Origin of the sequence: Pseudomonas sp. GL-B-26, assembly GCF_019947405.1 — a bacterium.
Taxonomy (GTDB): Bacteria; Pseudomonadota; Gammaproteobacteria; order Pseudomonadales; family Pseudomonadaceae; genus Aquipseudomonas.
The window spans coordinates 56,271-100,858 of sequence record NZ_JAGYGJ010000023.1; the positions used below are offsets into that span (position 1 = coordinate 56,271).

Sequence of the window (44,588 nt, forward strand, 5' to 3'; positions counted from 1 at the left end):
CTGATGCTGTTGCATGAGTCCCGACGCCCGGCCCGGACGTCGGCGAGCGGAGAGTTGATCGTGCTGGATGAGCAGGACCGTTCGTTGTGGGACGCCGAGATGATCGCTGAAGGTTGCGCGTTGGTAGAGCGGGCGCTGACGACTCGGCAATTCGGGCCTTATTGCCTGCAAGCGGCGATAGCAGCGTCGCATGCCGAAGCGCCCACGGCGGCGGAAACGGACTGGCTGGAGATTGTGGGTCTGTATGACGTGCTGTTGCGGGCGGTGCCTTCGCCGGTGATCGAATTGAACCGTGCGGCGGCGATCTCCAAACGGGATGGACCGTTGGCGGGGCTGACGTTGATTGAAGGGATTCTGGCGCGGGGTGATTTGCTGGATTACCACTTGGCGCACACGGCGCGGGCGGAGTTTTGTCGGCAGTTGGGAAGGGTAGATGAGGCGCGGGCGGCTTATGAGCGGGCGTTGGAGTTGACGCAGCAAGTGCCGGAGCGGCGGTTTATTGAGGCCCGGATCAAGGCGTTAGATCGCCCCCTCACCCTAACCCTCTCCCCAGGGGGTAGAGGGGACTGACCGAGTCGATATTTAGATATTCTGCGACCGGGGAAATTGAGCCGAACTCAGAGTTTGAAAAGCACCGAGATCGGCTCCCTTTCCCCCTCTCCCCCGTGGGGAGAGGGCTGGGGTGAGGGGTGGCCCTAACCATCGCCATCGCTATTCCAGCATCTTGCCAAGCAACCAACTCCCCGCCGGCCCCGGCGGATGCAGCCGCGACCACAGCGCATCGACGAACACCGGTTTCGGCCAGCCGCGCACGTCCAGTTCCTGCAACGTCCCAGGCCCAAACCGCTCCACCAGCCACCGCGGCAACGGCGCCCAGCCGAACCCGCCCTGGGCCATTTCCAGCAGCATCAGATAACTCGGCGCCGACCAGACGCGCCCCTTCGCACGGCTTTCATACGGATTGACGATCGTCGCCAGACGCAGCTCCCGGTGTTGTTGCAATACGTCCTGATCGATGTGGCCCAGCGCCGCCAACGGATGTTCGCGGGACACGAATAGGGCAATTTCCGTACGTTCCTCGACAGTCGAACTGACCAGATCCGGCGGGTAACTGTCCTGTTTTTCGGCGAAGGCCACATGCGCCCGACCCCGTTGCACCAAGGCCACCAGGTCATCGCATTCAGCGATCAGGCATTCAAGTTCCAGATCCGGATAACGCTGCTCGAAGGCACTGAGCGCCGCTTCGAAACGGTCGGACTGATACGTGTCGGAAATCGCCACGGTCAGTTTTGGCTCGACCCCTTGGGACAGTTGGCTGGCGGTCATTTCCAGTCGGCTGGTGGCGGCCAGAATGTCCTCGGCCCGTTGCAGCATCACGTGCCCGGCCGGGGTCAGGCTCGGCTTGCGGCTGCTGCGGTCGAACAGTGTCAGGTTCAAGTCGATTTCAAGGCTGGCCACGGCGGCGCTGATGGTCGACTGACTGCGGCCCAATTTGCGCGCCGCGGCGGAAAACGAGCCTTGAGTCGCTGCTTGCACAAACGCCTGCAACACTTCCTGAGAAGCCATGAACTATCGCCTTGATCGATGGTTATTGGTTATGAAGTATCGATGTGAAGAAGGATCATGGCAACCACAGTCACTCAGAGGAGTCTGGCCATGAGCGCCAACAAATCCATCACTGAACGTATTTTCCAGGCCATCGGCTTCGAATTGCTGGCCATCCTGATCTGTACGCCGCTGCTGGCGTGGATCATGGACAAACCGATGCTCGACATGGGCGTCGTGACCATGGCTATCGCGGCACTTGCCCTGGCCTGGAACGTGGTCTTCAACGGATTGTTCGACCGTGCGCTCAAACACTACGGCATCGTGCACAACGCGTGGGTACGTGTTGTCCATGCGCTGTTGTTCGAAGGCGGTCTGGTCGCGGTGGGTGTGCCGTTGATTGCCTGGTGGCTGAAGGTCAGCCTGTGGCAAGCGTTCGTGCTGGATATCGGCGTGTTGCTGTTTTTCCTGCCGTACACCTACGTCTACCACTGGGCCTATGACGTGGTACGGGAGCGGATGGTGATGCGCCAGGCTGTCTCGGGATCCCTGTAGGAGCTGTCGAGTGAAACGAGGCTGCGATCTTTTGATCTTGATGGCGTTTACAAAAACATCCCGCCCGACGCTTCCACGCGCTGCCCGTTGATCCACTGACTGCCCGGCGCCGAGCCTAGGTCCTACAGGTCTCGTGTGGTCAAAACAATTGGGTGAAGAGCCAATACAAACTGCCCGACAACAGAATCGCTGCCGGCAAGGTCAGCACCCAGGCCATCAGCAGGTTGCGGATGGTCTTCATCTGTAAGCCGCCGCCGTTGGCGACCATGGTCCCGGCCACGCCCGATGACAGCACGTGCGTGGTCGACACCGGCAGGCCGAACATGTCCGCCGCGCCGATGGTCAGCATCGCGACGGTTTCCGCCGAGGCGCCTTGCGCATACGTCAGGTGGGTCTTGCCGATCTTCTCGCCGACCGTCACCACGATGCGTTTCCAGCCGACCATGGTGCCCAGCCCCAGGGCGATGGCCACCGCGATTTTCACCCACAGCGGAATGAACCGCGTGGCGTTGTCGATCTGCTGCTTGAACAGTTGCAGTTTGCCGCTGGTGTCGGCGTCGAAGTTGCCGACCTTGTTTTTGTCCATCAGGCGAATGGTTTCGCTGGTCAGGTACATGTCGTTACGCACGTTGCCCATGGCCTCGGCCGGGACTTTCGAGAGCGAGCCGTAGCCCTTCACTTCGTTACCGATATTGCCGGTCAACGCAGCGAGGGCAGGGATCAGTTGCGGCGTGACTTCCTTGCTGCGCACGTATTCGGACAGCACCGGACGCGGGTCGGCCGGCGCTGGCAGCGGCGCACTTTTGACCAGCGCTTGTTGGGTGACTTCGGCCACGGCGGCAAACTGCAGCGCCTGGTCCGCCGGCATGGTGCGGTTCAGCGCGTAAGCCATTGGCAGCGTGCCGACCAGAATCAGCATGATCAGGCCCATGCCTTTCTGGCCGTCGTTGGAACCGTGGGCGAAGGACACGCCCGTGCAGGTCAGGATCAACATGCCGCGAATCCACCACGGTGGCGGAGTGTCGCCCTTCGGTGCCTTGTACAGTGCACGATTCTTCACGAAAGCACGCAAGGCCAGCAGCAACAGCGCGGCAAACGCGAAGCCGATCAGCGGCGACAGCAACAGCGCGTAACCGACTTTGGTTGCCTGCGCCCAGTCCACGCCGCTGGTGCCGTCGCGGCCGTGCATCAGGGCATTGGCCACGCCGACGCCGATGATCGAGCCGATCAGGGTGTGCGACGACGAGGCAGGCAAGCCCAGCCACCAGGTGCCGAGGTTCCACAGGATCGCGGCGATCAACAGGGCGAAGATCATCGCGAAACCGGCGGAGGAACCGACTTGCAGAATCAGCTCCACCGGCAGCAGGGCGATGATGCCGAACGCCACGGCGCCGCTGGACAGCAGCACCCCGAGGAAGTTGAAGAACCCGGACCAGGCCACCGCGAAATTCGGCGGCAAGGAGTTGGTGTAAATCACCGTGGCCACGGCGTTGGCGGTGTCGTGGAAACCGTTGACGAATTCAAAGCCGAGGGCAATCAGCAGCGCCACGCCCAACAGTAGAAACGGGGTCCAGGTGGTCACCACGGTGCCGAGTTCGTTCATGTCGTGCATCAGGCTGTAGGCGGTGAACAACAGCCCGCTGCCCAGCACAGCGAAGAAAATCACGATGGTCAGCAGGCCGGGCTTTTTATCGAGTTGCGGTTTGGCGCTATTGGCGGGCGCCTGGGCGGCGGTGAAGGAAGGAGTAGCCATGACGGACAATCCTGAGGGGAGAAGGAGTGTCGCCCATGATCGTTGCTGAATGTTACAGAGAGGCTGCGCTGGGTCATGGTTTGGGTTTTTTGTGAATCCGTTGATCTGATCCGTCTCGGACTTGGATGGTGACTGTGCTGCCGTCTTCGCGAGCAAGCCCGCTCCCACACTGAACTTCAGTGAGCGCAGATTTTGTGCCCGGCAGTGATCTAGTGTGGGAGCGGGCTTGCTCGCGAAGGGATGTAAGCCGCTCTCAATAATCCTGCCGCTTGCGAAACGCCCAACGCCCGGCGATCACGGTAAACGTCGCGACCAATGCCACCAGAATCCAGAACCCTTCCGGGTCGCTGGAAAGCGGCACCCCACCGACGTTCATCCCGAAGAAACCGGCAATGATGTTGATCGGCAACGCCAGCACCGTGACCACGGTCAGGGTGAACAGCGTGCGGTTGCTCTGTTCGTTGAGGTTGGCGGCAATTTCTTCCTGCAACAGCTTGATCCGTTCGCCCAGCGCCGTGAGGTCGTTGATGATCAGCGCGAACTCCTCGGTGGACTTGCGCAGCTCCTTGACGTCTTCCTTCTGCAACCACTGCGGCGGGCGATTGAGCAGGCGCAGCAACGAGCCTGGTTCCAGCGCCAACAAGCGTTGCAGGCGCACCAGCACCCGTCGGTTGGCACCCAACTCAGCCCGGTTGGTCGACAGCCGCGAGGACAACAACTCATCTTCGATCTGATCGACACTGAGGCTGGTCTTGCGCACGATCTGGGTCAGCACTTCGCCCTGATCGCGCAGCAGATGCACCAGCAATTCCAGCGGTGAACGAAAGCATTCACCGGCCTTCACCGACGAGCGCAGTTTGTCCACCGAGTGCAGCGGTTGCAGGCGTGCGCTGACGATCAGCCGACTGCGGGCGCAGACCCACAGCGTTGAGACATCCGAGGAGACCATGCTGCTGAGGTTGAACACCACGTCGTTGACCACCGCCAGCAACGCCGAATCCACATGCTCGATGCGCGTCGAGCGCGAACCTTCATGCAGCGCTTCGAAAAATTCGTCGGGCAATTCCAGATGGCTTTTCATCCAGCGCTCGCACGCCGCATGAGCCAGGTTCAGGTGCAGCCAGAGAAATTCGTCGTTGTCGCCGGGTTGTTGCAGGCACTGCAACGCCTTGGCCGAATCGAGCTCGCGGCCGCGCTCGCCGGGGCGAAAACTGAAACCGTACAGCAGACCGAACAGGTCCGTGTCGCGATGACTTTGGTCGATGCTGTGGTTCATGGAGTCTCGCTGAAGGAGGTGCGGTCGGTCGCTTTGTGTAGCAGCTGGCGAAGCCTGCGTTCGGTTCTGTAGCAGCTGTCGAGCTTGCGAGGCTGCGTTCGGCTGCGCAGCAGTCGTAAACCTGAGTGCGAGGTTTTTCTGAAACACCGCATCGTCTGATTTCACGACTGCTACGTAGCCGAACGCAGGCTTCGCCAGCTGCTACAGATCGCGTTATGGCGGGTTTTGCAGGTTCACTTGAGCCACATCATCGCAAGGGTTTTTGACGGCTTTGTGACAGTTGGATAGCGGCAAAATAGTGGCCGTACCGATGGTCGGAATTCATTCAAGAACCGCTCTGGGGCGCCGATTACGCTGACGTTAACTTGCACGGCTTTGGCCACGAATCAAGGTCGCAGACAGGGATGTCCGGACACCTTTCACGCCTTGTTGCGGCGTGCCTCATCCCTGTCATGAGTATCACTCGATGCTGCAAAAATCCCTGAGATCACAAATCCTTGCCTTGTTGAGCGGCAGCCTGTTGGCCATGTTGCTGATCGCCCTGGCCTGCTTTCACTTTCTGTCCAGCGGTGTTCAGAACTACGCGAATCTGATCGAAGGCCCACTGCACACCTCGCAATTGATCGATGAAGCCAACCTGCAATTCAAGGTGCAGGTACAGGAGTGGAAAAACGTTCTGCTACGCGGCAAGCAGCCTGCGGATCTGGACAAATACTGGAAGCAATTCGAAGACCGCCAGCGCGACGTGCAGGGCATCCTCGGTGAACTGGCCGGACAGAAGGGTATCGAGCCGTCACTCAAGACTCGCATCGAACGCCTGCGGGACGAACATCGTCTGTTGGGCGCGGCCTATCAGAAGGGCCGTGACGCCTACGTGGCGGCAGGCGCTGACCCAACGGCTGGCGACACGGCGGTCAAAGGAGTGGACCGCGCGACCAGCGATCAGATGAGTGAGTTGGTCAGCGAACTGCGCAAGCAGGGTGCCGAGCAATCGAAGCTGATCAGCGCCGACGCTGACCGCACCGTGTTGCTGGGGATCATTGTGATGCTCGTCTCGGGTCTGTTGATCGGGTTGCTGAGCCTGTGGCTGGTCAACCGCAACCTGGTCGAGCCGATTCGCAAACTGATCGAGTACGTGGCGCAACTCAGCCAGGGTCGTTTCGCCGAACGCGTGGCCAGCACCCGTCAGGACGAGCTGGGCAAACTGGCGACGGCCGCCAATACCCTGCGCGATTTTCTTGCCGAAACCTTCAACCGTTTGCAGCGCAGCGCCCAGGATCTGGACAGCGCCAGCGGTGAGCTGAATTCCATCGCCAGCCTGATGGCCAGCGGCACCAACGAGCAGTTCAACCGCACCGATCAGGTGGCCACGGCAATGAACGAAATGTCCGCTACCGCGCAAGAAGTCGCGCGTCACGCAGCCGATGCGGCACGTGCCGCCGACGATGCCGACCAGTCCGCCCAGCAGGGCGAAAAGGTCATGCAGGGCACCATTCACACCATCACCCAAATGCGCGGCGAAATCGCCAATACCGCCACGGTCATCCGTCGTCTGGAAACCGACAGCGGGCGCATCGGCAAGGTGCTGGAAGTGATTCGCGGCATCGCCGAGCAGACCAATCTGCTGGCGCTCAACGCCGCCATCGAAGCGGCCCGCGCCGGTGAAGCCGGGCGCGGTTTTGCGGTGGTGGCCGATGAAGTCCGCAGTCTGGCCCAGCGCACGGCGGCGTCGATCATCGAGATCAACCAGATCATTCAAACTGTGCAAACCGGTGCGGTGGACGCCGCTCAGGCGATTGAAAGCGGTCAGTCGCGCAGTGAGGAAAGTGTCGAGCAAGTGACTCAGGCCGGCGCCATGCTGGAGCGCATCACCCTTGCCGTGGAAGCCATTCGCGACATGAACCGCCAGATCGCCACCGCCGCGGAAGAGCAGACGTCGGTGGCCGAAGACATCTCGCGCAACCTCACCGAAATCACCAGCATCGCCAGCACCAATCTGGACAACGTGCAGCGCACCGAAGCGGCCAGCCACAACCTGCACGGGTTGTCGGGGCAGTTGAATGAAGTGACGGCACGTCTAAGCGCGTAACAGGAAGGGCTGTGTACCGGTTTGCTTACCGAGTCGGTACACAGTCGATCTCAAGTCCGCAGTGTCGATGTCGATGATCACGGTAATCCCATAAACCCAATGGAAAACCGCCATGGTCAGCATCACTTCCGTTTCGATCACCCCGACGGCCACGACTGCTTCGAACAAGACTGCCGTCAGCGACAGCACCGAAGACACCTCAGTCACGGCAACCGCTGAGGCGTCCAGCGACACCACCAAGGTATCCGCCGGTGGCGCCCCCGCGGCGAGCGGCAGCAGCTCCAGCAGCAGCGAAGAATCCGATACGGTGAAAGAGCTGCGCAAGCAGATCGCCGAGCTGCAAAAGCAATTGCAGGAACAACAGCAGCAACTGCAAGCGGCCCAGGCCAGGCAGGAAAGCGCCGAAGCAAAAGCGGCGGACGTCGCGGCGGCTCAGTCGCAGATTGCGACGACTTCGGGCTCGTTGCAGACCGCGACGGCGGCGTTGTTGCAGGCGTTGCAGGATGAGGGTGGCAGTACTTCCGGTTCCTTGGTCAGTACGACTGCTTAACTCCGTGCTGGAAGACCGAAGGTGAACGTCGTGCCCTGTTGCTCGGTCGAGACCACGTCCAGTTTTCCGCCATGGGACTGCGCAATCTGACTGGCAATGTACAACCCCAACCCGAGGCCGGTCTGTGGTGTTCCGCTGGCCGATCGCGAGTAGGGTCGGAACAGATGGGGCAGCGCATCCTCGGTAATAAGCCCCTGATTGTTCACGCTCAGCACGAACTGTCCTTCATTGATCTGCGCGCTGATATCGATCGGGCCGTCGGGATCTCCGTGAGCAACCGCGTTCGCCACCAGATTGGAGAGTAACTGTGCGACCCGTTCGCGATCGCAATGAACGCTGTGCAGGTCACCGATGGACGATTGAATGGTGCGGTCGGGATGGACGCTCTGAACCCCTGAAATCACATGCCGCAACGCATCCTCGAGATCCGGGCACGGTTCAATGTTCACGGGAATGCCACGGCCCAAAGAGCCGCGAGCGAAATCCAGAACGTCATCGACCAGTTTGGTCGCACGACGGGCGCTGGTGAGGATATGCCGGGCCCGTTGCTGATTCGCCGGATCGGGTAGTTTGCGCAGGAGCATTTCGGCGCCAGCGCTGATGGCGAACAAGGGGTTGCGCAGATCATGCCCGAGCACGGCGATGAACTGTTCGCGCAGTTCGGCGGTTTCCCGTTCCTGCTTCAGCGCTGATTCGGTCTTTTGCAGGTTTTCTTCGGCCTCGATCTGCAGCGCCAGCATCCGGGCGAAGGATTCCATGGTGCTCTGGATCGTGCTGGATTTGAGGGGCGCAGGGTTGGGGTCAAGGGCGCAGAGGGTGCCGAAAAAGCGTCCGTCGGTGTGGAAAATCGGCACGGAGATGTAGCTTTCGAACTGATAGAGTCGAGGGGTGTGGTGATCGCGGTAAAGCGGGTCTTCACTGGCCTTGTCGATGACCACCGAATGATGCGCCTGACGAATTTCGTGGCACAGAGTCGTGACAAGATCCAGCTCACCGCCAACCTGTAAACCGAAATTCAGCTGGTCGAGCACCGCACATGCCGTCCACGACTCTTCGGTGACCCGGGCCACGGCGGCGAAGCGCAGGCCCGTCAGTTCATGGATCACTTGAAGAATCGCCGGCACCGCACTGATCCGACCAATCGTGGCGATGTCTGCTGCCGCTACTTGCCCCATTTCAATCTATCCCTGTATGAATGGTGTGGTGGGATTCTAGCGGGCTGACGCGGCGTTGACGCGACTTGATTGCCTGAATTTGACGTGCAAAAAAGCCGCACGATCCGAAGATCGTGCGGCTTGTTGTTAGGCGATTACACGTCTTGTTTGTTGCTCAGTACTTTGCCAGTGGTGGCATCGAAATCCACGTCCCATTCAACGCCTTCAGCCGTGCGCAGTTCGACCTCGTATTCGTAGCCATTGAAATGGTTATCCAGATCCGTGTCGGTGATGGTCGCACCCGGATGCAACTTCAGAGCAGCCTGGTTCATTTCTTCCAAAGGCTTGATCTTGCCGCTTTTGACCAGCTCAGGGATCTGGTCGACGCGGACATCAGCCTGAGCCAGGCCAGCGGTGAGGGTCAGGGCAGCAGCGGTGAAGAGGGCAGTCAGGGTTTTCATGAGGTTCTTTCCTTGGATGAGCTGTTTAAGTGGGATCAGGTTATCCGGCGCAACTTAATCCACCCTTAATTCTCCAAACGCGACTAAGCGAAGATCGTTCCCTCGTTCATCAGTAACCGTTGTTCTGCAGCAATTGCGCAACACTGGCCGCCGCCGGGCGTTTGTAGAACTTGAGCAGTTCGCTGGCGCGGTTGGTGAAGATACCGTCGACGCCGGCGTCCATGACTTTCTGGTAATCCACGGCATCGTCGATGGTGTAAACGTGCACCAACAAGCCCTGATCGTGGGTGTACTGGTTCATCCAGGGTTGCACCAGGTCCGAGTAACTCTGATCACCACCCTTGGTCAGCGCGGCAGAAGGGCCGGTGCCGATCGCACCCTGGGCTTTGGCGTACTCGATCCATTGCTGGAATTCGGCTTTGTCTTTCGGTTGTTGTTTGGCGTAGTAAGTGGCTTTGTCCTTGTCGCCGGATTCGGCAAACGTCACCTTGGAATTCGGCTCGATGCTGCCTTCACCGACCCACAGCAGGAGGATTTTCGGCACTTTCGGCATTTCCTTCTCGAGCAGTTCGAGGCTGCTCTTCTCAAAGGTTTGCAGCACGACTTTACCTTTGCCCTGGCCGACGGCCAGATCGCTCTTCGCCAGTTTCGAACCGGCCGGACTCAACCAGCCGCGGTCCTGGAGTTTTTCCTTGAGGTCGCGCTCGATCCCGGGAAATTGCTTCGGTTCTTTGGTTTCGATGTACAGGCCAGGCTTGTGCAGCGGATTGCCTTGGGCAATGTCGATGATTTCATCGAGGGTCAGAATTTTCAGACCGACGTACGCAGGACGCGCGCGATCCGGGTAGGCAGCGTTGAACCAGCTCCCGGCATCCAGGGTTTTCAGCTCGGCGATAGTGAACTCGTTGGCCGGGCGGTCCTTGCGCTCAGGGAATTTACTGGCGACGTCGGTGGTGCGTTGCAGGTTGTTGTCGTGCAGGGCGAACAGCACGCCATCCTTGCTGCGTTGCACATCCAGTTCCAGGTAGTCGGCACCCAGATCGCGGGCCAGTTTGTAGGCGGCGGCGGTGGATTCCGGTGCATCGAAGGACGCGCCACGGTGAGCGATCACGGCCGGATGCGGAATGCCCGTGCGGGTTGCCAATGCGGTGGAGCTTGGCTCGCTGGCGGCCTGTGCCTGGCCGAGGCCCAGCATCAGACTCAGCAACAGGGCGCTCTTGGTGAAGGTAACAGGCATGGTCGAGGTCCTTTCGCAGATTTTCAAAGACGTATCTTTTAACAACTGAGCGCCGCTTGCGCTATCGCCAGACCGACATAAACGTGTTTAAAGCAGATTTTTTCAGCGCTTTTGTGCGCTTCTTTGCAGTACTCTTGGCCCCGGCAGTTACCCCGGCAGAGGGAACGCCCATTCGCTTGCCCTGCGTGTAAACCATCGATCACCGGTCCTTAACGACCTTTTGTGAGGTTTATCATGCGCATCACTTCCGAGCTCATCTGCCAGGCCGCCGACCAACTCAAAGGCTTCGTCGGCCTCAATCGCAAGACCGGCCAGTACATTGTTCGTTTCAGCGAAGACTCCTTCGGCATGGACGTGGCGGATGACGGCATTATTCCCACCAGCGAATTCGTCTGGGCCCCAGATTCCGCGCAGGCCATGACGCTCAAGCGTGAGTTGATTCAGTTGTTGCTGGATCAGAACATCGATGACCGGATCAACATCACCGAGCCGTTGCGGGTGTATATGAATCGGCGGGACGTGCCGGAGATTTCGGCGGTTCGCAGTCTGGTGCAGAGCTGAGTTTTGCGGTGACTGTGCGGGCCTCTTCGCGAGCAAGCCCGCTCCCACATTAGTTATGTGTCGATCACAAGACCAATGTGGGAGCGGGCTTGCTCGCGAAGGCGGCCTGAAGAACGCCGCATCATTTACTGCTTGAACTCATACGCCCGCTCAACCTTGCACACCCGCGTATGGCAAGACGAATACCAGGTCGACCGCCCACGCTCGCGAATTTCACTGTGCTCGGGATGATGTTTCCACGCCAGGATCGCCGCTTCGCTGGCCCAGTAGGACACCGTAATCCCGAGCCCGTCTTCACCCCGAGCCGATTCCACACCCAGGAAACCGGGTTGCTCACGGGCCAGTTCGACCATGCGCGTGGCGGCCTGCTCGTAACCGTGATCACCGTCGGTGCGCAGGGAGGTAAAAATCACCGCGTAGTAAGGCGCTGGCGGAGTCTTGGCGATCATGACTTCTGCCTCTTGCAGGCTGCGATCAACGCACGGACCAGCGGCGGCAGCTTGCCCTTGAGCGCTGCGCGTTCAGGTTGGAATAGCGTCGCGACGAAGAACGGATGACCTTTGAGTTCCACCGCCCGCAAGTCGCCGGTTGAGTCGTGTCCAACGGCGCACAGCTGTTGGCTCAACAACTCACGTTCAAACGCTGGATTAACGCCGTAGCGGCAGCGATATCCTTCGACAATCTCAGCGCTTTCGTACGCCTGGGCGATCAACGAGCCTTCCACCAGATGAATGCTGTCGACGGCCTCCACCAGCGAACAGGCCAGTGGTGTGAGCAGCGCTCGCGCCGTATCCGGCGATGTCTCGCCATGTTCGGCATCGTCCCAGCCCAGAACATGTCGGGCGTATTCGAGTACGGCGTGTTGAAAACCGCCACAGGTGCCAAGGAAGGGTCGCTGCTGTTCACGGGCAAAACGAATCGCCCGCAACGCACCGTCCCTATCGCGGTAAGGGCTGGCGGGCACGCACCAGAAACCGTCGAAGCCAGCCAATGGCGTATCGGCGCTGATGCGGTCGGTGGCCAACCACTGGAACTGCACGTCTGTGCCCGCCTGTTCGGCGGCCATGCCGAGGGCGATGGGGATGGCTTGGTGAGCGGTGACTTGCGGATCGTAATCGCCGATCAGGGCGATGCGGATTGGGCGGGTTTCCATGAGTGCGCTCCACGCTTGTTGATTCCTGGCACCCACTATAGATTGGCGTTCACGCACTCAATATTGGCGTTATCCCAATTGATCAATGCACCGACGCACTATCGACTGGACTACCCCGACCTGTCCCTGATCCTCGCGCTGGTGCGCGGCGGCTCTCTGGCCCGGGCATCGACGCTATTGAAGGTCGACGTCTCGACCGTATTTCGCGCCGTGCGCCGACTGGAAGCTGCGCTGGGCCAGCAACTGTTCGAAAAAAGCCGCACCGGCTACTTGCCCACCACCTTGGCGCAAACCCTGGCCGAGCAGGCTGAGCGGGCCGAACAGGCGCTGGAGGCAGCGCGCATTGGCGTGGAGCAGGGCGGTGAAGTCATCAGCGGCACGGTGCGCCTGACCTGCACCGATTCGGTCTTGCAGGGTTTGCTGTTGCCGGCGCTGGCACAGTTCATGCCGTCCTACCCGGCGCTGACCATCGAGTTGAGTACGTCCAACGACTTCGCCAACCTCAGTCGCCGGGATGCCGATATCGCCTTGCGCCTGACCCGCACACCGCCCGAGCACTTGGTGGGGCGGCGATTGGCCCAGGTTTCCTATCGAGTCTGTGCCAGCGAGGCGTATCTGAAATCGGTCGATTCCGAAGACTTGGCTTCGCTGACCTGGATTGCCCCGGACGACTTCCTCCCCGATCACCCCACCGTCGCGTGGCGCCGTCAGCAGTTGCCCGGTGTCACACCGGGTTATCGCTGCAACAGCATGTTGTCGGTGACTGAGCTGGTGCGGGCCGGGCTCGGTGTCGCGGCATTGCCGGACTTCCTCATCGGTGAGGGCCTGCAACCGTTGAGCGAGCCGCTATACGGTTATGACACGGCGCTCTGGTTGCTGACCCGCCCGGACTGCCGCGCCTTGCGCTCGGTGGTGACGTTGTTCGATGAGTTGGGGCGGGCGCTTCGATTGCCTTGACCGAGCGCTAAATCTTCGGCTGATCCTTGCGCACGAAGTGCTGATGCATTTCCGAGGTCAGGCTTTCGATGCGTTCGGTGAGGGCCTTGGTCATTTCGGTGAGCCGGGTGTTTTGTTCGAGCAACTCCAGCAATTGCGCGGTGTTCTGCGCCGCTTGCGCCTGACGTTCACTGTTGGCGACGGCCAGGGATTCGCGGTGCAGGGCGTCGGCGTCGGACTGGGCTTTATCCCGCGCCGCCTGACGGGTCTGGGCCAGCAGAATCAACGGCGCGGCATACGCCGATTGCAGGCTGAACGCCAGGTTGAGCAGGATGAACGGATAGAGATCGAAGTGCGCCACGCCGAACAGATTGAGGCAAACCCATAACACCACGATCAGCGTCTGCGCGCCGAGAAAGGTCGGCGTGCCGAAGAACCGCGCGAAGGCCTCGGCGCGCAGGGCAAACTTGTCGTTGCCAAAGGTAGGCGCCAAGTGTGCATGGGCGCGATGAAAACGCAGATGGTCGACGGGGAGGGCGGGTTGAGTGTCGGAAGTCGTGGTGGTCATGGTGCTCTCTGCATGGCGCTGGGACTGAGGCTCACTATAGACCCAGCGCCAGTTTCATTCTGAAACACATTGCGGCGTTTTATTCCGAGCTACCGCTTACTGCTAAAGCGGCGGACATTGTCATTTATTGCAACTCGATTTAGAGCTGATAGCAGGCCAAAAACATGTCCAGCGCCGACTCCACCACGGTGGTCTGCATCTCGGCTGACAGGCCGGGCAGGCCCATGGAAATCTGTGGCCAGAACGCAAAGGATTTGAGCATTCCCTGAATCTGTTGTGCAGCGAATTCGGGGGCGACCGGTTTCAAACGGCCATCAGCCTGAGCGGCGCGGATCCACACGGTCAGGCCTTCTTCGCGCTCCCCCATTCGGGCGACCATATTCTGGGCGCGCTCGGGGGAATGGATGGTGGCGGCGATGGCCACTCGCGCAAGGTCGAGAAAATTGTCATCGCCCAGCATCTGCAATTTCGCCATCAACATCCGGCGCATCTGATCGCGCAGCGGCAGTTCAGGGTGGTAGGGCGTTTCCTGTTCTGACGTCACCCGCGCCCACAATTGATTGAGGATTTCGGCGAACAACTCTTCCTTGCTGGGGAAGTGGTTGTACACCGTGCGCTTCGACACGCCGGCGGTGGCAGCGATCTTGTCCATGCTGGTGATGTCGAAACCGTTGGCACGGAATTCGGCAATCGCCGCTTGAATGATGGCTTCGCGTTTTCGGTCGGTGAGGCGCTGTGGAGCTGTCATAAGTACGCTTCGGCAGGAAGTAGTGAGAATTACACTTGGCAGTTTACTTGTGATCGGGTTTGATGCAACCTAGAAACTACACTGTGCAGTGTAATGTTTTGTTAATCCTGCGCAGTGAACACTAGATCTCCGGCTGATGCGTGCGTGCCTTGGCCATTTATCGTCCCAAGCGGAAAACTGCGAATCAGGTGGTTTTCCTGGAGTCATTCAGTCATGGCCACTTCAACTTCCCCTGCGGACAACGCCTCCACGCCTGAAGCATCCCGTCAGGCAGAAGGGCTCTTCCGAAACCATGCGCCCGTGCAACGTGAAGGCTTTCGCAAAATGGTGCGCATCATGTGGAACATGATCTTCCACAAACCGCGTAACACCCGCCCGACGGCGCCTGTCCCGGTGCAAGCGCTGACTCAGGCAGCCTTGATCGCCGCCCCCAACCACAGCGTTTACCGCCTCGGTCATTCCACCGTACTGCTGAAACTGCGGGACAAATTCTGGATCACTGACCCGGTCTTCGCCGAGCGCGCCTCACCCGTGCAATGGGCCGGCCCGAAGCGCTTTCACCAGCCGCCGATCAGCCTCGAAGAGTTGCCGCCGATCGAAGCGGTGATCCTGTCCCACGATCACTACGACCACCTCGATTATCAAGCGGTGCTCAAACTGGCGGACAAGGCCAAGTACTTTCTGACGCCGCTGGGCGTGGGCGACACCTTGATCAAATGGGGCATCGACGCCAGCAAGGTCCGCCAGCTGGACTGGTGGCAGGGCACCGAGGTTGATGGCATCCAGTTTATTGCCACACCTTCGCAACACTTTTCCGGCCGCGGTCTGTTCGATGGCAACAGCACGCTGTGGGCCTCGTGGGTGATGATCGACGCAGACACGCGAATCTTCTTCAGCGGCGACAGCGGTTATTTCGATGGCTTCAAACGCATCGGTGAGCAATACGGCCCGTTCGATCTGACACTCATGGAAACCGGTGCCTACAACGTCGAGTGGCCGCATGTGCACATGCAGCCGGAACAAACCCTGCAAGCGCACATCGACCTTAAAGGCCGGTGGTTATTACCGATTCACAACGGCACGTTCGATTTGTCGATGCACGCCTGGTTCGAGCCCTTTGACCGCATTTTGGCGTTGGCCTGGGAGCGGAATGTTTCGATTACCACGCCGCAGATGGGTCAGGCGTTCAATGTGATGTATCCGCAGCGGGGTGGAGCCTGGTGGTCGGAGATGGAAAACGTTGGCGATCAGGTGGAACCTCAGAACGCTTGATAACGTGCCGCCGGGCCGACCCCAGGGAGCGGCCCGAATGTCACAACTAAACTAGCGGCGTTCATCCTGTAGCAGGTTTAGATATTCCGAGATCTTTGCCACGGTCAAATCGCGAAATTTTCCGCGGAGCATTTCATTCAGCTCCTCCTGAGACAGTCCGAGCTTTTGTGCCGCCTCAGTCTTACTCAGCCGACCGGTTTCGAGAAATATGCCAATCTTCATAACGTATTCAGATTTGGCCCGCATCTCACCCGCATCGGGATACCCCAGCGCCTCATAAACACAGCTGTCGCTTCCATTGACTTCACTCATTCGCTGACACCTCACTCAACCATCGCATAATCCGCCCGCCCCACCGGGTCAGGCGTAGACCCTTTCACATTCATCCCTCGACCCGGCGCAAACCCCGGGAAGAACACCAACCCCTCCGATTCAAACCGATATGCCAACGCCAGCCGCGTAACATCCAGCACGTCGCGTTCATCCTCAAATCGCTGAATAGCGTCCACCGAAACCCCGGATTCCCGAGACAGTTCCTCCACACTCCAGCCCAGCATCGCTCGGGCCTGAACGCTATGCGCGGGGGTGAACTGGAAAAGGGCGATACGTTCCAGGGTGATTTTCATCGCATGAGAGGCCATGGTGTTCTCCGGGCTCAAGAGTGCTGATTCAAAAAATACTGTGTTTTTGTACAGTTGTTTTGAGCCCGAATCAAACTCATTTTTTGATCGGTTCTATTTTTCCTCTCAGGCAGGCGCGTGGGAGCGACTACGCTATTTCTATGCGGGCTCCTGAACGCTCAATGAGCTTTCAACTCCCGTCAGCAGCAATGATTGAACGTCAGCTTTCTGATTTTCAATACAAGGAAAGTGGCGTTTCTGACGCAGTGCGTCACAGCGTTACGCGGGGAAGGGAATCATGAAAAGACTACGTCTGCTATGTGCCCTGATCGGTTTTACAAGTCTGCCCGTCGTGGCTGATATGGCATCGTTAAGCAAAGAGGCCTTTGTCAGCAACCTGATAAATCAAATGACCCTGGAGGAAAAAATCGGCCAACTGCGGCTGATCGCCATTGATGAAAAGATGACGCCCGAAAAGATACGAGAAGAAATCGCCGCCGGGCGAATCGGTGGTACGTACGGCTCTGTGAGCCGCTACGTCAACCGACCCATGCAAGACGCGGCTCAACAAAGCCGTTTGAAAATACCGATGTTTTTCGGCTGGGACGTCATACACGGCCATCGAACCATTTTTCCCATTGGCCTGGCGTTGGCCTCCAGCTGGGATATCGGCGCTATCGAGTTGAGCGGTCGAACAGCGGCGAAAGAAGCGAGTGCCGACGGTATCGATTTGACCTTCGCCCCGATGATAGATATTGCCCGGGATCCTCGCTGGGGGCGCACCTCCGAAGGCTTCGGCGAAGACACCTATCTGGTTTCGCGCATTGCCAAAGCGATGGTTCAGGCTTATCAGGGCGCAAGCCCGAATGCACCCGACAGCATCATGGCCAGCGCCAAACACTTTGCCTTGTATGGGGCTGTCGAGGGTGGACGCGACTACAACAGCGTCGACATGGGCCTGGCCAGAATGTACCAGGACTACCTGCCACCTTATCGTTCGGCGATTGAGGGTGGCGCGGGGGCGATGATGGTGGCGCTTAACTCGATAAATGGCGTGCCAGCCGCTTCCAATGCCTGGTTGATGCAAGACCTGCTTCGCAAGGCATGGGGCTTCAAGGGGCTGGTCATCAGCGACCATAACGGGATAAACGATCTGGTTCAGCATGGTGTTGCGAAGAATCCCCGCGAAGCGGCCAGGCTCGCGATCAGGGCTGGCGTTGATATGAGCATGAACGATTTCTCCTATGGGCCGGAGCTATCGGGGCTGCTTGAGTCAGGCTCTATTTCCCAGAGCAATATTGATAATGCAGTACGCGAAGTGCTGGGGGCCAAGTACGACATGGGGCTGTTCGAAGACCCTTACCGGCGCATCGGCATTGCCAGTGAAGACCCCGCTGATAACAACGCCGAATACCGTCTGCACAGAACGCAGGCCCGTGAGGTGGCACGCAAGACATTGGTGCTGCTGAAGAATGAAAACGGACTCTTGCCGCTAAAAAAAGAGGGCGCGATCGCGCTCATAGGCCCGCTGGCAAAAAGTACCGTCGACATCATGGGCAGTTGGTCCGCAAGTGGCGTGGCCTCGCAATCAGTGACGATCTACGACGGGCTGAAAAGCGCGATGGATCAGGGCTCGCTGATCTATGCCCGAGGCGCAAATCTCGAGGAGGATCAGGAGGTTGTTAAATACCTGGAATACCAGGGAGTGTCCGAAATCGCGAACGACCCTCGTCCGGCAACAGAAATGATTGACGAAGCGGTCAAAGCTGCACAGCAAGCTGATGTGGTGATTGCCGTGGTGGGTGAGCCCCGCAGCATGTCCCATGAAGCGGCCAGTCGAACCAGCCTCGATCTGCCGGGGCGCCAGAGCGAATTGATCACCGCCCTGAAAGCCACCGGCAAGCCGCTGGTACTGGTATTGATGAACGGCCGGCCGCTGTCCATCGGCAAGGAGCAGAAACAGGCCGATGCGATTCTGGAAACCTGGTACAGCGGCTCCGAGGGAGGCAATGCCGTTGCCGATGTGTTGTTCGGTGACTACAACCCGTCCGGCAAGTTACCCATCACCTTTCCACGCTCCGTGGGGCAGATCCCCAATTACTACAGCCACTTGAACACCGGTCGCCCCTACATCGTGGGTGCGCTTCGCAACTACACGTCGCAATATTTCGATCAATCCTATGGTCCGCTTTATCCCTTCGGCTATGGGCTGAGCTATACCGATTTCAGCCTGACCGACATGGCCCTGTCCTCGACCACACTGAACAAAACCGACAACCTCGTCGCCAGCGTCATGGTGAAGAACATCGGCCAGCGCGACGGCGAAACGGTGGTTCAGCTGTATATCCGCGATGTCGTTGGCTCCGTCGCCCGTCCGGTCAAAGAACTGAAGAACTTTCAAAAAATCATGCTAAAGGCCGGAGAGGAGAAAGCAGTCCACTTCAGCATTGATGAGAACGACCTGAAGTTCTTCAACACCCAGTTGGAATACGCCGCCGAGCCGGGCGAGTTCCAGGTGCAGATCGGTCTGGATTCTCAGGATGTGAAGGCGCAGAGTTTTGAGTTGCTGTAAGGCCGAGGCATTAGCGGCAGTGGCCTCTCTTTTTGGGCTAACTACTTCGCCCCCTCCAGCCAGACAGACGGTGCCTGCCCCAGTGCGCGGCGGAACATGGTCGAGAACGCCGCAGGGCTGTCATAGCCAAAATCCAGGGCAATCCGCGTCACCGGTTCGCCCACCACCAGCCGCGCCAGAGCCAGCACCACGCAAGCCCGCTGTCGCCATTGGCTGAAACTCAGACCCGTCTGTTGGCGGAACAGGCGATTGAAGGTGCGCAGACTGATATGCAACTGATCGGCCCATTGCTGTGGCGACTGGTGAGCGTCGGGCCGCTGCACAAAGCCCTGGCACAACGCGAGCAACCGCGCATCGACGGGCAGGGGAATGTGCAACGGCAGGTGAGTGCTGCGCGCCAGCTCATGCAGCAGCAAGCCGATCAGCGTACCGTCGCGCCCGCGCTCGTCATACGCCAGCGGGATCTCCACCGCCTCCATCAGCAAATGCCGCATCAACGGCGAAACGCTGATCACCTGGCAGCGATCCCCCAGATCCACCGCACCCGGCTCGATATACACACTGCGCGTGCTCACCCCCATCATCAGCACTTCATGCACCACCCCCGGCGGAATCCACACCGCCCGCTGAGGCGGCACCACCCAACTGCCGTCGAGCGTACTGACCTGCATTACCCCGGTGGCGCCGTACAGCAATTGCGCCCGCCGATGTGTATGACGAGGCAACAAATGGCCGTGGGAATAATCCGTACCGATGGCCACCACCGGCCGTGGCGTGTGGTCCAGCAGATCAATCGAAACATTGCGCATCGAGCAGCCCCAGCGATTGGCGTAAACGCGAACATTATTGGCTGACTTGCTGAAGCAGGCCAAGGCGCATCGCTCTATCGTCGACCGTTCTCAACAACGGACGACTCCCATGTTCTATCTCCTGCTGGCACTCTTCGGCTGCATGACCGGCATCACCGCGGTGCTGTTCGGCTTCGGCGGCGGCTTCGTCGTCGTGCCATTGCTCTACCGCATGCTCATGACCAGCCACGGCACAGACGACCCCGTCGGCCAATCGGCGATGCACATTGCTGTGGCAACCTCGACCTGCGTGATGATCGTCAACGCGACGATCGCCACCGGAAAACACCGACGCGCCGGTAATCTCATCCGACATTACCTGTGGCCGTTGGGCGGGTTTATCGGCGTGGGCGCGGTAATCGGCGCCGTAGCGGCGATGTGGGCAAGTGGCGAGGTGATTCGCTATGCCTTCATCGCGTACCTGGGCGTGACCATTGCGGATTGCCTGTTGCGACGCGGCTTTCTTACAGCGTCCGACACCGCCATCCCACGGCGATTGGGAAGGACAGAAGTGTCTGGTGGGGGCGTAGGAATCGGCACCATCGCCACGTTTCTCGGCGTAGGCGGCAGCGTCATGACCGTGCCGTTGTTGCGGCGTTGCGGGCTGAGCATGTCTCAGGCGACGTCCATGGCCAATCCGCTAAGTTTGCCCGTGGCGCTGGCCGGGACGCTGACTTACATGGCCATGGCTGGGTTTACCGAGTTTGATCTTGGGCCGTGGTTTGTCGGTTATGTGGATCTGCTGGCGTTTGCGGTGTTGACGGTGGGGTCGCTGGTGGGGATTCGGCTGGCTACGCCTTGGATCGGGCGGATACCGGACCGAACCCATGCGCGGGTGTATATCGGTTTGCTGGTGCTGGTGATGATCAGCCTGTGCCTGAGTTAATCGCAGTTACTTCGCCTCCAACCCCGGCGCTTCGCGAATGATGAAGTGATCCAGGTTCTCAATATTCGCACTGAATACCCCGAACGTCTGCTCGGGGTTTTTCTTGCTCGGCACCTGCTTCAACTCCGGCGTCACACCATAAAAGAAGCAATACAACTCTTTCCCGCTCTCGCTGGCGTGCTTGATCTCTTCCAGAAACGCTTTGCGCTTGCGGTAGTTGTCGATCAGCTTTTTGCTCAAGTAAACGTTGACTGAATAAGGCTTCTTCTTCGCCTCGTCCGCTTGCTTGAACCAGACCTTCTGTTCGAAGTCGATGCGAAAACTCTGCGTGTAATCCTTGATCTCTTTGATCTTGCCCCAGTAAATCAGCCCCTTGTTGTCCTGCAGATACTCGATCTTCTTGAAGAACGACCCATAAGGCGCCGTGTGCTCGCCAATCTTCAGCGGCATGCGCTTGAGCAGCTCCTTGTCCTCGAAGTTCGAGACAAAACACTCCACTGGATGGGCGAAGACACGGGTCTTGTCCGGTGCTATTTCATGGCTCGGGTGTTCTGTGTTGCTAGCCGCAGTGGTTGGCTTCGGATCGTCCCGCACAACATCCGCCGCCACCGCAGCGTTCGACGGCTTACGCACATACTCACGTCGAGTCAGCAATAACTCCGACGGGAAATGCTCCTCGCGACTGTCATCCGTTTCCGCACCGTCCGCGTCCACACCTGACGCCGACGCCTTGAGACTGACATAAGGACAATCCGCAACATGCCGGGTGCTGGGCGTGTTCTTGAAGTGCGGGGTGCGCACGTAGTTCACGTTTTTGGCGTTGAACGTCGTCAACACATTCGCCGCATCGAAGGCCAAACGACAGGCATCGTTGGGGCATTGGAAGTGTTCTTTGGCCGAGTCAAAATCCATGGTTTCGTCGAAATTCAAATCGCGCACGTCATAGATCGACAGCTTGTCGTCGAGGCTGAGGCAGTAGGCGAGGTCGAATTTCATGGTGGGCTCGGGTCCTCGAGTGGGGAAGGGTATTAATAGCGGGAGGTGGGGCGGGTTGCACTTATTGTTTTCAACATGCCGCAAAATCTGCGGCAACACACCAAACCTGTGGGAGCGAGCTTGCTCGCGATTCCCAACATCAACACAGCAACCAAGCCAGGCACGAACCTGTGGTGAGGGGATTTATCCCCGTTGGGTCGCGAAGCGGCCCCAGTTTATTCATCCAATAAAAATCCGCTGCCTGAAAACTCAAACAGCGGATTTGTGAACAATCAGTATCCTCGCAACAACCGCGAAGTCCTGCGCCACCAGGATTCCTTGCGATTGAACGGATCGTCCGCTAGCAAGCAGGGCATATCCCGCAACCGAATCCACGGCTCATCCTGCCAATGCAGCATGCTGAGCGACATCTGCGGCCAACTCAGCACACTCAACGTCGGACGCTCGACCGAACGCACCGGGCGGGCATCACGCAACGCAGGCACAACCTGATGCGTCAGCCACTCACGAAGCTGGCGATACTCGGGGCAGTAGTGATAGACCAAAAGCGCGTACACGCCGGACTCACTTACCATCAAGTGTTCTCCGGCTGTGTCATAGGTCTGCACGCACATCATCTGCCGTTGATCGGCGTCGAGTTTGCGCAGCATGCGCTCATCAAGATATTTGCCCATCAACCGGCCTAGCTCATGAGCACAGAACCACGCTTGGTTCTCTACCAGAATCGCGTGCAGGTGCGATTTATGGCGGGTGAACAGAGTTGGTAAAAGTGGTTCAGGCATGGCGTGCCTCCTGACGTGGAAACACGGGAACAGATCTACAGGTACAGCGATTTACCTTCATCGTGAAGGTTGTGAAGTCAGGCATTTCCTTTACCTCTGGCTGCTTTCTTAGGGCGTTCGTTATGGGTGTCGGGAGCTAAGAAACCCACCAGAGACGGGCCGGACATATTCCCCTTTCGGGTCTTGTATTCGCCCACTCCCGACATAACGGGGATTTTCTCGCAGGCGTAGGAAAACCGCAGACGAAAAAAAGCCGCATGACTGTCGGGTGCGGAGGACCGCTCTGGTTTAGGCGTTTCTTAGGCGCCGAACTGAGAGCCTAGGGGGTCAATGCCAGACGGTCAACCCTTCAACGTCGTTCATCATTTTTCCGCCGAGAAGGTGTAGGACTTATTCACTCAAGCCGAATGTTTTCTGGATTTCATTACGTAGGAGTTCTCTGTTTTTGGTGTGGCATTCCCAAATGATCGCCACTCTCCATCCCCGCTTAATTAACGCTTGCTGTACATCAATATCTCGCTCTACGTTCTTTGCTAGTTTTGGCAGCCAAAAGTCCAGCCTACTCTTGGGTGTATACGCATATTTGCAGCCAGAATGCCTGTGCCAAAAGCAGCCGTGGACGAATATGCACAATCGGTATTTGGGGAACACCAAGTCAGGTTTTCCGGGCAGATCCTTCCTATGCAAACGATAGCGAAGCCCCATTTCATGACACACCGATCGCACGACCATTTCAGGCTTCGTGTTCTTGCCCTTGATCATCGACATGATCTTGGAGCGATGTTCTGGGGAAACGATGTCTGCACTCAACACATGCGTCCTAGCTTGTCCATTAACTCGAGTTTTTTCGGTACTGCCTACTCAATATTAGCTTTTGTTTGCCGAAACTTGCTCACACCACTAGCTTACGGTGATCCCCTTGTAGTGGACTAATGAAACCGGACATCCATTTAGATGAAAATGCTCGCCAGATCGAGCTGTCAGATGATCACAACTGGGTTCGGCCTCACCAGTTCAACGGTGGGTTGGCGCCAGCTCAGACCAAGGAAAAAACTTAACGTCGTGTCCGAGAGTCGTTCACCACTATAAAAGCTCAATGATCCAAAACGATGAGGCCGCGAGCGTTTTTACACACCCCGGGCCAGAAGCCGACGCTCAAAGGTGTCTATTAAATCTGGAGTGACTCATTCTGGTGGCCGCATGGTGGCCATTTAGTTAGACTTTATGCTGATCGTCGCTGCGTAGCTGAATCGTTCGCATTGTCCGAGGGAAGGAGAGGAATTGATGGAAAACCTGGTGCCTCGCATCAACGGTCACGTAGGACGTCTCAATCGATATTTGCCGTTTAGTGCAGCGCATGAGCAGATCTATGAGGAATACCAAACTGGGGAAGACAGTCTGGAGCTTCAAACGGTTGCGCTTGAGTATGCGATACGTGCAGTCTCCAAGGGTGCTCGATGTGTGGTTCTTACTGGAGATGCTGGTCATGGAAAAACCCATCTATGCCGCCGTCTTATCGAGTGCGTTCTTGGCTATGACGCTCCTACGTCACGCGATCTTTTGAAGAGTCATTGCAACGCTACCCAACTAGTTGAGCATGTATCTGACCAGCGACATCCCAGTTTGCGTATCCACAAGGACTTTTCCGAACTAGATCCGCTGGCGGCAGCTGCGCTGCTGGAGAGAAGCGCCGATCGCAGCAACGAAGTACTGGTCGTTTGCGCAAACGAAGGCCGGCTTAGAGCGATTGTTCAGTCGGCCGCTGCTGGGGCGGTGTGCCGTCAGATCATTTCATTATTTGAGAGATCTTTCAGCAGCGGTCTCAGTTCCGAAGATGGCTCAGTCCACATCGTCAATCTCAACTACCAGTCAGTTTCCTCGCTACGGACCGGTGGGCGGGCGGGATTGCTCCGAAGAACGTTTCAAAGTTGGGTCGACGATGGGCGCCGTTGGCAAGGCTGCGCTACCTGCTCGCTCGCCGACACATGCCCCATCCGACGCAATCGAGCGCTTCTTGCAGAGGAAGCGCTGGCGACGCAGCGAATCACCCGGCTTGAGGAAATGTTTGAAGCGGTCGAGCGCCTTGGTCAGGTAGTGACAATCCGCGAAATGTTGATGCTTGTTTCCTACCTCCTGACCGGAGGGCTGCAGTGTGAAGACGTCCATAAGAAGTCCACGTCAAAACACTACAACGTCGGGTGGCAGCACTCTTGGGCCTTCTATAACTTGTTGTTTTCACCGCCCCCAGCTATGTCGGAAGACAGGCTGTACAAAGGAATTCCTGTTCTCAGCGTGTTTAGGCGACTAGATCCAGGGAGCATTGCTTCACGGGCGGTTGATGACAGAGTCCTCAATGTCGGAGGCGTGTTTCCTGAAGGGCAGCTCGATCTGCAGTTCCGGCTGGATAGCAAGCTTGTAGATGCAGCTCAAGGGCTTGATGAGTTCATTGGAAACCCGCAAACCAAGGCCGAGCGTGCAAGAGAAACTGAGGTGGCCGCACGCGCGGTGAGGGCCCTGCGCCGCAGATCGATTTTTGACGACGCTGGTGCAGAAAAGTCTCTAATGGCTCGGATCGGCTTCCGTTTTGGCGACGAATTTTTGAGCGTAATTGGTGAAAGGTTGACCTCGCCCGAACAAGTTCGATTGAAGAACGTTGTTATCGCGGGGCTCCATGCGATTCAGGGGCTTCGCATGCCACGAAGTGAGGCAACCCTTCATCTGGTCGATCCCGCCTTTGGGCGTGCAAGTAACGATGCCGCGATCATCGCGCGTCGTATTTCCTCAGCTCAGCTTCAATTGCTTCCCGCGAGGAAAGCCTGGCCAAGTGGAGATGAGGTCTGGAGCATATGTGAATCTGTTGATTGGATCGACAGAACAGTCGTAGTTCGGGTTCAAGAGCGTGACGGTCGAAATATCGACATAGGATTGGACCTACTGTCCTTCGAGTGCGTTACGAGATCGGCATCGGGATACGTTTCGGAGGATTTCTATGCGCAAGAAATTAGACGGATCAGGGCGTTCTTAGGAAGGCTCGCCGCTCAAGTCAACGTCGCTGATAGTGAAATTCAGCTCTTCATGGATGGAAAAGTTCAAAGCGTTTCGATCGACATGGGCGTTATTCAAGTAGGAGGGATTTGAAATGGCCGCACTTACGGGACCAGATGTCACGAAGGCGCTGTTCGGAGGGGTACTTGATATTGACGGCGCAGGTCACTACCCAGGCTTAGAGCTGCTGAACTTCATTCTTTGCTGCGCAGATGGTGTCTTACCAGGTCCTGAAGTGACACAAGTCCGTATTTCTCGTCGATCACATGCATTTGCTCGCCGCTTGGTCGCGGCTGATAGTGATCTGACCGAGAAGGAGTGCTCTGCTGTGTTGTTGGACGTGGAGTCTCGGCGGGCGATCGTTCATTTACTCCGTTGTGTGGAGCTCGCTGTACCGAACGCCGTCAAGTCCAAGAGTTGGGAAAGAACTCATTTTTTTCCTTACACTCGCTCTTTGGTCCATTGGGATGCACGCATTCGCAATAAGTCTTTTAAATATGAGCGGCGCTATCTTCGTGGTGGTGGCGCTTTTGCATTCTCCGTGCTTCGCCACGATCCAGACTTGGATCGCCTTGCAAAAATTCGAGCTGGTTTCGAGTCACTGTATCCCGCCGATGCGCAAGGGCCACTGGAGCTTTTAGCTGCCACCCTTATCAAGCATGGTCCAAGCGATGCAGTTCCTGTGGATGACACTCTGGAAAAGGGCTCGAAGGTAGAGAATGATGACTTGGACAACCTTTACAGGGATGGGGTTTTTAGCATCCTTTCGCATCAACGTGTCCCGGAGGTTCAACGGATACGGGCAATAATGAACTGGACTGGAATCTGGCTGGTCCTTCTCGAGGCAGCACGTTCTGCGCAGTATGTCGGCAAAGAGCGAGCAAAAATAATTGTCGACAGTGCAGGGGTTCACCCACAACTTCGCCGAGCGTCTCAGAAGTGTCTAAAGGATGTTCTGTCGAATATCGAAGAGGCTTCAATTACGCAGGCAGGTAGTTTGGGAGGGCAGATATCCCCCACGCAACGGAACAAAATTAAGGGCTTTTTCAGCGGCACCGCCGCGCTTTGCGGTTTGCTGAATGCTCCCAAGGGGCGTCGCCACTTTACGTTGAAGCTTGAAGCAATTGAGACGCTGGTGCTTGCATGTGGGCCTCAGGCCGAACGTTCGTTTGAGGACTTTACTGCAGGCTGGCTTGGCGATCGTTGTGGCTTGATTATTGGTCGTGAGGCTGCTGGTCGATCAGGTCTTTTGAAGGACTTTGACGCGACCATTTTTGAAGAAAACGAACGTCAGCTTGCGGAGCAGATGCGGGCTACAGGAATGCTGCGTGTTTACTCTGATGCGACTCGAATGGTTTCTGCGGAGGTCACATTATGAGCGCCTTTGTGATTGCTAATACGGCGTTCCAAGTCATCAACTCTGCCTTTTCACGCAATCCAAACTCCGAGCACCAATGCTTTCGTATCAAGAATCTGCAGCACGAGGAGCTCTGCGAACTGGTTAGGTTGTGGGATCTACACGTCCCTGGCTCCCCGATGGCTTCTGTCCGACTCGTTGTTGCACGAGATGAAGGCATCGAGCATCGTATTCCCACGGTTCACATTGCAGAACTGGGTCTTTCGATTACTTATTACCGTAACCATAATGATAGCGGGCTCGTTTATCTCGAGACGAAAGTTCAATCTGACGAACAGGGCCTACAAAATCTTTTTACTCTTCGGGACAGTAATTTTCTGGATGGCAGCTTCGACGACTATGCAGGAGTTGAAGGCGGTATACCCGAACTGATGCTCAAAAATGCTTGGGAAGAGGAGTCTGGCTGCGAGAGTAGGGTCCCGACCTTGCTCAAAGAGCGAGTACTCCAAGTCATCAAGCTGATCCATCCCGACGTTGAACCAGTTCCCGTACGGCGATTTGCAGCCTTTGCCTCAGAAGCCTGTCGACTTTGGAGTGGCTCTGATGTGGCTAAGGATGAATTGGTTGCGGACCGACTCATTGGTGAGTGCTTCCACCAACTTGAAATGTTCCCGGATCCTTGTTGGCGGCAAAGTGGCGTCGATACACGAGTCAAGCGCCGCTTGGAGCTAAACGCACGACACGCGGAGCTTATTGCGGGCGGGAGCGAACTTGACCCCGAGGACGTCATCAGGCTGGCCGAGACTGCTCAGTTTGTGGATGAGTTGGGTAATCAGCTAGAGCCCCTGCGCCGTGAAGAATACGCGGTGCTTTGCAAAAGGTATGCCTCCGCACCAAGCGACATAATCCGACGTGATATTCCTTACACCATTTTCGAACAGCTTTTTCAGAAGGACTCAGCAGGACTAAAGCTGGGTGATCGGGTGCGGACCGAAATCGAGAACACCGCTCCGTCACGTTTGGCAGAGCTTGATGCCTCAGATGTGATTCAAGGCCTCAACTCAAAGCTTCAAGCTGATGCAGAACGTTTACTTTCAATGCCCCCTATTGAAGGATCGAAACCCCTCATAGATTTACTTACGATTAGGACACGGAAGGCGGTCGAGAGAGTGGCAGCGCCACCAGCTGCTCGCTTTTCTAACCCTATTATTCAGTTGGTCAGAATTATTCGTCAGTTACAGATACTGGATGAAGGGATCCGACCGGCAAAAATACATGTTGAATGCGCCGATAATGAAGCCAGATCGAGCGCGACCCGGGGGCTGTTTGCTTTTGTCTATGGCCCTACGTTGAAATCACTAATTGACGAGACGCGTGGCATCCCTGGCGCCTGTGAGTTGTCTGTAGATCCGAGCCTCACAGATCAGAGCGAAGTTCCAGGTTTGGTGGAAGAGAGGGAAAGCGATAACGATAGCGATAGCGAGCAAGTGCAGGGGCCAATTTCTTGGACCGCGCTAGCATTATCGGTTTCTGTTACAGATGAATCTGGAAAACTCATTGAATGCCTTGACAGGGTTGAATGGGCCCCGGAAAACCTTTCTTTCCTAGCATTGCTTTGGTTGCTCGTGGCCGCCGAAGATTCACCCGCGTGGAACTCCATCGGGGAGCTGCGAATACCAGATGCAGGGGTATCGGAAGATTGGCTGAACGCCCTCGTCCAGCGAGACAAGTCATTGCGCGTCATCGAACCGAGCGACTCTTCAGTCTTTCATGGATTCGATAGCATTATCGATGAGTTGCTTTCCCAGCGGCAGCGATTGCGGGAGTCGCTTCGCAAGTCAGGACTGTCGATCGAAGCGCTTAATGATTTCACTGATGCTTGGCAAGCGGTGATTGCATCGGTACGTATCGACCATGTTCCTGACGGAACTAGGCCTCGAGTTCTTGAGGCTGTACTCGGTTTGGACATGCTCGCCTTCAGCGGTGAAGACCGTCGACTTATGCTGCCTACACAGGCTGTGCGAATGCGCTGGCTGGCTTCGTACCTGCAGCGTTGTCTGAAACTTGCAAGTAGTTGCATGACTGGTGTTGCATCCTTTTCCGTTACGGACGGTGAACAATATCTGGATTGGCTGGAGACTCTCTCGCCTCATGAATCCCCGCCGACTGCGATGGGGAAATCAGGCGAAATTCTGCATGCGCGCTCCGAAGTTGCATGGTTTGAGGAGTTTGCACCGCTAACGAGAGTTTCTGCCGATGTGTCGGTCGATCAGTACGCGTTGAAATCAATCGCTGCTCGAGTCCTGGACTACCTTGATGCTCATCCGTTCAAGCGAGATGGGCTCTCCCTGCTTCTGTTGCTGCCATCCTCTGACGTCATGCCGGCACAACTAATCGAGCTAGTGACGAAGGGGCATTCTGACCTGCGGCTTTCGCTAACCGTAGCAGCTCCGAAAATGCGCTGGGAGAAGATTGCGCGTCTGGTTGAAGCGCTCCCTAGTGAGGAGCGTAAGTCGGGGAGCGGTAGATTATTCCCCGCGAGAGATCTTGCTTTCATTGAGTTTGATTTAGGTGTGGATCTTGCCACTGCGCTGGACGGGCAATCCTTCGACATTTCGGTGGTGACTCATGTGCTCCAGGAAAGTGTCATCAGCCAGCAGAATACTGAGCCTCCTGCGGAAGGAAGGGCGGGGGCTTTTGATGCCGTGTTGGACCGTCCGATTTACCTAGAATCCGCTGGCAGTGGAGGTGCAATATCCATCGTAATGCGCCCACGTGCTCCCGATGTCGCTCTTGAGACGTGGGGAACCCTTGTGGTTCGAGCAAACCGAAGCTGTCCTGTGTCCCCGAGTCAACCGGAGAACATTGACTTCGTGGAACTGCGTATCAATTTCCAGGATTCAGCGCGCGTATTCAGGGCCCTCCATCAGAACAGCCACTGGGTAATCACACTGGAGCGGCATATCTCGCGTGAGCAGATAGAATCTGTGGAGGCCGGTGCGCCAGATGTCCTGAGTGTAGAAACCGACATTGGGAGCAATGGCCTTAGCACGCTGATCGTTTCATCGCATTCTGGGCGTGCACTCATTGAGGCTCGCCTAGTGAGGAAACTACGGAAGCTAGTGCCAGATACCAATGATCCGGGAGGAGATGATGGGATCCTTGGTGAGTTGGCTAAGCGGGTTTATGAGGAGACCCGTAAATTGTCCCCCCATCTCGCATTGCAAGCTATGGGGGTCGCGCGCGTCACAGAAGAGATCTTGGGGCTCTGCATCGCGCGAAGATTTGCAGATGAAAAATTTCCTGCCAGCGTCAGCGACGGCTTGTTGGCGTGGATTAGCCTTGACGAGCACACGGGCTGGTTTGGTGGTTCGGCAAATATCAGAGCAGACATGTGCAGGGTGATCATAGAGCGCAATGCGGATGGCCTGCTCGATGTAGACCTTCTCGTCCTCGAAGGAAAGTTCCGACAGAACTTCGACTCCCACGGTGTCGTTCAGGTGACACGGACCCGCAATTTCCTCGCGCAGATTCTGGCTAGCTCGGTCGAGGGTAGTTGTGAGAATGTGGACGCAGAAATGTGGCGCGAGAGATTCCTCTCAGCAATCGAGAGTGTTGCAGCTGATGCAATACGGGTAGTACACGATGATTTGCTGGTTAATGACGAGGAGGCTCGATCGGTACCGGCAGATATTCGACAGTTATTCCGTCAAGGGAAATATCGAATTCGCTCTATAGATTCTTTGTATTCAATCTGCCTCTGGGAAAGCTTCCAGCCTGAAATCGAGCGCGAACTCAAAGATTCCATCACAATCATACGTTCTTCACGTGCACACATCCTTGAGCTGATCGGTAGGCCTAATCGTAGCGTTAACGTTCGAACGGACGAAAAGTCTATAAGTGGAGAGACTGGTTCGATATCGATGACAGATGGCTCTTCCGCTGGTTCAATGCCAGTTGTAGATGGCGCAGATAGCATGACTCTATCGGAATGTATAGTGACTAGACGTTCAGCAGACGACGAACATAAGGAGCGGGGTGCTGCGCTGGAAGGAGAAGTCAGCACAATAAATTCAATAGCTGAAACCGATAAAACTGCGTTAGCTCCAAGGGGTATGTCACAGGCTGAGCTTGGTGCGATGTACGACGAAATCCTTGGGTGCTTTGCGTCGCACAATGTCGCCGTTTCATCGGCGCCCTCGAGTGATCAACCTATAGTCGAGGGGCCTGCATCGATCCTCTTCAAGGTACGGACCGGTTCCGGTGTCGATCCGCGCAAACTCTTTGAAAAGTCCCAAGCCCTCAAGCTGAAACTCGAGCTTGAACAGGATCAGAACATTAGCTTTGACATCGATAAGGGTTACGTCACGATCGATGTGCCGAAGAGAACTGAGCATCGCTATTACGTGAATGCGGCAGACCTATGGAGAAAGTGGGAAAGGCCCAGTGCCGAGCTAGCCGTGCCCCTTGGTGAGGACCGATATGGCGAATTGGTGGTAGTCAACTTCTCTTCCTCGAACTCGCCACACCTCTTAGTTGCGGGTACTACGGGCAGTGGGAAGTCAGAAGCCCTAAATACAATGCTGTTCGGTTTAGTAAGGTTCTATAGTTCGACAGAGCTAAGGCTTATGCTGGTCGACCCGAAAGGCACCGAGCTTGTCCCCTTCGAAGGATCGACACATCTCATTGGCACTATTGGCTGGGAGGACTCCGACGCACTAGTTCTACTGAAGAGCGCTGTGGAAGAGATGCAACGGCGCTACGAGAAATTCCGACAGAAGCGATGCAGAAGCTTGGCAGAGTTCAACGCTGCCTCGAATGCTGATGAACGGCTGCCATGGTGGCTTGTTGTTCTTGATGAGTACGCGGATCTTACGCATGACCCTCAATCTAAGAAGGAGATTGAGCAGGAACTCAAGCGCTTGGCACAGAAAGCGCGAGCGGCAGGAATACACGTAATAATCGCCACACAAAAGCCTAGCGCTGAAGTTATTAGCACGAACCTACGTTCGAATCTTCCTTCGCAGCTCGCCCTGCGTGTCAAAAGTGGAACTGAGAGTCGTGTTGTGTTAGATGAGGCAGGTGCCGAAAACCTCAATGGCAAAGGTGATGCTCTGCTCAAAGCTGATGGAAAGCTACGCCGCGTCCAGTGCGCCAGGGTGGCAAAGGAGGACTCGGAGCTCTCCTAGCTGGGCCGGCACATAAGAGATCTCTGTGGTGGGTTAGACGCTCCACCACAGATAGCCTCAACCCAGCCACCGAGGAGGGCTTGCTCGGGCGGACCGATATCCTCGCTCGGGGGGCAATCTCCGGATTGCTAGCTCAACAATTTTGCAGATTGAACGCCTCTCGGCATGGCGAGCGGGGTTGCATCTCTCAAGAATTGAGCACCTTGAATAGATTGCTTCCGGTCGCCTGAATTTGTCGAAGGGTGAAAAGACGGCGCTAAAGTATCTGTTGGAACAACTGGAGATCGAAAGCTAGGTATCGATTGGTTCAGGTCATTCTGAGCTGATTGCTCGAGCTGGGTAATCGGAAAAATCGGGCCAAGATACGTGTTTTTGATTACAATCCAAGCTCGTTTCCAGAACCCGGTTCATCTCAGCTTCCGGCTTGTGTATTCCGCTGCCAGAGCTCGACTACTCTCCAGCCTTGTTTGAACAGCTCGTCTCGGTTCCTGAGGTCGCACTTCACATTTTGGTTGAATTTCGATTGCCAGCAGTCCTCGCGTGTATTTACAGCTTGGACGCCTGTGCCAGAAGCAACCAGAAACGAAGATGCATGCCCGGTGACGAGTTCGGGTTTGCTTGGTAGATTCCGTTTGTGCAAGCGATACCTGAAGCCATGCCGATGCAGCAAACGCCGGATTTCTGATCTCCGGAGATGTGTTGCTCCCACGAATGCCAGCCATCATGCGAGACCTGATTTCTTTGCTGACTATGTCCATGAATGATTTCCAAATAAATCTGAATCTCCCAGAAGATGTTCCCCCTGAGCCTGTCGGATTTCTCAATGAGCCGATCCAGGTCGTAGATCTCTTTGCTGGCCCCGGAGGACTTGGCGAGGGTTTTACGTCATTCGGCGGGGGTGATCGCTTTGAAATTGTCATTTCTGCTGAAAAAGATCCAAAGGCTTGGCAAACCCTTCGGTTACGAGCGTTCTATCGGTTGCTCAAAAAGCGAAGGCCGGACCTGCTTTTCGAGTACTACAATTTCTGTAACGATCCAAAAGCCCCTGACACGTTTAAGCCATCTACTTATACAAAATACTTGTGGGACTTGGCAGGGGAGGAAGCCCAATGCATCACTCTGGGGAGTGGCGAAGGTAATACAACTCTAGACAAAGTTCTAAAGGAAAAATTGAACGAGAAGCGACCATGGGTACTGATCGGCGGACCTCCATGTCAGGCATATTCGATCGTGGGTCGTGCGCGGAACCAGTCCAAGGCCGACTACAAGGCAGAGGATGACCCTCGACATTTTCTCTACAAGGAATACTTGCGAATCATTCGGGAGAAGCAGCCCACCATGTTCGTAATGGAAAATGTGAAAGGTATACTTTCCTCAAAGGTTAACAATGAGCGGATATTTTCTAACATTCTGAGGGATCTGTCTGATCCCAGCCAAGCTCTTACCGGAGAGGGTGCAGGCAAACAATATCGCATCTTCTCGCTGGTAACTGGTAGCTCCTTTGGTCCTGGTGAGGATGTAGAAAAGATTGATCCGAAAGCTTTCATCATCAGGGCGGAGGATTACGGTATTCCTCAGGCAAGGCATCGGGTGATCCTTTTGGGTATTGCTACAGATAGTCTCCCAGCGTCGAACGATTGGGTAAAGCTGACTTCTGATAAAAACACAGAGTCAAAAGTATCTGTAGGCCAAGTGCTAAACAACCTGCCTAGACTTCGCAGTAGCCTGTCAAAAACAGCGGACAGCCAAGCAGGCTGGATTGATGTTGTAACGGAGCAGCTGAATTATCTTAAGAGCCAGACTGACCCCGTCCATGCAAGGCTCTGGGGTGAGCTTCAAGATCTGTCTGAAGCTTTCGAAGGCTCTGAAGTGCCAGTGAGCCCCGGTGGGAAAAGGGTTAAAAGAAAAGATACGAGGGATGATGGCTCGACCGATAATTCGAGTCTGGACGAATGGTACTTAGACGAAAATTTAGACTATTGGCTAAATCATGAGTCTCGCGGGCATATGCCGACGGATCTACGTAGATACTTATTTGCCGCAATCTACGCAAAGCTTCATGGTTCTTCGCCTAAAGGGCATGAGGGATTCTTCCTGAAGGGATTGGCCCCCGATCATAAGAACTGGGAGACAGGGAAGTTTAGCGATCGGTTTAGAGTGCAAGTTGAAGACAGGTACGCCACAACCATTACAAGTCACATTTCCAAGGATGGGCACTACTTTATTCATTATGATCCGACTCAATGCCGGAGTTTGTCTGTTAGGGAAGCAGCTCGTATTCAGACATTTCCAGACAACTATTTTTTTCAAGGTAGTAGGACCGACCAGTTTCACCAAGTTGGAAACGCGGTGCCCCCATTGCTGGCGTCAAAAATCTCGAAGGTCGTGTTTGGTATCTTGTTCGATAAGGTGAGGGATTACGATCAACGCTTTGCTGAAGAGGTGAAGGGCGAGGAGAACTACGCCTAAGTTTGTTTGAATGCTGGCGGCCGAAACTAAAAAGCCCCGACTAGATCGGGGCTTTTTAGTTTTGCTATTTAAATGGTTATTGGCAAGTCGCTAATAAACCCAAGAGTCAATCCCAGCTCAACGCCCCACCAGTCTGATACTCAATAACCCGCGTCTCAAAGAAATTCTTCTCTTTCTTCAAGTCCATGATCTCGCTCATCCAAGGGAACGGGTTAGTCGTCCCTGGATACTCTTCTTTCAAACCAATCTGGCTCAAACGACGGTTAGCGATGAACTTCAGGTAGTCCTCCATCATCGCCGCGTTCATGCCCAGCACGCCGCGTGGCATGGTGTCGCGAGCGTATTCGATTTCCAGCTGAGTGCCCTGCAGAATCATCTGCGAAGCTTCTTCCTTCATCTCAGCATCCCACAAATGTGGGTTTTCGATTTTGATCTGGTTGATCACGTCGATGCCGAAGTTCAGGTGCATGGATTCGTCGCGCAGGATGTATTGGAACTGCTCGGCGACGCCGGTCATTTTGTTGCGGCGGCCCATGGAGAGGATCTGGGTGAAGCCGCAGTAGAAGAAGATGCCTTCCAGAACGCAGTAGTAGGCGATCAGGTTGCGCAGCAATTCTTTGTCGGTTTCGACGGTGCCGGTTTCGAACTTCGGATCGGAGATCGAACGGGTGTATTTGAGGCCCCAGGTGGCTTTTTTCGCGACCGATGGGATCTCGTGGTACATGTTGAAGATCTCGCCTTCATCCATGGCCAACGATTCGATGCAGTACTGGTAGGCGTGGGTGTGGATCGCCTCTTCGAACGCCTGGCGCAGGATGTACTGGCGGCATTCCGGGTTGGTGATCAGGCGGTACACGGCCAGCACCAGGTTGTTGGCAACCAGGGAGTCGGCGGTGGAGAAGAAGCCGAGGTTGCGCATGACGATGCGGCGCTCGTCGTCGGTCAGGCCTTCCGGGTCTTTCCAGAGGGCGATGTCGGCGGTCATGTTGACTTCTTGCGGCATCCAGTGGTTTGCGCAACCGTCCAGGTACTTCTGCCAGGCCCAGTCGTACTTGAATGGGACGAGTTGGTTAAGGTCGGCGCGGCAGTTGATCATGCGCTTTTCGTCGACCGCCACACGGGCGGAGGCGCCTTCGAGTTCGGCGAGGCCTTCGGCGATGTCGAGGTTGTCCAGGGCAGCTTTTGCACGGGCGATTGCGGCGGAGTCGGACGCGGTTACAGCGCGGGCTTCTTGAGCCGCCACGCCGCCAGCGGTGTCGAGGCGGTCCATGTTGGCTTCAGTTGCGTGCCCGGCGTTGGCGCCTTTTACAACGGTTTCGCCGCTGTCTTCTTTGTCGAATTCGTCCCAGCTCAGCATGACGTGTCGTCTCCTGCGTGAGGGCCAGATGCCCGTGTGAAAACTGATAGGTTGGTTTTTCACACGACCGTACTGGCCGCGTTGGATAGCGTTTTTTGCAGCGGTACACGCAGGCAAATAAACATAATTTTGTACGGGGTTCCGAGAGCCTCTGAGGGGCGCAGAAATCGGTGAAGACTTCGGCGTGGGCTTCAGACTGGCTGTTATCCCTGTAAGGGAATATTGCAGGCCCGTTTAAGCCGGCATTATAGGGAAATTTTTGCGGCCGTGGTGGGGCGAATCCGCGCATGGAGCGGTCGAGAAGGAGGGTTTTTCGGTCGGAGCGAGGGTTTATAGGGCTTTGGCTGGATGTCGGGAGTGAAGATTTTTTTTCATAAATTTTGGCTAGCCATTTTTTTGTTCAAAAAACAGCCAAAAAACTGCGTTTTTCACTACATGTTGTGTTTTGAGCCGATTTTCGAAGGCCCCAGACACAACTAAGCCCGGCCGAGGCCGGGCTGTAAAGTCACGCTTGATGATCAGCTGAGGCGAGCGGCACCCACATGATCGGCGCCATCAGCAGCGACTTTTGCAGCGCCAGTGTGATCAAAACCGTCAGAAGCGAGTTTGGCAGCGCCCGTGTGATCGGAGCCATCGGAGGCGAAAGACGCCGAACCGGTATGGTCGTAACCGTCAGAAGCGACAGCCGCTTCAGTGGTGTAAGCAGCCGAGCTAGTGCGGTCGTAGCCGTCAGCGGCGAAGGTGTTAGCGGCCAGGACGGAGAAGGTCAGGGCGAGGATCAGTTTGGTTTTCATGGTAGTGGCTCCAGGTTCGTTGGCGTTTTGTGCCTTGGGTGTGGAATTGATACTACGCCAGATAATTTGATTAAAAAGTGCAAATAAACGCTTAAACCAATCGAATTGGTCGATATATAAGGTTCGGCGCTTCATCTGCCTTAATTTAGCGGGCGGGTGGGTCGAACCTTGGGAAGGTGAGAGCGGGTGATTAGCCGTTAGAGCAGCCGTTACCCATGACGCTGTAACGAAGAATGTGGCGTTGGCCTTTGGAGTCGTCGTATTCCATTTTCGCCGGCACAACTTCGCACACATTCGGGATTTCGCTCATCGATACAACTTTGGCGATGTCCAGGTGAGTGGAGTAAGTGTATTCCTCGATGGCGGGTTGCTGCTGCGCGACATCAGTCGGGACCTCGTCTGCCATGGCGGTTGCGCACAGGCTGCTGAGGGCCAGAACTAATAAAGCTTTCATTTCAGATTTACCTTTTAGAGGTCGAGTGGGGTCACGCAACCTTTTTGGGGTTGCGTGTAGAACTTAAGTACTGGTTTTGGATTAACTGCCTTCGTGGGGGCTGCAACTTGGTTAATCACGTTGCCTGGTTGGCGAGGCTGATTTTAGGCGTGGGGTTTACATTCATATAGGCGTGCTTTTGATAAACACTATTGGCAGATCCTGTAACAATCCCCGGAAAGCGACCTTTGGCTCGCTGATGAAGCCAATGTCATAAATGCCCAAAGCCCCTGAAATCAACGGCCTTGAGCGCCTCGGCGGGGTATAGCCACATTTTGTAGGGGCTTGTTACTACCATCGTCGAATGGTTCTATAGGCCCGGCCCGGCTACAACTGGGTCATACAAAAACAACTATTCCACCGAGGTAACAAAGATGAGTGCGGCTTCTCTGTATCCCGTTCGTCCCGAGGTTGCGGCCAATACGCTGACTGATGAGGCGACCTACAAGGCCATGTACCAGCAGTCGGTCGTTAACCCGGACGGCTTCTGGCGCGAGCAAGCCAAGCGCCTCGACTGGATCAAGCCTTTCACCACGGTGAAACAGACTTCCTTCGACGATCACCATGTCGACATCAAATGGTTCGCCGACGGCACCCTGAACGTTTCCTACAACTGCCTCGACCGTCATCTGGCCGAGCGCGGCGATCAAGTCGCGATCATTTGGGAAGGGGATGACCCTGCCGAAAGCCGCAACATCACCTATCGCGAGCTGCACGAACAAGTCTGCAAGTTCGCCAACGCCCTGCGTGGCCAGGATGTGCACCGCGGCGACGTGGTGACTATCTATATGCCGATGATCCCCGAAGCCGTGGTCGCCATGCTGGCCTGTACCCGGATCGGCGCGATTCACTCGGTGGTGTTCGGTGGTTTCTCGCCGGAAGCCCTGGCGGGGCGGATCATCGACTGCAAATCCAAAGTGGTGATCACGGCCGACGAAGGCATTCGTGCCGGCAAGAAGATCCCGCTCAAGTCCAACGTCGACGACGCGCTGACCAACCCGGAAACCAGCAGCATTCAGAAAGTCATCGTGTGCAAGCGCACCGGTGGCGACATCAAGTGGAACCAGCATCGCGACATCTGGTTCGAAGACCTGATGAAAGTGGCGGGCACTGTGTGTGCGCCGAAAGAAATGGGCGCCGAAGAAGCGCTGTTTATCCTGTACACCTCCGGTTCGACCGGCAAGCCGAAGGGCGTGCAACACACCACCGGCGGTTATCTGCTGTACGCGGCGATGACCCACGAGCGTGTGTTCGACTACCGCCCGGGCGAAGTCTACTGGTGCACCGCCGACGTCGGTTGGGTCACCGGCCACACCTACATCGTCTACGGCCCTCTGGCCAACGGCGCGACCACCGTGTTGTTCGAAGGCGTGCCGAACTACCCGGACATCACCCGGGTGGCGAAAATCGTCGACAAGCACAAGGTCAATATCCTCTACACCGCACCGACCGCGATCCGCGCGATGATGGCGTCGGGCAAGGCCGCCGTTGAAGGCGCTGATGGCAGCAGCCTGCGACTGTTGGGTTCGGTCGGTGAGCCGATCAACCCGGAAGCGTGGGATTGGTACTACAAGAACGTCGGCCAATCCCGTTGCCCGATCGTCGACACTTGGTGGCAGACCGAAACCGGCGGCAACATGATGAGCCCGCTGCCGGGCGCTCACGGTCTCAAGCCGGGTTCGGCTGCACGTCCGTTCTTCGGCGTAGTGCCGGCACTGGTGGACAACCTGGGCAACATCCTCGAAGGCGTGGCCGAGGGCAACCTGGTGATTCTCGATTCGTGGCCAGGCCAGGCGCGCACGCTGTATGGCGACCATGATCGCTTCGTCGATACCTACTTCAAGACGTTCCGCGGCATGTACTTCACCGGTGACGGTGCGCGTCGTGACGAAGACGGTTACTACTGGATTACCGGTCGCGTGGATGACGTGCTCAACGTGTCCGGCCACCGCATGGGGACCGCCGAGATTGAAAGCGCGATGGTTGCCCACCCGAAAGTCGCCGAAGCAGCCGTGGTCGGTGTGCCGCACGACATCAAAGGGCAGGGCATCTATGTCTATGTCACGTTGATCGGTGGCGAAGAGCCGAGCGAGCAGCTGCGCCTGGAACTGAAAAACTGGGTGCGCAAGGAGATCGGCCCGATTGCTTCGCCGGATGTCATCCAGTGGGCGCCGGGCCTGCCGAAAACTCGTTCGGGCAAAATCATGCGCCGGATTCTGCGCAAGATTGCTACGGCTGAATATGAGGGGTTGGGCGATATCTCCACCCTGGCGGATCCGGGTGTGGTGCAGCATTTGATTGATACACACAAGACCATGAACGTCGCGTAAGCACGGTTCTTGAGTCACCAAAGCCCCGCCCGGCATTGCGTCTGGCGGGGCTTTTTACTGCCTGATGTTTTGTGTCGGCAGTTCGGGCCTCTTCGCGAGCAAGCCCGCTCCCACATTGAATCTGAGTCGGTCACAAACTCAGTGTTCACTGAAGATCAAATGTGGGAGCGGGCTTGCTCGCGAAGGCGATCTGTCAGACGCCGCATCAACACCAACCAATAATTATCGGCTTCCGCTGTAAGCCTATTCCCACTGTTACCTGCCCTCGTTCAAGTAACTGAATGTGTAACCGCTCGCTCCCATACGGGGCATTGGGAAACGCGAAGCCCCGTCATCGGGTCTCCTCAGGCCCTGCAACAAATAAGACACAACGCTGTGCTTGCCGGATTAGAAGGGTTTGCCAATAATAGGCCCGCAATTTGCAGCATAGATCGGTTCACTGTCTTTTGCTCTTGCATGAATTTGCAAGGCTGTCAACGCGCTCAAGCGGCTTTCTCGGTGCTTCTGTAATTAGTTGTCGCATTGAAGAAATATCGGCTTCGGGCCTGTCGTTAGAATGCCAATCACTCGCTCGTTGTTGCTTGCGTTGAAAAAAACGCGCGATTCCTACGACGCAGCACCGCTTTGCGGTTCCACTCATTCGCATATTGGGCTATCGCTCACTCTGCCGTTTTAGCCCTTTACCGATGGAGTCCCAAGATGAAGAAACTCGTGCTGCTTGGCGCCCTGGCACTGTCCGTGCTGTCCCTGCCGACTTTCGCCGATGAAAAGCCTCTGAAAATTGGTATCGAAGCGGCTTACCCTCCGTTCGCTTCCAAAGCGCCGGACGGCAGCATCGTTGGTTTCGACTACGACATCGGCAACGCTCTGTGCGAAGAGATGAAGGTCAAGTGCGTCTGGGTCGAGCAAGAGTTCGACGGTCTGATCCCGGCACTCAAAGTGCGCAAGATCGACGCGATCCTGTCGTCCATGTCGATCACTGAAGATCGCAAGAAGTCCGTGGACTTCACCAACAAGTACTACAACACCCCGGCTCGCCTGGTCATGAAGGCCGGCACTCCAGTCAGTGACAGCCTGGCTGAGCTCAAGGGCAAGAACATCGGCGTGCAACGTGGTTCGATCCACGAGCGTTTCGCCCGTGAAGTCCTGGCCCCGCTGGGTGCCGAGATCAAGCCTTACGGTTCGCAGAACGAAATTTACCTCGACGTGGCTGCTGGCCGCCTCGACGGCACCGTGGCAGACGCTACGCTGCTGGATGACGGTTTCCTGAAAACCGACGCCGGCAAAGGTTTCGCCTTCGTTGGCCCGGCCTTCACCGACGTCAAATACTTCGGCGACGGCGTGGGTATCGCGGTTCGCAAGGGTGACGCGCTGAAAGACAAGATCAACACCGCGATCACCGCCATTCGCGAGAACGGCAAGTACAAGCAAATCCAGGACAAGTACTTCGCCTTCGATATCTACGGCAAGTAACACGTCCCGGCGACAAGTCCGAAATGGCGCAAGCAACAGGATCTCTGAGGTTTGCGCCATTTTTTCATCCCCCTTTTCGAGGACCTGAATCATGTTGAAAGGCTACGGGGCTGTCATCCTCGATGGCGCATGGCTGACGCTTCAGCTCGCCTTGTCGTCCATGGTCTTGGCCATTGTTCTGGGTCTGATCGGCGTTGCGCTGCGTCTGTCCCCGATTCGCTGGCTGGCCTGGCTGGGCGACCTGTATTCCACGGTGATCCGCGGGATTCCCGACCTGGTGCTGATCCTGCTGATTTTCTACGGCGGCCAGGATCTGCTCAACCGCGTCGCACCAATGCTCGGCTATGACGATTACATCGATCTGAACCCGTTGGCCGCCGGTATCGGCACCCTGGGCTTCATCTTCGGTGCGTACCTGTCGGAAACCTTCCGTGGTGCCTTCATGGCGATCCCGAAAGGTCAGGCAGAAGCTGGCATGGCGTACGGCATGAGCAGTTTTCAGGTGTTCTTCCGGGTGTTGGTGCCGCAGATGATTCGCCTGGCGATTCCGGGTTTCACCAACAACTGGCTGGTCCTGACCAAGGCCACCGCGCTGATTTCGGTGGTGGGTCTGCAAGACATGATGTTCAAGGCCAAGCAGGCGGCAGATGCCACCCGCGAGCCTTTCACCTTCTTCCTCGCAGTGGCGGCGATGTACCTGGTGATCACCAGCGTCTCGTTGTTGGCATTGCGTCACCTTGAGAAGCGCTACTCGGTAGGCGTAAGGGCGGCTGATCTATGATCTTCGACTACAACGTCATTTGGGAGGCCCTGCCGCTGTATTTCGGCGGCCTGGTGACCACCCTTAAGTTGCTCGCGCTGTCGCTGCTTTTCGGTCTGTTGGCGGCACTGCCGCTGGGGCTGATGCGCGTCTCCAAGCAGCCGGTCGTCAACATGAGTGCCTGGCTGTTCACCTACGTGATCCGCGGCACGCCGATGCTGGTGCAGCTGTTTTTGATCTACTACGGTCTGGCGCAATTCGAAGCGGTGCGTGAAAGCTTCCTCTGGCCATGGCTGTCCAGCGCCACGTTCTGTGCGTGCCTGGCCTTCGCGATCAACACCAGCGCCTACACCGCTGAAATCATCGCCGGCAGCCTGCGGGCTACGCCGAATGGTGAGATCGAAGCGGCCAAGGCGATGGGTATGTCGCGCTACAAAATGTACAAGCGCATCCTGTTGCCGTCGGCCCTGCGCCGGGCGCTGCCGCAGTACAGCAACGAAGTGATCATGATGCTGCAGACCACCAGTCTGGCGTCCATCGTGACCCTGATCGACATCACCGGTGCCGCACGCACGGTCAACGCGCAGTTCTACCTGCCGTTCGAAGCCTACATCACCGCCGGCGTGTTCTACCTGTGCCTGACGTTCATTCTGGTGCGCCTGTTCAAACAGGCCGAGCGCCGCTGGCTGGGCTATCTGGCCCCGCGGAAGCACTGATATGGAACGCATCGATCATTCATTGCCGTGGAGCCACTTGGGCAGCGAACGCCAGATTTCGGTGTTCCGCTTCGGAAGTGGCGAGCGCAAGGCCTACATCCAGGCCAGCCTGCACGCCGATGAATTGCCCGGCATGCGCACGGCCTGGGAGCTGAAAAAGCGCCTGACCGAACTCGAAGCCCAAGGCTTGCTCAACGGTGTGATCGAACTGGTGCCGGTGGCCAATCCACTGGGCCTCGGCCAACTGCTTCAGGGCAATCATCAAGGGCGTTTCGAGGCGGGCAGCGGCAAGAATTTCAACCGGGATTTCGTCGAGCTGAGCGCGCCAGTGGCCGCTGAGCTGAAAGGGCACCTGGGTGATGATCCGCACGCCAATATCCGTCTGATCCGTGAAACCATGAGCGATGTGCTGGCTGCCTTGCCGCCTGCCGAGAGTCAGTTGCAAGGCATGCAGCGCATTTTGCTCAGCCATGCCTGCACCGCCGATGTGGTGCTGGATCTGCACTGCGATTGCGAAGCGGCGCTGCACATGTATGCCTTGCCGCAACATTGGCCGCATTGGCGTTCGCTCGCTGCACACTTGAACGTCAAGGTCGGTCTGCTGGCGGAAGATTCCGGCGGCAGTTCTTTCGACGAAGCGTGCTCGCTGCCATGGCTGCGTCTGTCGCGTCTGTTTCCAGATGCCCAGATTCCCCTGGCCTGCCTGGCGACTACCATTGAATTAGGTGGTCAGGCCGATACCGGTCGCGCTGAAGCCTGCGCTTACGCCGAAGGCATTCTGGCGTTCCTCGCCGAGCAAGGCTTGATCAGCGGCGAATGGCCAAAACCTGCGCAAGATGCTTGCGAAGGCATGCCATTCGAAGGCACCGAATTACTGTTCGCGCCACACCCTGGCGTGATCAGTTTCTTGCGTAAACCCGGTGAATGGATTGAAGCCGGCGATGAGATTTTCGAAGTGATCGATCCGTTATCGGATCGGGTCAGCACGGTGTGTGCTGGTACGTCCGGGGTGCTGTTTGCCATTGAACGGCTGCGTTATGCCCAACCCGGTTTCTGGCTGGCCAAGGTGGCGGGGCGCGAAGCGCTGCGTCACGGGCGCTTGCTCAACGACTGACTGACTGTTTTTGTGAGAACCGACCGCATGTACAAACTTGAAGTCCAAGACCTGCATAAACGCTATGGCAGTCACGAAGTGCTCAAGGGCGTGTCCCTGAAAGCGGCGGCTGGCGATGTGATCAGCATCATCGGCTCCAGTGGCTCCGGCAAAAGTACCTTCCTGCGCTGCATCAACCTGCTGGAGCAGCCGCACGCGGGCAAGATTCTGCTCAACAACGAAGAGCTGAAACTGGTTGCCAACAAGGACGGCGCGCTGAAGGCTGCCGACCCGAAACAGCTGCAACGCATGCGTTCGCGCCTGTCGATGGTGTTCCAGCATTTCAACCTGTGGTCGCACATGACCGCGCTGGAAAACATCATGGAAGCGCCGGTCCACGTGCTCGGCATGTCCAAGGCCGAAGCCCGCGAGAAGGCCGAGCACTACCTGAACAAGGTCGGTGTGGCCCATCGTAAAGATGCTTACCCGGGCCACATGTCCGGCGGCGAGCAGCAGCGTGTGGCGATTGCCCGTGCGCTGGCGATGGAACCTGAGGTGATGCTGTTCGACGAACCGACATCAGCGCTCGACCCGGAACTGGTTGGCGACGTTCTGAAAGTTATGCAGGCCCTGGCGCTGGAAGGCCGGACCATGGTGGTGGTGACGCACGAAATGGGCTTCGCCCGTGAAGTGTCGAACCAGCTGGTGTTCCTGCACAAAGGTGTCGTCGAAGAAAGCGGCAACCCGCGTGAGGTGCTGGTCAATCCACAGTCCGAACGCCTGCAACAATTCCTCTCGGGCAGCCTGAAGTAAACCGAACTCCCGTTGCGCACCGGGATAGTGCATGCTTCGCAATCTAGAGGCTGGCCCCGACCCCTTGTGGGAGCGGGCTTGCTCGCGAAAGCGGTGGTTCAGTCAACATCGTTGCTGTCTGAACCACCGCTTTCGCG

General features: G+C 56.8%; 38 protein-coding genes (1 of these 38 only partly in view). 19 read left to right on the plus strand and 19 right to left on the minus strand.

Annotation, left to right across the window (positions count from 1 at the left end; translation table 11 throughout):
* Positions 1 to 570: the final stretch of an RNA polymerase sigma factor gene (locus KGB23_RS16560; protein WP_223431844.1), read on the plus strand. The gene continues 708 nt to the left of window position 1, outside the view; the window shows 570 of its 1,278 coding nt (coding positions 709–1,278); its start codon lies beyond the left edge, outside the window; its stop codon occupies positions 568 to 570.
* A gap of 141 nt (positions 571 to 711) precedes the next feature.
* Here the strand turns inward: KGB23_RS16560 and KGB23_RS16565 are convergent, their stop codons facing one another.
* Complete coding sequence (locus KGB23_RS16565) at positions 712 to 1,566, minus strand: LysR family transcriptional regulator (RefSeq protein WP_223431845.1); 855 nt, start codon at positions 1,564 to 1,566, stop codon at positions 712 to 714.
* Between the two features lie 90 nt (positions 1,567 to 1,656).
* Between KGB23_RS16565 and KGB23_RS16570 the strand changes: the two genes are divergently transcribed.
* A complete protein-coding gene (locus tag KGB23_RS16570) occupies positions 1,657 to 2,100 on the plus strand; it encodes a multidrug/biocide efflux PACE transporter (RefSeq protein ID WP_223431846.1) in 444 nt (147 codons plus the stop codon).
* Positions 2,101 to 2,239: 139 nt separating this feature from the next.
* Here the strand turns inward: KGB23_RS16570 and KGB23_RS16575 are convergent, their stop codons facing one another.
* On the minus strand, positions 2,240 to 3,853 hold the full coding sequence (locus KGB23_RS16575; protein ID WP_223431847.1) for an inorganic phosphate transporter: 1,614 nt from the start codon (positions 3,851 to 3,853) through the stop codon (positions 2,240 to 2,242).
* Between the two features lie 253 nt (positions 3,854 to 4,106).
* A complete protein-coding gene (locus KGB23_RS16580; protein ID WP_223431848.1) occupies positions 4,107 to 5,129 on the minus strand; it encodes a transporter in 1,023 nt (340 codons plus the stop codon).
* A gap of 466 nt (positions 5,130 to 5,595) precedes the next feature.
* Here KGB23_RS16580 and KGB23_RS16585 point away from each other — a divergent pair, with 466 nt between their 5' ends.
* On the plus strand, positions 5,596 to 7,218 hold the full coding sequence (locus KGB23_RS16585) for a methyl-accepting chemotaxis protein (protein WP_223431849.1): 1,623 nt from the start codon (positions 5,596 to 5,598) through the stop codon (positions 7,216 to 7,218).
* Positions 7,219 to 7,330: 112 nt separating this feature from the next.
* Positions 7,331 to 7,768: a hypothetical protein gene (locus KGB23_RS16590; RefSeq protein WP_223431850.1), complete on the plus strand. Its 438-nt coding sequence runs from the start codon at positions 7,331 to 7,333 to the stop codon at positions 7,766 to 7,768.
* On the opposite strand, the gene KGB23_RS16595 is transcribed toward KGB23_RS16590, so the two are convergent.
* The 3 genes from KGB23_RS16595 to KGB23_RS16605 form a co-directional block, all read right to left on the minus strand.
* Positions 7,765 to 8,943 carry a GAF domain-containing sensor histidine kinase gene (locus KGB23_RS16595; RefSeq protein ID WP_223431851.1) on the minus strand — a complete coding sequence of 393 codons (1,179 nt, stop codon included), beginning with the start codon at positions 8,941 to 8,943 and terminating at the stop codon, positions 7,765 to 7,767. The two genes, KGB23_RS16590 and KGB23_RS16595, sit on opposite strands and share 4 nt — an antisense overlap.
* A gap of 134 nt (positions 8,944 to 9,077) precedes the next feature.
* On the minus strand, positions 9,078 to 9,383 hold the full coding sequence (locus tag KGB23_RS16600; protein WP_223431852.1) for a PepSY domain-containing protein: 306 nt from the start codon (positions 9,381 to 9,383) through the stop codon (positions 9,078 to 9,080).
* Between the two features lie 109 nt (positions 9,384 to 9,492).
* Positions 9,493 to 10,620 carry a glycerophosphodiester phosphodiesterase gene (locus KGB23_RS16605; protein ID WP_223431853.1) on the minus strand — a complete coding sequence of 376 codons (1,128 nt, stop codon included), beginning with the start codon at positions 10,618 to 10,620 and terminating at the stop codon, positions 9,493 to 9,495.
* 234 nt (positions 10,621 to 10,854) lie between these two features.
* Between KGB23_RS16605 and KGB23_RS16610 the strand changes: the two genes are divergently transcribed.
* A complete protein-coding gene (locus KGB23_RS16610) occupies positions 10,855 to 11,181 on the plus strand; it encodes a DUF2025 family protein (protein WP_223431854.1) in 327 nt (108 codons plus the stop codon).
* A 125-nt stretch (positions 11,182 to 11,306) separates the two neighbouring features.
* Here the strand turns inward: KGB23_RS16610 and KGB23_RS16615 are convergent, their stop codons facing one another.
* Positions 11,307 to 11,630: an antibiotic biosynthesis monooxygenase family protein gene (locus KGB23_RS16615; protein ID WP_223431855.1), complete on the minus strand. Its 324-nt coding sequence runs from the start codon at positions 11,628 to 11,630 to the stop codon at positions 11,307 to 11,309.
* Positions 11,627 to 12,334, minus strand: coding sequence for a CTP synthase (locus tag KGB23_RS16620; RefSeq protein ID WP_223431856.1), 708 nt, complete (start codon positions 12,332 to 12,334; stop codon positions 11,627 to 11,629). Before KGB23_RS16620 ends, KGB23_RS16615 begins: the two co-directional genes overlap by 4 nt.
* 15 nt (positions 12,335 to 12,349) lie before the next feature.
* On the opposite strand from KGB23_RS16620, the gene KGB23_RS16625 reads away from it, so the two are divergent.
* Positions 12,350 to 13,291, plus strand: coding sequence for a LysR family transcriptional regulator (locus KGB23_RS16625; protein WP_223431857.1), 942 nt, complete (start codon positions 12,350 to 12,352; stop codon positions 13,289 to 13,291).
* Between the two features lie 7 nt (positions 13,292 to 13,298).
* Here the strand turns inward: KGB23_RS16625 and KGB23_RS16630 are convergent, their stop codons facing one another.
* Both KGB23_RS16630 and KGB23_RS16635 read right to left on the minus strand, forming a co-directional pair.
* Complete coding sequence (locus tag KGB23_RS16630) at positions 13,299 to 13,838, minus strand: DUF1003 domain-containing protein (protein ID WP_223431858.1); 540 nt, start codon at positions 13,836 to 13,838, stop codon at positions 13,299 to 13,301.
* Between the two features lie 139 nt (positions 13,839 to 13,977).
* Positions 13,978 to 14,586: a TetR/AcrR family transcriptional regulator gene (locus KGB23_RS16635; RefSeq protein WP_223431859.1), complete on the minus strand. Its 609-nt coding sequence runs from the start codon at positions 14,584 to 14,586 to the stop codon at positions 13,978 to 13,980.
* A 213-nt stretch (positions 14,587 to 14,799) separates the two neighbouring features.
* On the opposite strand from KGB23_RS16635, the gene KGB23_RS16640 reads away from it, so the two are divergent.
* Positions 14,800 to 15,858, plus strand: coding sequence for an MBL fold metallo-hydrolase (locus tag KGB23_RS16640; RefSeq protein WP_223431860.1), 1,059 nt, complete (start codon positions 14,800 to 14,802; stop codon positions 15,856 to 15,858).
* A gap of 51 nt (positions 15,859 to 15,909) precedes the next feature.
* Here the strand turns inward: KGB23_RS16640 and KGB23_RS16645 are convergent, their stop codons facing one another.
* The gene (locus KGB23_RS16645; RefSeq protein ID WP_223431861.1) at positions 15,910 to 16,170 is read right to left on the minus strand and encodes an XRE family transcriptional regulator; all 261 of its coding nucleotides are present in this window, start codon (positions 16,168 to 16,170) and stop codon (positions 15,910 to 15,912) included.
* A gap of 11 nt (positions 16,171 to 16,181) precedes the next feature.
* On the minus strand, positions 16,182 to 16,499 hold the full coding sequence (locus KGB23_RS16650) for a helix-turn-helix transcriptional regulator (protein WP_046045462.1): 318 nt from the start codon (positions 16,497 to 16,499) through the stop codon (positions 16,182 to 16,184).
* A gap of 340 nt (positions 16,500 to 16,839) precedes the next feature.
* Here KGB23_RS16650 and bglX point away from each other — a divergent pair, with 340 nt between their 5' ends.
* Positions 16,840 to 19,050 (plus strand): beta-glucosidase BglX, encoded by a 2,211-nt coding sequence (bglX, locus tag KGB23_RS16655; RefSeq protein ID WP_411741503.1) that lies wholly within the window; start codon positions 16,840 to 16,842, stop codon positions 19,048 to 19,050.
* Positions 19,051 to 19,091: 41 nt separating this feature from the next.
* On the opposite strand, the gene KGB23_RS16660 is transcribed toward bglX, so the two are convergent.
* Entirely contained in the window at positions 19,092 to 19,859 is a 768-nt protein-coding gene (locus KGB23_RS16660; protein ID WP_223431863.1) for an AraC family transcriptional regulator, read from the minus strand.
* 109 nt (positions 19,860 to 19,968) lie between these two features.
* Between KGB23_RS16660 and KGB23_RS16665 the strand changes: the two genes are divergently transcribed.
* Complete coding sequence (locus KGB23_RS16665; protein WP_223431864.1) at positions 19,969 to 20,784, plus strand: sulfite exporter TauE/SafE family protein; 816 nt, start codon at positions 19,969 to 19,971, stop codon at positions 20,782 to 20,784.
* A 6-nt stretch (positions 20,785 to 20,790) separates the two neighbouring features.
* Here KGB23_RS16665 and KGB23_RS16670 read toward each other — a convergent pair whose 3' ends face one another.
* The 3 genes from KGB23_RS16670 to KGB23_RS16680 form a co-directional block, all read right to left on the minus strand.
* Positions 20,791 to 21,780, minus strand: coding sequence for a hypothetical protein (locus tag KGB23_RS16670; protein ID WP_223431865.1), 990 nt, complete (start codon positions 21,778 to 21,780; stop codon positions 20,791 to 20,793).
* A 272-nt stretch (positions 21,781 to 22,052) separates the two neighbouring features.
* Positions 22,053 to 22,562: a Bro-N domain-containing protein gene (locus KGB23_RS16675; protein WP_223431866.1), complete on the minus strand. Its 510-nt coding sequence runs from the start codon at positions 22,560 to 22,562 to the stop codon at positions 22,053 to 22,055.
* Between the two features lie 390 nt (positions 22,563 to 22,952).
* A complete protein-coding gene (locus tag KGB23_RS16680) occupies positions 22,953 to 23,372 on the minus strand; it encodes a very short patch repair endonuclease (protein WP_223431867.1) in 420 nt (139 codons plus the stop codon).
* Between the two features lie 474 nt (positions 23,373 to 23,846).
* On the opposite strand from KGB23_RS16680, the gene KGB23_RS16685 reads away from it, so the two are divergent.
* The 4 genes from KGB23_RS16685 (at position 23,847) to KGB23_RS16705 (ending at position 34,622) form a co-directional block, all read left to right on the plus strand.
* Positions 23,847 to 25,700 carry an ATP-binding protein gene (locus tag KGB23_RS16685; RefSeq protein ID WP_223431868.1) on the plus strand — a complete coding sequence of 618 codons (1,854 nt, stop codon included), beginning with the start codon at positions 23,847 to 23,849 and terminating at the stop codon, positions 25,698 to 25,700.
* A 1-nt stretch (position 25,701) separates the two neighbouring features.
* The gene (locus KGB23_RS16690; protein ID WP_223431869.1) at positions 25,702 to 26,985 is read left to right on the plus strand and encodes a hypothetical protein; all 1,284 of its coding nucleotides are present in this window, start codon (positions 25,702 to 25,704) and stop codon (positions 26,983 to 26,985) included.
* A complete protein-coding gene (locus KGB23_RS16695) occupies positions 26,982 to 32,153 on the plus strand; it encodes an FtsK/SpoIIIE domain-containing protein (RefSeq protein ID WP_223431870.1) in 5,172 nt (1,723 codons plus the stop codon). Before KGB23_RS16690 ends, KGB23_RS16695 begins: the two co-directional genes overlap by 4 nt.
* A 756-nt stretch (positions 32,154 to 32,909) precedes the next feature.
* Positions 32,910 to 34,622: a DNA cytosine methyltransferase gene (locus tag KGB23_RS16705; protein WP_223431872.1), complete on the plus strand. Its 1,713-nt coding sequence runs from the start codon at positions 32,910 to 32,912 to the stop codon at positions 34,620 to 34,622.
* Between the two features lie 106 nt (positions 34,623 to 34,728).
* Here the strand turns inward: KGB23_RS16705 and KGB23_RS16710 are convergent, their stop codons facing one another.
* The 3 genes from KGB23_RS16710 to KGB23_RS16720 form a co-directional block, all read right to left on the minus strand.
* On the minus strand, positions 34,729 to 35,979 hold the full coding sequence (locus KGB23_RS16710; protein WP_008034875.1) for a ribonucleotide-diphosphate reductase subunit beta: 1,251 nt from the start codon (positions 35,977 to 35,979) through the stop codon (positions 34,729 to 34,731).
* Positions 35,980 to 36,497: 518 nt separating this feature from the next.
* Entirely contained in the window at positions 36,498 to 36,773 is a 276-nt protein-coding gene (locus tag KGB23_RS16715) for a hypothetical protein (protein WP_223431873.1), read from the minus strand.
* Positions 36,774 to 36,963: 190 nt separating this feature from the next.
* Positions 36,964 to 37,227, minus strand: a complete 264-nt coding sequence (locus tag KGB23_RS16720) for a DUF2790 domain-containing protein (protein WP_150657172.1) — start codon at positions 37,225 to 37,227, stop codon at positions 36,964 to 36,966.
* Positions 37,228 to 37,640: 413 nt separating this feature from the next.
* Between KGB23_RS16720 and acs the strand changes: the two genes are divergently transcribed.
* The 6 genes from acs (at position 37,641) to KGB23_RS16750 (ending at position 44,451) form a co-directional block, all read left to right on the plus strand.
* Complete coding sequence (gene acs / locus KGB23_RS16725) at positions 37,641 to 39,596, plus strand: acetate--CoA ligase (protein ID WP_223431874.1); 1,956 nt, start codon at positions 37,641 to 37,643, stop codon at positions 39,594 to 39,596.
* 699 nt (positions 39,597 to 40,295) lie between these two features.
* Positions 40,296 to 41,069, plus strand: coding sequence for an ABC transporter substrate-binding protein (locus KGB23_RS16730; protein ID WP_008154331.1), 774 nt, complete (start codon positions 40,296 to 40,298; stop codon positions 41,067 to 41,069).
* 91 nt (positions 41,070 to 41,160) lie between these two features.
* Complete coding sequence (locus KGB23_RS16735) at positions 41,161 to 41,850, plus strand: ABC transporter permease (RefSeq protein ID WP_007904805.1); 690 nt, start codon at positions 41,161 to 41,163, stop codon at positions 41,848 to 41,850.
* Positions 41,847 to 42,545, plus strand: a complete 699-nt coding sequence (locus KGB23_RS16740) for an ABC transporter permease (RefSeq protein WP_223431875.1) — start codon at positions 41,847 to 41,849, stop codon at positions 42,543 to 42,545. Before KGB23_RS16735 ends, KGB23_RS16740 begins: the two co-directional genes overlap by 4 nt.
* 1 nt (position 42,546) lies before the next feature.
* Positions 42,547 to 43,659, plus strand: coding sequence for a M14 family metallopeptidase (locus tag KGB23_RS16745; RefSeq protein ID WP_223431876.1), 1,113 nt, complete (start codon positions 42,547 to 42,549; stop codon positions 43,657 to 43,659).
* A gap of 27 nt (positions 43,660 to 43,686) precedes the next feature.
* Positions 43,687 to 44,451, plus strand: coding sequence for an ABC transporter ATP-binding protein (locus KGB23_RS16750; RefSeq protein WP_008154324.1), 765 nt, complete (start codon positions 43,687 to 43,689; stop codon positions 44,449 to 44,451).
* Positions 44,452 to 44,588: the final 137 nt, after the last annotated feature.

Coding starts and splice junctions, on each gene's coding strand:
- KGB23_RS16565 (WP_223431845.1), bottom strand. CDS start 1,566: ATGGCTTCTCAGGAAGTGTTGCAGGCGTTTGTGCAAGCAGCGACTCAA.
- KGB23_RS16715 (WP_223431873.1), bottom strand. CDS start 36,773: ATGAAAACCAAACTGATCCTCGCCCTGACCTTCTCCGTCCTGGCCGCT.
- KGB23_RS16675 (WP_223431866.1), bottom strand. CDS start 22,562: ATGCCTGAACCACTTTTACCAACTCTGTTCACCCGCCATAAATCGCAC.
- KGB23_RS16630 (WP_223431858.1), bottom strand. CDS start 13,838: ATGACCACCACGACTTCCGACACTCAACCCGCCCTCCCCGTCGACCAT.
- KGB23_RS16730 (WP_008154331.1), top strand. CDS start 40,296: ATGAAGAAACTCGTGCTGCTTGGCGCCCTGGCACTGTCCGTGCTGTCC.
- KGB23_RS16595 (WP_223431851.1), bottom strand. CDS start 8,943: ATGGGGCAAGTAGCGGCAGCAGACATCGCCACGATTGGTCGGATCAGT.
- KGB23_RS16570 (WP_223431846.1), top strand. CDS start 1,657: ATGAGCGCCAACAAATCCATCACTGAACGTATTTTCCAGGCCATCGGC.
- KGB23_RS16735 (WP_007904805.1), top strand. CDS start 41,161: ATGTTGAAAGGCTACGGGGCTGTCATCCTCGATGGCGCATGGCTGACG.
- KGB23_RS16745 (WP_223431876.1), top strand. CDS start 42,547: ATGGAACGCATCGATCATTCATTGCCGTGGAGCCACTTGGGCAGCGAA.
- KGB23_RS16705 (WP_223431872.1), top strand. CDS start 32,910: ATGAATGATTTCCAAATAAATCTGAATCTCCCAGAAGATGTTCCCCCT.
- bglX (WP_411741503.1), top strand. CDS start 16,840: ATGGCATCGTTAAGCAAAGAGGCCTTTGTCAGCAACCTGATAAATCAA.
- KGB23_RS16740 (WP_223431875.1), top strand. CDS start 41,847: ATGATCTTCGACTACAACGTCATTTGGGAGGCCCTGCCGCTGTATTTC.
- KGB23_RS16610 (WP_223431854.1), top strand. CDS start 10,855: ATGCGCATCACTTCCGAGCTCATCTGCCAGGCCGCCGACCAACTCAAA.
- KGB23_RS16750 (WP_008154324.1), top strand. CDS start 43,687: ATGTACAAACTTGAAGTCCAAGACCTGCATAAACGCTATGGCAGTCAC.
- KGB23_RS16635 (WP_223431859.1), bottom strand. CDS start 14,586: ATGACAGCTCCACAGCGCCTCACCGACCGAAAACGCGAAGCCATCATT.
- KGB23_RS16580 (WP_223431848.1), bottom strand. CDS start 5,129: ATGAACCACAGCATCGACCAAAGTCATCGCGACACGGACCTGTTCGGT.
- KGB23_RS16720 (WP_150657172.1), bottom strand. CDS start 37,227: ATGAAAGCTTTATTAGTTCTGGCCCTCAGCAGCCTGTGCGCAACCGCC.
- KGB23_RS16685 (WP_223431868.1), top strand. CDS start 23,847: ATGGAAAACCTGGTGCCTCGCATCAACGGTCACGTAGGACGTCTCAAT.
- KGB23_RS16695 (WP_223431870.1), top strand. CDS start 26,982: ATGAGCGCCTTTGTGATTGCTAATACGGCGTTCCAAGTCATCAACTCT.
- KGB23_RS16640 (WP_223431860.1), top strand. CDS start 14,800: ATGGCCACTTCAACTTCCCCTGCGGACAACGCCTCCACGCCTGAAGCA.
- KGB23_RS16600 (WP_223431852.1), bottom strand. CDS start 9,383: ATGAAAACCCTGACTGCCCTCTTCACCGCTGCTGCCCTGACCCTCACC.
- KGB23_RS16620 (WP_223431856.1), bottom strand. CDS start 12,334: ATGGAAACCCGCCCAATCCGCATCGCCCTGATCGGCGATTACGATCCG.
- KGB23_RS16605 (WP_223431853.1), bottom strand. CDS start 10,620: ATGCCTGTTACCTTCACCAAGAGCGCCCTGTTGCTGAGTCTGATGCTG.
- KGB23_RS16710 (WP_008034875.1), bottom strand. CDS start 35,979: ATGCTGAGCTGGGACGAATTCGACAAAGAAGACAGCGGCGAAACCGTT.
- acs (WP_223431874.1), top strand. CDS start 37,641: ATGAGTGCGGCTTCTCTGTATCCCGTTCGTCCCGAGGTTGCGGCCAAT.
- KGB23_RS16670 (WP_223431865.1), bottom strand. CDS start 21,780: ATGAAATTCGACCTCGCCTACTGCCTCAGCCTCGACGACAAGCTGTCG.
- KGB23_RS16645 (WP_223431861.1), bottom strand. CDS start 16,170: ATGAGTGAAGTCAATGGAAGCGACAGCTGTGTTTATGAGGCGCTGGGG.
- KGB23_RS16660 (WP_223431863.1), bottom strand. CDS start 19,859: ATGCGCAATGTTTCGATTGATCTGCTGGACCACACGCCACGGCCGGTG.
- KGB23_RS16575 (WP_223431847.1), bottom strand. CDS start 3,853: ATGGCTACTCCTTCCTTCACCGCCGCCCAGGCGCCCGCCAATAGCGCC.
- KGB23_RS16665 (WP_223431864.1), top strand. CDS start 19,969: ATGTTCTATCTCCTGCTGGCACTCTTCGGCTGCATGACCGGCATCACC.
- KGB23_RS16690 (WP_223431869.1), top strand. CDS start 25,702: ATGGCCGCACTTACGGGACCAGATGTCACGAAGGCGCTGTTCGGAGGG.
- KGB23_RS16615 (WP_223431855.1), bottom strand. CDS start 11,630: ATGATCGCCAAGACTCCGCCAGCGCCTTACTACGCGGTGATTTTTACC.
- KGB23_RS16585 (WP_223431849.1), top strand. CDS start 5,596: ATGCTGCAAAAATCCCTGAGATCACAAATCCTTGCCTTGTTGAGCGGC.
- KGB23_RS16590 (WP_223431850.1), top strand. CDS start 7,331: ATGGTCAGCATCACTTCCGTTTCGATCACCCCGACGGCCACGACTGCT.
- KGB23_RS16650 (WP_046045462.1), bottom strand. CDS start 16,499: ATGGCCTCTCATGCGATGAAAATCACCCTGGAACGTATCGCCCTTTTC.